Source organism: Corynebacterium sp. c7Ub_26 (genome assembly GCF_053760365.1).
The window spans coordinates 519,044-576,714 of record NZ_JBSNBL010000001.1 but is presented as its reverse complement, the minus strand read 5'-3'; the positions used below and the strand labels follow the sequence as shown (position 1 = coordinate 576,714).

The 57,671-nt window shown below is 57.1% G+C and carries 52 protein-coding genes (2 of these 52 running past the window's edge); 8 read left to right on the top strand and 44 right to left on the bottom strand.

Going from position 1 to position 57,671, the window contains the following annotated elements:
- The 4 genes from infB to rimP form a co-directional block, all read right to left on the bottom strand.
- On the bottom strand, positions 1-41 hold the 5' end (the start) of the coding sequence (infB, locus tag ACWORE_RS02460; RefSeq protein WP_455302368.1) for a translation initiation factor IF-2. The gene continues 3,070 nt to the left of window position 1, outside the view; only the first 41 of its 3,111 coding nucleotides appear in the window; its start codon is at positions 39-41; the stop codon falls past the left edge of the window.
- Positions 42-270: 229 nt separating this feature from the next.
- Positions 271-600 carry a YlxR family protein gene (locus ACWORE_RS02455; protein WP_296135850.1) on the bottom strand — a complete coding sequence of 110 codons (330 nt, stop codon included), beginning with the start codon at positions 598-600 and terminating at the stop codon, positions 271-273.
- 156 nt (positions 601-756) lie between these two features.
- Positions 757-1,743: a transcription termination factor NusA gene (gene nusA / locus ACWORE_RS02450; RefSeq protein WP_455302367.1), complete on the bottom strand. Its 987-nt coding sequence runs from the start codon at positions 1,741-1,743 to the stop codon at positions 757-759.
- 112 nt (positions 1,744-1,855) lie between these two features.
- Positions 1,856-2,425 carry a ribosome maturation factor RimP gene (gene rimP, locus ACWORE_RS02445; protein ID WP_296135852.1) on the bottom strand — a complete coding sequence of 190 codons (570 nt, stop codon included), beginning with the start codon at positions 2,423-2,425 and terminating at the stop codon, positions 1,856-1,858.
- 70 nt (positions 2,426-2,495) lie between these two features.
- Here rimP and ACWORE_RS02440 point away from each other — a divergent pair, with 70 nt between their 5' ends.
- Positions 2,496-3,641, top strand: coding sequence for a DUF4439 domain-containing protein (locus ACWORE_RS02440; protein ID WP_455302365.1), 1,146 nt, complete (start codon positions 2,496-2,498; stop codon positions 3,639-3,641).
- Between the two features lie 28 nt (positions 3,642-3,669).
- On the opposite strand, the gene ACWORE_RS02435 is transcribed toward ACWORE_RS02440, so the two are convergent.
- Positions 3,670-5,442: a proline--tRNA ligase gene (locus ACWORE_RS02435; protein WP_455302364.1), complete on the bottom strand. Its 1,773-nt coding sequence runs from the start codon at positions 5,440-5,442 to the stop codon at positions 3,670-3,672.
- Positions 5,443-5,816: 374 nt separating this feature from the next.
- Between ACWORE_RS02435 and ACWORE_RS02430 the strand changes: the two genes are divergently transcribed.
- Together ACWORE_RS02430 and yaaA are read left to right on the top strand one after the other, a co-directional pair.
- Positions 5,817-6,896: an inositol-3-phosphate synthase gene (locus ACWORE_RS02430; RefSeq protein ID WP_406604686.1), complete on the top strand. Its 1,080-nt coding sequence runs from the start codon at positions 5,817-5,819 to the stop codon at positions 6,894-6,896.
- 123 nt (positions 6,897-7,019) lie between these two features.
- Positions 7,020-7,808: a peroxide stress protein YaaA gene (gene yaaA, locus ACWORE_RS02425; protein WP_455302363.1), complete on the top strand. Its 789-nt coding sequence runs from the start codon at positions 7,020-7,022 to the stop codon at positions 7,806-7,808.
- Positions 7,809-7,846: 38 nt separating this feature from the next.
- On the opposite strand, the gene cobA is transcribed toward yaaA, so the two are convergent.
- From cobA to mqo, 6 genes are all read right to left on the bottom strand, one after another.
- Positions 7,847-8,641 carry a uroporphyrinogen-III C-methyltransferase gene (cobA, locus tag ACWORE_RS02420; RefSeq protein WP_455302361.1) on the bottom strand — a complete coding sequence of 265 codons (795 nt, stop codon included), beginning with the start codon at positions 8,639-8,641 and terminating at the stop codon, positions 7,847-7,849.
- A 95-nt stretch (positions 8,642-8,736) separates the two neighbouring features.
- Positions 8,737-10,260, bottom strand: coding sequence for a cobyrinate a,c-diamide synthase (locus ACWORE_RS02415; protein WP_455302360.1), 1,524 nt, complete (start codon positions 10,258-10,260; stop codon positions 8,737-8,739).
- Entirely contained in the window at positions 10,254-10,874 is a 621-nt protein-coding gene (gene cobO, locus ACWORE_RS02410) for a cob(I)yrinic acid a,c-diamide adenosyltransferase (protein ID WP_296135859.1), read from the bottom strand. The genes ACWORE_RS02415 and cobO overlap by 7 nt, the downstream gene beginning before the upstream one ends.
- Before the next feature lie 132 nt (positions 10,875-11,006).
- The gene (locus tag ACWORE_RS02405; RefSeq protein ID WP_406604691.1) at positions 11,007-11,855 is read right to left on the bottom strand and encodes a vWA domain-containing protein; all 849 of its coding nucleotides are present in this window, start codon (positions 11,853-11,855) and stop codon (positions 11,007-11,009) included.
- Entirely contained in the window at positions 11,788-12,960 is a 1,173-nt protein-coding gene (locus tag ACWORE_RS02400) for an ATP-binding protein (protein WP_296135861.1), read from the bottom strand. Before ACWORE_RS02400 ends, ACWORE_RS02405 begins: the two co-directional genes overlap by 68 nt.
- Before the next feature lie 138 nt (positions 12,961-13,098).
- On the bottom strand, positions 13,099-14,604 hold the full coding sequence (gene mqo / locus ACWORE_RS02395) for a malate dehydrogenase (quinone) (protein WP_455302601.1): 1,506 nt from the start codon (positions 14,602-14,604) through the stop codon (positions 13,099-13,101).
- Positions 14,605-15,006: 402 nt separating this feature from the next.
- Between mqo and mtr the strand changes: the two genes are divergently transcribed.
- Both mtr and ACWORE_RS02385 read left to right on the top strand, forming a co-directional pair.
- Entirely contained in the window at positions 15,007-16,548 is a 1,542-nt protein-coding gene (gene mtr / locus ACWORE_RS02390) for a mycothione reductase (protein ID WP_455302358.1), read from the top strand.
- A 96-nt stretch (positions 16,549-16,644) separates the two neighbouring features.
- A complete protein-coding gene (locus ACWORE_RS02385; RefSeq protein WP_296135864.1) occupies positions 16,645-18,048 on the top strand; it encodes an MFS transporter in 1,404 nt (467 codons plus the stop codon).
- On the opposite strand, the gene ACWORE_RS02380 is transcribed toward ACWORE_RS02385, so the two are convergent.
- The 4 genes from ACWORE_RS02380 to ACWORE_RS02365 all read right to left on the bottom strand — a co-directional run bounded on the left by ACWORE_RS02380 (position 18,045) and on the right by ACWORE_RS02365 (position 24,035).
- A complete protein-coding gene (locus ACWORE_RS02380; RefSeq protein WP_455302357.1) occupies positions 18,045-19,715 on the bottom strand; it encodes a cobyric acid synthase in 1,671 nt (556 codons plus the stop codon). The two genes, ACWORE_RS02385 and ACWORE_RS02380, sit on opposite strands and share 4 nt — an antisense overlap.
- 33 nt (positions 19,716-19,748) lie before the next feature.
- Complete coding sequence (gene map, locus ACWORE_RS02375) at positions 19,749-20,690, bottom strand: type I methionyl aminopeptidase (protein WP_406604695.1); 942 nt, start codon at positions 20,688-20,690, stop codon at positions 19,749-19,751.
- 114 nt (positions 20,691-20,804) lie between these two features.
- The gene (locus tag ACWORE_RS02370; RefSeq protein ID WP_455302356.1) at positions 20,805-22,682 is read right to left on the bottom strand and encodes a penicillin-binding transpeptidase domain-containing protein; all 1,878 of its coding nucleotides are present in this window, start codon (positions 22,680-22,682) and stop codon (positions 20,805-20,807) included.
- A gap of 66 nt (positions 22,683-22,748) precedes the next feature.
- Positions 22,749-24,035 carry a M50 family metallopeptidase gene (locus tag ACWORE_RS02365; RefSeq protein WP_455302355.1) on the bottom strand — a complete coding sequence of 429 codons (1,287 nt, stop codon included), beginning with the start codon at positions 24,033-24,035 and terminating at the stop codon, positions 22,749-22,751.
- Positions 24,036-24,302: 267 nt separating this feature from the next.
- Between ACWORE_RS02365 and ACWORE_RS02360 the strand changes: the two genes are divergently transcribed.
- The gene (locus ACWORE_RS02360; protein ID WP_296135869.1) at positions 24,303-24,725 is read left to right on the top strand and encodes a DUF2631 domain-containing protein; all 423 of its coding nucleotides are present in this window, start codon (positions 24,303-24,305) and stop codon (positions 24,723-24,725) included.
- Positions 24,726-24,777: 52 nt separating this feature from the next.
- On the opposite strand, the gene rlmN is transcribed toward ACWORE_RS02360, so the two are convergent.
- Complete coding sequence (rlmN, locus tag ACWORE_RS02355) at positions 24,778-25,962, bottom strand: 23S rRNA (adenine(2503)-C(2))-methyltransferase RlmN (protein ID WP_406604699.1); 1,185 nt, start codon at positions 25,960-25,962, stop codon at positions 24,778-24,780.
- 115 nt (positions 25,963-26,077) lie between these two features.
- Between rlmN and ACWORE_RS02350 the strand changes: the two genes are divergently transcribed.
- Entirely contained in the window at positions 26,078-26,647 is a 570-nt protein-coding gene (locus ACWORE_RS02350) for a LapA family protein (RefSeq protein WP_406604700.1), read from the top strand.
- 20 nt (positions 26,648-26,667) lie between these two features.
- Here the strand turns inward: ACWORE_RS02350 and ACWORE_RS02345 are convergent, their stop codons facing one another.
- The 5 genes from ACWORE_RS02345 to rpsB form a co-directional block, all read right to left on the bottom strand.
- Positions 26,668-27,546, bottom strand: a complete 879-nt coding sequence (locus ACWORE_RS02345) for a phosphatidate cytidylyltransferase (RefSeq protein WP_455302353.1) — start codon at positions 27,544-27,546, stop codon at positions 26,668-26,670.
- 33 nt (positions 27,547-27,579) lie between these two features.
- Positions 27,580-28,137 (bottom strand): ribosome recycling factor, encoded by a 558-nt coding sequence (gene frr / locus ACWORE_RS02340; RefSeq protein ID WP_012731798.1) that lies wholly within the window; start codon positions 28,135-28,137, stop codon positions 27,580-27,582.
- 102 nt (positions 28,138-28,239) lie between these two features.
- Complete coding sequence (gene pyrH / locus ACWORE_RS02335) at positions 28,240-29,004, bottom strand: UMP kinase (protein ID WP_012731799.1); 765 nt, start codon at positions 29,002-29,004, stop codon at positions 28,240-28,242.
- A 304-nt stretch (positions 29,005-29,308) separates the two neighbouring features.
- Positions 29,309-30,136, bottom strand: coding sequence for a translation elongation factor Ts (gene tsf, locus ACWORE_RS02330; RefSeq protein WP_455302352.1), 828 nt, complete (start codon positions 30,134-30,136; stop codon positions 29,309-29,311).
- Between the two features lie 33 nt (positions 30,137-30,169).
- Complete coding sequence (rpsB, locus tag ACWORE_RS02325; RefSeq protein ID WP_046202456.1) at positions 30,170-31,030, bottom strand: 30S ribosomal protein S2; 861 nt, start codon at positions 31,028-31,030, stop codon at positions 30,170-30,172.
- Positions 31,031-31,769: 739 nt separating this feature from the next.
- On the opposite strand from rpsB, the gene ACWORE_RS02320 reads away from it, so the two are divergent.
- Positions 31,770-32,396 carry a M23 family metallopeptidase gene (locus tag ACWORE_RS02320; RefSeq protein ID WP_455302351.1) on the top strand — a complete coding sequence of 209 codons (627 nt, stop codon included), beginning with the start codon at positions 31,770-31,772 and terminating at the stop codon, positions 32,394-32,396.
- Between the two features lie 103 nt (positions 32,397-32,499).
- On the opposite strand, the gene ACWORE_RS02315 is transcribed toward ACWORE_RS02320, so the two are convergent.
- The 23 genes from ACWORE_RS02315 to ftsY form a co-directional block, all read right to left on the bottom strand.
- Positions 32,500-33,483, bottom strand: coding sequence for a tyrosine recombinase XerC (locus ACWORE_RS02315; protein ID WP_455302350.1), 984 nt, complete (start codon positions 33,481-33,483; stop codon positions 32,500-32,502).
- 67 nt (positions 33,484-33,550) lie between these two features.
- Complete coding sequence (gene dprA / locus ACWORE_RS02310; RefSeq protein ID WP_455302349.1) at positions 33,551-34,858, bottom strand: DNA-processing protein DprA; 1,308 nt, start codon at positions 34,856-34,858, stop codon at positions 33,551-33,553.
- Positions 34,848-36,521 carry a YifB family Mg chelatase-like AAA ATPase gene (locus ACWORE_RS02305; protein WP_455302599.1) on the bottom strand — a complete coding sequence of 558 codons (1,674 nt, stop codon included), beginning with the start codon at positions 36,519-36,521 and terminating at the stop codon, positions 34,848-34,850. The genes dprA and ACWORE_RS02305 overlap by 11 nt, the downstream gene beginning before the upstream one ends.
- On the bottom strand, positions 36,521-36,988 hold the full coding sequence (locus tag ACWORE_RS02300) for a YraN family protein (RefSeq protein ID WP_455302348.1): 468 nt from the start codon (positions 36,986-36,988) through the stop codon (positions 36,521-36,523). Before ACWORE_RS02300 ends, ACWORE_RS02305 begins: the two co-directional genes overlap by 1 nt.
- Positions 36,989-37,271: 283 nt before the next feature.
- Positions 37,272-37,577, bottom strand: coding sequence for a DUF2469 domain-containing protein (locus tag ACWORE_RS02295; RefSeq protein ID WP_012731807.1), 306 nt, complete (start codon positions 37,575-37,577; stop codon positions 37,272-37,274).
- A 71-nt stretch (positions 37,578-37,648) separates the two neighbouring features.
- Positions 37,649-38,287, bottom strand: a complete 639-nt coding sequence (locus ACWORE_RS02290; protein WP_455302597.1) for a ribonuclease HII — start codon at positions 38,285-38,287, stop codon at positions 37,649-37,651.
- 157 nt (positions 38,288-38,444) lie between these two features.
- The gene (gene lepB, locus ACWORE_RS02285; RefSeq protein WP_455302347.1) at positions 38,445-39,425 is read right to left on the bottom strand and encodes a signal peptidase I; all 981 of its coding nucleotides are present in this window, start codon (positions 39,423-39,425) and stop codon (positions 38,445-38,447) included.
- Positions 39,426-39,642: 217 nt separating this feature from the next.
- Complete coding sequence (locus ACWORE_RS02280) at positions 39,643-40,446, bottom strand: esterase/lipase family protein (protein WP_455302346.1); 804 nt, start codon at positions 40,444-40,446, stop codon at positions 39,643-39,645.
- A 9-nt stretch (positions 40,447-40,455) separates the two neighbouring features.
- Positions 40,456-40,707, bottom strand: a complete 252-nt coding sequence (locus ACWORE_RS02275; RefSeq protein WP_455302345.1) for a hypothetical protein — start codon at positions 40,705-40,707, stop codon at positions 40,456-40,458.
- Between the two features lie 10 nt (positions 40,708-40,717).
- Entirely contained in the window at positions 40,718-40,867 is a 150-nt protein-coding gene (locus tag ACWORE_RS02270; protein ID WP_455302344.1) for a hypothetical protein, read from the bottom strand.
- A 407-nt stretch (positions 40,868-41,274) separates the two neighbouring features.
- Complete coding sequence (gene rplS / locus ACWORE_RS02265) at positions 41,275-41,616, bottom strand: 50S ribosomal protein L19 (protein ID WP_046202459.1); 342 nt, start codon at positions 41,614-41,616, stop codon at positions 41,275-41,277.
- Positions 41,617-41,908: 292 nt separating this feature from the next.
- Positions 41,909-44,257, bottom strand: coding sequence for a Tex family protein (locus tag ACWORE_RS02260; protein ID WP_455302343.1), 2,349 nt, complete (start codon positions 44,255-44,257; stop codon positions 41,909-41,911).
- Positions 44,232-45,164: a tRNA (guanosine(37)-N1)-methyltransferase TrmD gene (gene trmD, locus ACWORE_RS02255; protein WP_448234446.1), complete on the bottom strand. Its 933-nt coding sequence runs from the start codon at positions 45,162-45,164 to the stop codon at positions 44,232-44,234. Before trmD ends, ACWORE_RS02260 begins: the two co-directional genes overlap by 26 nt.
- 39 nt (positions 45,165-45,203) lie before the next feature.
- On the bottom strand, positions 45,204-45,836 hold the full coding sequence (locus ACWORE_RS02250) for a ribosome maturation factor RimM (RefSeq protein ID WP_455302341.1): 633 nt from the start codon (positions 45,834-45,836) through the stop codon (positions 45,204-45,206).
- Between the two features lie 40 nt (positions 45,837-45,876).
- Positions 45,877-46,149, bottom strand: a complete 273-nt coding sequence (locus ACWORE_RS02245; protein ID WP_296135885.1) for a KH domain-containing protein — start codon at positions 46,147-46,149, stop codon at positions 45,877-45,879.
- 128 nt (positions 46,150-46,277) lie between these two features.
- Complete coding sequence (gene rpsP, locus ACWORE_RS02240; protein WP_448235525.1) at positions 46,278-46,751, bottom strand: 30S ribosomal protein S16; 474 nt, start codon at positions 46,749-46,751, stop codon at positions 46,278-46,280.
- 271 nt (positions 46,752-47,022) lie between these two features.
- A complete protein-coding gene (ffh, locus tag ACWORE_RS02235) occupies positions 47,023-48,639 on the bottom strand; it encodes a signal recognition particle protein (protein WP_455302340.1) in 1,617 nt (538 codons plus the stop codon).
- Positions 48,640-48,761: 122 nt separating this feature from the next.
- The gene (locus tag ACWORE_RS02230; RefSeq protein ID WP_455302339.1) at positions 48,762-51,239 is read right to left on the bottom strand and encodes an acyltransferase family protein; all 2,478 of its coding nucleotides are present in this window, start codon (positions 51,237-51,239) and stop codon (positions 48,762-48,764) included.
- 297 nt (positions 51,240-51,536) lie between these two features.
- Positions 51,537-53,810: a [protein-PII] uridylyltransferase gene (locus ACWORE_RS02225; protein WP_455302338.1), complete on the bottom strand. Its 2,274-nt coding sequence runs from the start codon at positions 53,808-53,810 to the stop codon at positions 51,537-51,539.
- A 3-nt stretch (positions 53,811-53,813) separates the two neighbouring features.
- Positions 53,814-54,152 carry a P-II family nitrogen regulator gene (locus tag ACWORE_RS02220; RefSeq protein ID WP_046202722.1) on the bottom strand — a complete coding sequence of 113 codons (339 nt, stop codon included), beginning with the start codon at positions 54,150-54,152 and terminating at the stop codon, positions 53,814-53,816.
- A gap of 100 nt (positions 54,153-54,252) precedes the next feature.
- Positions 54,253-55,575 (bottom strand): ammonium transporter, encoded by a 1,323-nt coding sequence (locus tag ACWORE_RS02215; RefSeq protein WP_455302594.1) that lies wholly within the window; start codon positions 55,573-55,575, stop codon positions 54,253-54,255.
- Positions 55,576-56,081: 506 nt separating this feature from the next.
- Positions 56,082-56,984, bottom strand: a complete 903-nt coding sequence (locus ACWORE_RS02210) for a GDSL-type esterase/lipase family protein (protein ID WP_455302337.1) — start codon at positions 56,982-56,984, stop codon at positions 56,082-56,084.
- 278 nt (positions 56,985-57,262) lie between these two features.
- On the bottom strand, positions 57,263-57,671 hold the 3' portion of the coding sequence (gene ftsY / locus ACWORE_RS02205; protein ID WP_455302336.1) for a signal recognition particle-docking protein FtsY. Its footprint extends 1,493 nt past the window's final position; 409 of the gene's 1,902 nt are visible here — the last part of the coding sequence; its start codon lies off the right edge, out of view; the stop codon is at positions 57,263-57,265.

The following is a 57,671-nucleotide window of genomic DNA, read 5'->3' as shown; positions in this document are numbered from 1 at the left end:
TTGAGCTGTTTAACGAGCTCGTGGACACGAAGCTTTGGCACTACTCTCCTCACTTGTGGAGTCGAGGGCCTTCATGCCGCGTCGACTCCGGGGTTAACTGTTGACATTCATCGCTGATGCTTCATCGTGTGCTCATCAGTGTTCAGGTCTTCCTTCGTTCAATGGTTCCTACTGAGTGTGCAGAGTTCGGGTTAGTTGTACTGTCCGCCATCCCGATCCGTCTCAATCCTTGTGTGGAAAAGAGAAAGCCACGGGTAAAACTGGCGTCAATCAGGTGGGTGTAACGCTCCCTGACTCCAATGACTCGATGTATTCACCGATCTGGCGGGTATCAGCCTTACCTGATATCCGGAGGGCGCGCTCGAAAGCACGCCGCTGACGGGCCCGTTCAAAGTTTTCGGCTGTGGGGATAATCCATGCCCCTCGACCTGGTAAGGACCGGGAGGGATCTGGAATAATCACAGCCTCTTTCTTCGACGAACCGTCCTGTGATGCACCGTCTTGCCTTAGGACGACACGCAACATTCGAGTGTCAGAGCACCGCGTCCGAGTAGCAATGCAAGTGCGTATGCGAACGGGGGTTGAACCCTGGCGATACACTCTCTGCCACTCTCCTATCGCAGTAACTCTGTGTATGACTCTCTGTTGTGACTACTACGCTCTGAAGGCCATCAGAGCGCGCGTCATCGTCCCTCGTCATGGAAGGGCATACAACAGTGTAACGTCACAGACTGATTTACGCGAACTTACCAGCGTTTATTCAGTGTCCGAGTGTATGTCGATACGCCATCCGGTTAGACGTGCAGCAAGACGGGCGTTTTGCCCTTCCTTACCGATGGCCAGAGATAGCTGATAATCCGGAACAGTGACCCGCGCAACTTGTTCCTCCGGATCAACAACCTCAACTTTAAGAACCTTCGACGGGGCCAAAGAATTCCCGACGAAGGTAGCGGGGTTTTCGTCGAAGTCGATGATGTCGATCTTTTCGCCGCCGAGTTCGTCCATGATCGCTCGGACGCGCTGCCCGCGAGGGCCGATGCACGATCCCTTCGCGTTCACGCCATCGATGGTTGACCGCACGGCGACCTTAGAACGGTGGCCAGCTTCACGAGCAATGGAAACAACCTCGACGGAACCGTCGGCAACCTCAGGAACCTCGAGCTCGAACAAGCGATGCACGAATTCGGGGTGCGTCCTGGAGATCATGATCTGCACGCCGCGTGGCCCACGGTTGACGTTGACCACGTAGAACTTTAGGCGCTTGCCGTGTGGATATTTCTCGCCTGGAATCTGCTCGGCGGGGAGCAGCGTTCCGTCATTCCCGTGTGCTTCCGTGCCAAGGCGGGCAATAACGATTCCTTTTGCCCGCGCGAAAGAGTCTGCCTCAACGATGCCTGTGACAACCTTCGAGGTCAGCGACGCATATTCCTCGTAGGTCTGGTCTGCTTCTGCCTCTTGCAAACGAGCCACCATTGCCTCGCGAACTGTGCCAGCGAAGGAACGGCCGAAGTCCGACGGGGTTTCGTCGACTTCCGCGATGACGTTACCTTCGTCGTCTCGCTCAGTGACGATAACGGCCACATGCCCATCGTCGGGATCGACATCGACGCGCGCTTCTGAATCACCCCCCGAAGACTTCTCCCACGCTTCCAGCAGAGCCTTCGCGATGGTGGCTGTCATGTCTTCCACGGACACCCCGCGCTCACGTTCAATCGCGCGCAACGTGCTCAAGTCGATGTTCACTTGTAGCCCTTCGATTTTGTACCTGCAACCTCAACTTCCCATAGGCTACTCATTGGTCGTTTCGTCGCAAAATGTGCCCCGTGACGCAATCATGTGCAGCTATTCTCGGGCGCTATCCCAACTGATCAAAGGGCGTATTAACGAGGTTCATTTCAGCCTCGGGCGGAGTTGAAAACTCGACTTCTAGCTTCGCCTCACGAATCTGATCCAGCGGATAGGCCTCCACCGACGGTTCCTTCTTCCCGGGGAGAACTACAGCCAGCTTGGTCTCGTCAGCGTTCAAGGTACCGATTCGGGCGACGAAGCGAGCGTTGTCGGCGTTGGCCGTGGCGCGTGCATCGTCGGCCTGGTTGAGAACAAACGTGGCTAGGTGCCCACGTTGACGTCGGAAATGACGAGCGGCGACCAAGGGTTCATCGAAACCTGGGGTCGAGACCTCAAGGCGGTAACCGGCGCCGAAGTTCAACTCCCCATCACGTTCGGCGGCGTCGAAGTTGCGGGAAATCTCGTCCGAGAGCTCCTCGATAACGTCCAGATCAGGGCGCTGATCACCGTCGATGCGGATAATGACGGCAGACTTCGCGCCCGCTTTTTTAATATCGACCTTTTCAACATCAAACCCACGCGGACCCACGATGTGTTGCACGCGCTGTGTAATCTCTTCTGCCGTCGGGAAAGCCATAAAAACAGGATAACGAGTACCAGCCAAGCCCACTAACCGCCTGTGAGAGACTAGAACGGTGATGAGGAACGTGAAAAGCTCGAAGATGACGAGGAATAGCAGTGCTGAGCAGCTGAAACAGAACAGCTCACGTGAAGCCCCCGGTGCTGCCCTATCTCGGCGGGCTTTCTTCGGACGCTCCGCGCAGGCCATAGGTGCTGCCGTCGCCGTCACGGTGCTCTCCGGAAGCGGCCTGCTAGTCGGGTGCGAATCTACACACACCAAGCCTGACCAGAAATTATCTGACCTCTACGCACAGGCCAACGCGGTGGCGAGCTCACTTGACGCGTCAAAACACCACGATGCCGCGGTCTTTATTCATGTCCACGCCGATGCTCTCCGGCACGAAATCCGACGCATATGTGGCACGGATAAAGACGGGAATTCTCCGTCAACGTGCTCAGATTCCACACTGGATTCTGAAGGCGACAGCGGTAATCCGCAACCCGCTGGCGGCAACAGTGACGAAGAGTTATCCCAAAAGCTAAAGGACCTACGGTCGTCGGTTGTCTCGGTGGCATCTCAAGCGGATACCAAACGCAATAACGGTTTGCTTGTCTCTATTGCCTCATCACTATCGGTTATCGCTGCGCAAACGGCCTTGGGCGACTCCGACTCGGCTAACACGGGGACGACGCAGGACAACAATACTGCTACGAAATCCAGTCCCACTGCAACATCGGGTTCATCGAGTGGCAACCGTCGTCCCAATAAAGCTGATGTCACCGCAATGACCACGTTGCTCACGACGGAGTATCAAGTCATCTATGGCTTCGGGTTGGCCCTGCCCTTCGCAGACTCTGCACTGAGAAAGAGCATCGAGTCTGCAGCGAATAAGCACCGGGCGACGCGGGATCGCATCATCTCATGGCTCGAGGACCAGGCGAACGTCTCTCAGAACAACATCCCCCTCGCGGATGCTGCATACTCATTTGCTGCCCCGCCGACGGACTCGGACACCGCCCACCAATTCCTGATTAACCTGGAGCTCTTTGCGTGTTCTCGCACATACGACCAAACACGGGCGTTGAACACAGGTAGTGCGATGGATATAGCTTCTTCTTTGATCACGCATTCGGCGGTGGACGCCGCATACTTTATCGACAAAGCCGGAGGAAAGGCGATGAATGATGATCGCCTACGCCTGCCAGGCATGGGGACGTCGGCAAATATCTAGCCATCACGCCTGGTCAGTTCCTCCGGCGTTAGTTTTTCACGAGGTCGGCGATATGCTCTGCCGCATCGTCGACGGGGACAGTCTCCACTGAATCGGCCAACCGATCGCGAACCTCAACTTTGCCTTCCTTGAACGCGCGACCTAGCACCACAACGTAGGGCATACCCAGCAGCTCCGAATCCTTGAACTTCACACCCGGGCTGACCTTCGGCCGATCGTCGAAAAGAATGTCGAGCTCACGGTTAGATAGTTTCTCCGCAAGGGTAGATGCCGCTTCCGCTGCCTCCGCATCCTTATTGGCAACGACGAGGTGAACTTGGAACGGTGCAACACTCACCGGCCATTTCAGGCCCTTATCGTCGTGGTACTGCTCAGCAACGACGGCGACCAACCGCGAAACTCCGACCCCGTAGGATCCCATCGTGGGGCGCGAGCGCTTACCGTTCTCGTCCAACACATCGAGCTCGAAGGCGTTGGTGTACTTCCGGCCAAGCTGGAAGATGTGGCCGATCTCAATACCCTGTTTGAGGAGCAACGTGCCCGTTCCATCCGGTGCAGGATCTCCCTCTTTCACCTCTGCGGCCTCGATCGTTCCATCCGGGGTAAGATCACGCCCCACCGTGACATCAACGCGGTGGTGGCCATCGATTCCCGCTCCAGTAATCCACCGCGTACCCGACACGACGCGCGGATCAACCAGGACCTTCACATCGTGCTCCGCCATTCCCACCGGTCCGACGTAGCCCTTGGGCAAGAAGTCATGCTCGTCGAAATCCTCCGGCTCAGCCAGGACAACTTCCTTCGGCTCCAGCGACGCCTCGAGGCGTTTCATATCCACCTCGCGGTCGCCGGGGATCGCAATAATGGTGTACGAGAAATCTTCTTCCCCCGGTTCCCGCGTCTTCACTACCACGCATTTCAGGGTGTCTTGAGCAGAGATTTCACGATCAAACCTCTGGGAGACAGTCTCATTCGAATTGGCCCACTCCACCAGCGTGGCAATCGTCGTACAGTTCGGCGATTCCAGTGTGATCGCCGGCTCAATCGAATTGACCGCGTTTTCGTCGACAGTCGGCGCAGGAGTAACGACAGCCTCAACATTGGCCGCATAATCGGAGTTTGTCGACGTCACAAACGTGTCTTCCCCGACGGGCGAGACAGCGAGGAATTCTTCGGACGCGGACCCGCCCATCGCACCAGACGTCGCAGCGCAGATAGCGTAATCGAGCCCTAAGCGGTTAAACATGCGTTGGTAGGCGGCCCGGTGTTTCTGGTACGACTCCTCTAGCCCCTCGTCTTTCATATCGAAGGAGTAGGAATCACACATGACGAATTCCCGCCCACGCAGAATTCCTGCGCGAGGCCGTTCTTCATCCCTGTACTTGGTTTGGATTTGATAGAGGGTGACGGGGAAATCTTTATATGAGGAGTACTCGCCTTTCACCGTCTCGGTAAAAACTTCCTCATGAGTGGGCCCTAAGAGATAATCGCCTTTTTTACGGTCTTTTAACCGGAAAAGAGCGTCGCCATACTCTGTCCATCGGCCTGTCGCTTCATAGGCGTCGCGAGGAAGTAAGGCAGGTAATTCAATTTCTTGAGCACCTATACCGTCCATCTCTTCCCGCACAATCCGCTCAATGTTTCGCAGAACCTTGAGCCCGAGCGGCAGCCACGAATACACACCGGGTGCGATGCGTCGGATAAAACCGGCCCGAACAAGGAGCTTGTGGCTAGGAACTTCTGCATCTGCAGGGTCTTCACGCAAAGTTCGCACAAAGAGAGAGGACATACGGGTAATCATGGCTCGATACATTACCCCACAGTTTCAGTAAGGTCGCGCTCCGGTGGATGGCAATCGCTGTGGTGGCGGTGTGCGTTCACTTAGCAAGGCGGTGTTATCAACAAACTCACCGTCAAAGCCATCATCAGAGCCTCCGTCGAACCTGGTTCACCAGGGCCGTAACTACACCTACATAGGGGTAAATTTCAACACGTAATAAAAACTATCCTTTCTTTTTTTAATGGCATTTTTCGCTGGATACACCCTCTTAATCGATCAACTACAACGATTAACAAAACATCTGACCTGAGAAAATACACGCATTTCCGACATTAAAGTGTCCGCTGTGCCTGCACACCCGTGCCGAACATCAGTAAATAACGGAAGGAGACTCTATGTCTGAACGAAAGCCCATTCGTGTGGCGATTGCTGGAGTCGGAAACTGCGCCTCATCACTCGTTCAAGGGGTGGAGTATTACAAAGACGCCGATCCGGAAGAAACAGTCCCCGGACTCATGCACGTGAAATTCGGCGACTATCACGTCGGCGATATTGAATTTGTCGCCGCATTTGACGTCGATGCAAAGAAAGTTGGCACTGATCTTTCCGATGCCATTAATGCGTCAGAAAACTGCACGATCAAGATTTGCGATGTTCCTTCTAGAGGAGTCACTGTTCAGCGTGGCCCTACGTATGACGGTTTAGGTCAGTACTACAAAGAGACAATTGATGAGTCGACCGAAGAACCTGTTGATGTCACTCAGGTGCTCCGCGATACCCAGGCGGACGTCCTTGTGTCATATCTGCCCGTGGGATCCGAGCAGGCCGACAAGCATTATGCACAGTGTGCGATTGACGCTGGTGTAGCGTTTGTTAATGCACTCCCCGTGTTCATTGCGTCTGACCCAGAATGGGCCAAGAAGTTCGACGATGCCGGCGTACCGATTGTTGGCGACGATATTAAGTCACAAGTCGGCGCAACAATTAGCCACCGTGTGATGGCAAAGCTCTTTGAGGATCGCGGAGTTCGGCTTGACCGCACCATGCAATTAAACGTCGGCGGAAATATGGACTTCAAAAATATGCTGGAGCGCCGTCGGCTTGAATCAAAGAAGATCTCTAAAACTCGGGCGGTGACGTCGAATCTTGAGCACGATATGGGTGAAGGCAATGTCCATATCGGTCCTTCGGATTATGTTAGTTGGCTTGACGACCGAAAATGGGCCTATGTGCGGCTGGAGGGAACCACGTTCGGTGATGTCCCACTCAATCTTGAATACAAATTAGAAGTTTGGGACTCCCCTAATTCGGCCGGAATAATTATCGACGCTCTTCGCGCGGCAAAAATTGCGAAAGATCGAGGAGTATCCGGTCCGGTGTATTCGGCCGCGTCTTACCTTATGAAGTCGCCACCGAAACAGCTGCGCGATGAGGTTGCTCGGCAGCAGCTCGAAGAATTTATCAGTGGCGAATAATTCCTGCCGACGCCCCTCAGCGTACTACCGGGATGATCGCCCGATAGGCTTTCCCCATGCTGATAATCCTTCCGCCATCAGAGTCACAATCTCACCCAGCCTCCCCCCGGTGATGGCACAACTTTGGATTGGGACACGTTGCACTTTCCCTCTCTCAATCCGACGCGCCAAGAGATCGCTCATGAGCTCATCGCCTTGTGCAGCGTCGAGACTGACGAAGGGCGGGCGCGTGCTCGGGAAGTATTGGGATTGTCTGAGCGCCTTGATTCCGAGCGTGCATCAAACGCCCAGCTTTTAACCAGCCAGGCCGCCCTCGCTTTAACGATCTATACCGGTGTCCTGTACGACGCACTCGCTCCGTCGGGCAGAGGCGAGTCCATCACGAAAGCCGGTCATGTCTGCCCAGCTGTGGGGCCTTTGTCCTCCTCAGCTACTCGTCGTTTAGCAATAGGTTCGGCATTATTCGGGGTTATTTCTGCCGACGACTTTATCCCTCATCACCGGCTATCCGGCACCGTTACCTTGAACGACTCCACAATGCGGGCGCGGTGGAAACCAACTTTGACTCAGACTCTGGTCGAATGGCGCGATAACACCGACGCACAATCCAACGCGATATTCGATTTTCGCTCAGGAACGTACCGGAATTTGGGTCCAGTGCCCGGCGCGACAGAACTTCGCGTCGAAACGATTGACTCGTCTGGAAAAAGAAAAGTGGTCTCTCACTTCAACAAGTTTTATAAAGGCCTGGTCGCTAGACACTTGGCGGAAGCTTCTGAATGTAAGCAGGAAGACGCGGTCGAGCTGTTATCCAGCGTGATCGACAAGGAGTTGGGTTTCCCGACGGAAATCCAAACGGGAGCGGTGAAAGGGATGAAAGGCGACCTCGTCACCATGCTCATTCCGCAATAGAGCTCACTCGGCGTGAGAGCCGAGTTCGCGTGAGGGGCTTATTCCGCGTGGGGACGCGGTACCGCGACGTCACCGATGACAATCACCGCCGGCGGATTAACGTTTTCCAATACCTGTCCTAACGAGGACAAGGTCGTCGCAATCGATTTTTCGTTGGACGTCGTTCCTTCTTGAGTGACAAAAGCTGGGGTTTCAGGATCACGACCTGCATCCATCAGCGCTTGTGCGATGGCGCCACCATTTTTCACGCCCATGATGATGCAAATTGTGCCCCTCATGTGGCCTAATGCGTCCCAGTTCACGAGTGACTTGGGGTGCCCTGGGGGCACGTGGCCCGACACAACGGTGAAATCATGAGTCACGCCGCGTTGAGTCACAGACACACCGGCGGTTTCGGGAACTGCAATGGGGCTTGTTATCCCCGGAACAACGGTGACCGGTACATTCTGGTCTTCACAGTACTCTTGCTCTTCGAGCCCACGGCCGAAAATAAAGGGGTCCCCGCCCTTCAGGCGAACGACAAATTGGCCGGCTTCCGCATGCTCAACCAGCATCGAGTTAATTTTTTCCTGGGCTACCGACTTGCGGTATGGCAACTTGGCCACATCAATAACATCGCAATCAGCGGGAATAATTGACGACAGATTAGGCGCTAAGTGGTCGATCAAAATGACGTCCGCGGCCCCCACGTATTGATACCCACGGTACGAGATCAGGCCTGGATCGCCTGGGCCACCACCGACTAAGGCAACTGTTCCACGAAGCTGTCCTCGGATATCGCTGATAGTCTCCGACGGCAGCGGTCGGAGGGTCACTGGTGGCAAATCGGTCATAGCCTTCAGCTTAGTCTCGGTCTCGTTGGGGGCTGACGCTGGTTGATGGGTTGGCTGTGTTCGCAGGTTGTCGCCACTACCGACGAGGCGACGGCTCACGCGTGATGATGCGCCTGCTCGTCATGAAACTCGCGGCACGCGTCGACAAAATTGACGATAGCGCTGGGCATAGCGGCGGGATGGATATGCAAATACGAGGCGTGAATGTTGTTGCGTACCCACCCCTCGTAGACATCATGGCCGTCCCATCCCGTCCATGTCCACGCGGACTGATGTTCTGACGGATCACTCGAACCACCCGTAGCAGCGTCGTCAATGACGAGGGATGTGTGGTGGAATTCGTGTCCAATGAGCTGGTCCCCTTGATGCCATAACGCTGAGGACTGTGTCGCGGAAGCCTCGCGGTAGCCGAGAATCACCCGCATGTTCATGTGCGCGGATGCCGGGAATACCCCACACATGGGATAGCCTTCCAGGCTTTCAAGGAGCCACAACAGTCCAGCGCACTCGGCGTGAATAGGGCGATGGCAATCCGCTGATTCACGGATGAGTCCAGCCAAGCGTCGCCTGGAAGACAGCTCCTTCACGTGCTCTTCCGGAAAACCACCCGGAATGATAATTCCGTCGGACCGCCGGATAGCATCGCACGCGGTGTCTTCATCCCCCAGTGGATCCACATCGATGACATCAGCACCCGCTGCGTCGAGCAGTTCCCGATGCTCTGCATACGAGAAGCTAAATGCGGGCCCACCTACCATGGCAATCAATGGTCGCTGGGATCGACGAGGACTGCCACCAGTGTGGCAATGCTTGATCTCCTCAGCAGGATTCCACACCGGGCCCGGCGCGGGCGGTGTGGCCAGGTGGCGCACAGCGTCCAGGTCAACGGAGTCTTCCACCATGGCCGCCATATGACTGACGGCTTCCTGCGCTTCGACACTCCACTCGGATGTCGTGATGAGCCCCAAATGCCGGCTGGGCACCTCGACATCGACGGCACGCGGAACTGCACCAATGACCGGAACGCCCTGCTCTTCGACCGCTTTTGTTGCGACAGCCGTGTGTCTGGTGGAGCCCACTCGGTTCAAGATCACGCCAGCGATGGTCACGTCCGGATCCAGGGTCGAAAAACCTTTCACGACGGCTCCGACCGACTGGCTCATTCCGCGGACATCAATGACGAGGACGACGGGGAGGCCAACGAGGCGGGCTACTTCAGCCGTGGAGCCGCTGGCCACTGCACCACTGACAGCTGCGCCACTCTGGGCGGCGCCACTATTCTCGTTACCGACATGCGAGGACAAGGCAGGAATGCGACCGTCGAAAAGGCCCATCACGCCTTCCACCACGGCAATGTCCGCACCCAAGGAGCCGTGACGATACAGCGGGGCTATACGGTCGGTTCCGCACATGACTGAATCGAGGTTGCGTCCTGGCCGGCCCGTGGCTACACCGTGATAACCAGGGTCAATGTAGTCGGGCCCCACTTTAAACGGCGCAACAATGTGTCGTCGGCTCAGTGCCGCCATAAGACCGGTGGCAAGCGTCGTCTTTCCCGTCCCAGAGGCTGAACTGGCAATGACAAGTCCCGGCGCGCCCGTACCTTGGGTGTCTACCACTCGATACCTTTCTGGCCTTTTCGTCCTTGATCCATGGGGTGCTTGATCTTCTCCATCTTGGTCACCAGGTCGGCAACGTCAATGATCGCTTGTGGTGCGCGCCGGCCCGTAATGACGACGTGTTGGGTGCCGGGGCGGTTCCGGAGTGTCTCGGCTACTTCCTCAACGGGGACCCATCCCCATGCCATGGGGTAGGTGAATTCGTCGAGAACATAGAAATCGTGGGTTTCCTCGTGGAGCCGTCGGGCCACCTCGTACCACCCATCGAGGGCATTGCGCGCGTGGTCGTCTTCGGTTCCCTTGGTCCGGGACCATGACCATCCTTCGCCCATTTTGTGCCATTCGACGGGCCCACCGACGCCGGTCTCGTCGTGGAGCTCCCCTAGTTTCCGGAAGACGGCTTCCTCGCCGACCCGCCATTTTGCGGATTTGACGAACTGGAAGACGCCGATACTCATCCCTTGGTTCCAGGCGCGCAGGGCCATGCCGAAAGCAGCTGTGGATTTTCCTTTGCCATCGCCGGTGTTGACTCCGGTGACTGGGAGCATCCGTCGCTGTCGTGTTGTTAATCCGTCGTTGGGAATGTTCGCGGGATCAACTTTTCCTTTGGGCATTGTCGTCTCTCTCCTCAGTGACTGTCTGTGCCTGCGCGCGTGCGTCTATCCAATTATCGCTGTGCTTATTCAGGGTTAAGCGGAGCGGTTGCTCTGGCTCGACGTTCTAACGCAACGTTCTCAAGCAGCGTTTTAACTAAACGTCTTGATGATTCCACCTAGATTATCGGCCGACAGCTCATCTAACCGAACACACGGGGCATGAAGATAAGCCGCTAACCGCGATGCTAAACCTAATCGCACCCGGCCTTGGCGTTCACAATCGATGACGACACTCCCTGCGAGCCCTCGACGAGCGATACGACGAGCTGCTGCCTCAGCGGCGGCCAGACCACCTTTGCCATTGGCACGTCCGTCCGACAGACACATGAGGATGGCTCTGCGGCCAGGCTCGCGATAGTGTTCGCGAGTAATCAGCTCATAGGCTTTATCGAGCCCAGCGGCCAACGGCGTACGTCCACCGGTTTTGACGTCGGCTAAACGACGGGCAGCGATCATGATCGACCGCGTCGGCGGAAGAACGACTGTCGCTTCCGACCCGTGGATCGTGATCACGGCGACTTTGTCGCGGCGCTGGTAAGCGTCGGTCAGCATCGACATAATCGCCCCTGTCACAGCTGAGAGACGGTCACGTGCTGCCATCGACCCCGAGGCATCGACGAGGAACACGACGAGGTTTGCTTCCGATCCTCGACGAATACTTCCACGCACGTCATTCGATTCCAGAGGAACACGGTGAGTGTGACTGTCGACCCGCGCTCCACGGTCTGCCGCGGCGAGGACCGTCCCGACGACGTTGAAGCCGTGGCCGTCTCGTACTGCTCGGATAGTTGAGCCGTGCGCTGAGATGGCATGCGATCGCCTCCCCAGCGCAGTGGATTCGACCTGGCCTAGCTTCTGAAGTTGAACAAGCCTAGCGGCGAAAGGGCGCGCCCTGGGCGGCGCGGCCTCCTTCCTGCGGTGCCGGACCGCGGTTGTCATCGTTGTCCGCATCGGACTGGTTCTGCTGCGGTGTGGGCTGCTCAGCGCTTGGATCCGGTGTCTCAGCAGAGTCGACATCGTCGCTGGCGTCGTCGGCATCGTCGGTATCGATGTCACCATCACTATCCTCGGTGTTGTCCGGCGCGGAGTCGTCATCCGGTTCGTCGGGGACCTCGTCACGTGCGCGGTCCAACGCTTCGTCGAGCTCGTCGTCGCTGATATCAGGGGAATCGAAGGGGTCTCGACGGCGGTGCGGGAGCGCCAATTCGGCCGCGACTTTGATGTCCGAGTCTTTGATCGTTGTCCGGCCTTCCCAGGCAGCGTGGGCGGCGGCGGCACGGGCAATGACCAGGTCTGCGCGCATGCCATCGACATCAAAGGATGCACAGATGGATGCGATCCGCCCTAAGACGACGTCGGTGAGTTCTACTTCTGTCACACGTTCTTTAGCAGCGACGATGCGCGTCGCGATGTCTCTCTCGGCATCGGCCCACTGCTCGAGGAATTCCTCGGGGTTCTCATCGAAGGCCAAGCGCCGGCGCATTACTTCCGTCCGCGACTTAGTATCACGCGGCGCGGAAACGTCGACAGCCAGACCAAACCGGTCCAAGAGCTGCGGACGCAACTCCCCTTCTTCCGGGTTCATCGTGCCGACGAGGACGAAGTCGGTGTCCTCAGTGTGAGAGACCGCGTCGCGTTCGATGCTGATGTGGCCGGTTGCTGCAGCGTCAAGGATGATATCGACTAAATGGTCCGCCAGCAGGTTGATCTCATCGACGTACAGCACTCCCCCGTTGGCTTCACTGAGTAGGCCGGGCTGGTATTCAGCATGGCCGGTAGTCAGAACGCGCTCCACATCAATGGACCCCACCACACGGTCTTCCGTGGCGCCCAACGGGAGGTTAACGACCTTCGCCTTCGGGTCCGGAAGCATCCGGGAGAAAGCGCGGACTGTCGTCGTCTTCGCTGTGCCTTTTTCGCCTCGAACGACAACACCGCCGATGCGGGGAGAAATAGCGGTCAAGATCAGCGCTAATTTCAGCTGATCCTGCCCAACCACGGCACTGAAAGGGAAAAGCGAAACGCTGTGTGACGAAGGCAACATACTTCCTACTCTAGAGACTTCCTACCGTGAACGGTTTACCGCCACTGATAATAAACACCAGGATGCGACAAGTGAAAGACACGAGAAAACGGCCCGGAACCGAACAGTCACCGATTCCAGGCCGTGCTCAATAGCCGTTTAGGATTCCAGCTGCAACGCCTTCTGCGAACGATCCCACTGCTCGTGGAACAGATCGGTGTGACGCGACATCAACTTGCCGTAGGACGGCACCATTTCCTTGATCTTCGGTGCCCACTCGATCATCTTGCTGCCGAAGCACCGCTCCAGCAGTTCGATCATTGCCGACGGAGCGATCGAGGCTCCCGGAGATGCACCCATCAAACCGGCGATGGAACCGTCGTTGCTCGAGATCACCGCGGTTCCGAACTCCAAGGACCCGAACTTCGGCGCACCGATCGGCTTGATGACCTGAACACGCTGACCAGCGGTAACCAGCTCCCAATCCTCAGCACGAGCCGACGGCATGTACTCACGGAGCGATTCCACACGAGCGGTCTGGTTCTTCAGCACCTCTTCCACGAGGTAACGGGTGAGGCCGAATTCCTGAAGGCCGACGCCGACCAACGAAGCGATATTCCCTGGACGCAGCGACTTCGGCAGGTCCAAGAAGCTGCCCTTCTTGAGGAACTTCGGTGTCCAACCAGCGTAGGGGCCGAACAAAAGGCCACGTTTCCCGTCGATAATGCGGGTATCCAAGTGGGGTACCGACATCGGCGGAGCACCCACGGATGCCTTGCCATACACCTTCGCAGCGTGCTGCTTGATCAAGTCCTCGTTGGTGCAGCGCAACCAGGCGCCGGACACAGGGAAGCCACCGTAGCCCTTAATTTCCGGGATGCCGGCCTTCTCTAGGAGCGGCAGTGCCATTCCGCCCGCACCGACGAAGACGAAGTTTGTGGTAATGACCGACGTGTCCCCGGTGTGGAGGTTCTCCGAGGTTACCTTCCAGTGGCTGCCCTCGCGAGAGATGTTTTGGACCTCATTCCCGTACCGGATTTCGACGCCATTCTGGGTGACGTAGTCAATATATTGGCGAGTCAAGGCCCCAAAGTTAATATCTGTGCCCTCGTTGGTCCACGAAATCGCCACTGGTTCCGTGTAGTCACGGCCACGCGCCATCAGGGGCAGTTTCTCAGCGAACTTTTCGTTGTCATCCGTGAAATGCATCCCCGGGAACAAGGGGTGCTTGCTGAGAACATCAAAACGCTTACGGAGGAAACGGACCTGCTCACCGCTGTGCCCGAACGACATGTGGGGGCACTTGTTAACGAACTCACGCGGATTGCCTAGCTTATTTTCCTCAATGAGGTAGCTCCAGAATTGGCGAGAGATCTGGAACTTCTCGTTCACACTCACCGCTTTTGTAATGTCAATGTCGCCATTGACTTCCTGCGTGTAGTTCAGCTCACACAGCGCCGAGTGGCCAGTGCCCGCATTATTCCATGGTGACGACGACTCCCCCGCCGGAATATCAAGACGCTCCAGGATCACCTGATCCCAATCCGGTTGAAGCTCTTTGAGCAAAGTACTTAGCGTAGAGCTGATAATTCCGGCACCGATGAGCACGACGTCGGTATCGGTTCCTTTTCCTACGCGATCAGTGGATTCTGACACGATTTTCATCATCCTTCGAAGCGCCGCGAATCAACGCGACGCCGGTAAGAGAAGCGAGTTGTTATTCGTTCTGGTCTGTCATATTGCGCAAATCGGCCCGCGGCCAATTGCTATGGTGACCCGTCACGGTCAAGAACCATGAATCGTGGGTCGATCCCAACGCGAAACCATCCCACCGTTTGAGAGTACCCGGCGCGGAGGACAGGCACGGCATAACCGTCGTGAAAAGCCCAACATAATGACCATTTACATGCCATCAGCACCCTTAAACGGGGTAAGCCCAAAGCTACCGTTAATGAGGCCGCGTGGGAACAGGACTCGCCTCTGTGGTGTTAGTCGAAATGTAGACTCGCGTACGCATGATAAAGCGACGGCATCATTCGCATGTCATCGATATAGAAAGGACGTTCAATGGCTGCAACCTCGACGGCTGAGCGCAATAATCCTGTCATTCCTCAACCCGTTCACAATGGGCCCGAAGCACCGACGCGGCACTATGACCTCATGATTATCGGGACGGGGTCCGGCAATATGATCCCGGGGCCTGAGTTCGGTGATAAGCGGATCGCCATCGTCGAAAAGGGAACGTTTGGGGGGACGTGCCTGAATGTCGGCTGTATTCCCACCAAGATGTATGTGTATGCGGCCGATATTGCGGAGGCTGCGCGGGAATCGGAACGGTACGGGGTGCATGCCCACGTTGACGGGGTTGATTGGCCCGCTATCGTGCGTCGTGTTTTTGAGCGTCGTATCGACCCTATTGCCCGCGGTGGCGAAGAATACCGCCGTGGTGATGAGAATCCGACTGTGGATGTCTACGACCAGTTCGCTCGTTTTATCGGACCCCGGACTCTGGCCACCGGCCAAGGTGATCAGCCTGTCACGATCACAGCGGACCGCATTATCGTGGCGGCGGGTTCGCGGCCATTTATTCCGTCCGTGATTACGGAGTCAGATGTGCCCTATCACACGAACGAAGATATCCTCCGGATTCCCGATCTCCCCTCATCAATGATCATTCTCGGCGGTGGGGTTATCGCCGCCGAATTTGCTCACGTCTTCAGCGCGCTCGGGGTGGACGTGACCGTCATTAACCGGTCGCCTCATTTGCTCAAGCGGTTCGAGGCGGACCTTTCAGAGCGTTTCACTGAGATCGCGTCCGAGCGCTGGACAACATATCTTGGCCGCACCGTCACCAAGGCGGAAAGAAAGACAGAAAACACCGAGGGAGTCACCCTTACTCTTGACGACGGAACCACAGTCAGCGCCGAGACGCTTCTCGTCGCCATGGGACGAACCCCCAATGGCGACCTCCTCAACGTCACTGTGGCCGGTATAGACCTTGATGATGGCGGGCGAATCGTCGTCAATAAGTACGGCGAAACGACTGCTCCCGGAGTGTGGGCGCTTGGGGATGTGTCGTCGCCATACCAGCTGAAGCACGTGGCCAATCACGAGGCGAAGGTCGTCAAACACAATGTCTTGCTTGATATGGGGCTCTTGGAAAGCCCTGACGAAGCACGAGCCGGCATGGGAGAGATAGCCACAAGAGGCTCCGATGCTGGTAAACAGGCCTTCCACCACACGTTTGTTCCTGCAGGAGTGTTTACCCACCCGCAAATCGCGACCGTCGGTATGACGGAGGAGGAAGCGCGGGACTGGGCGGACAACAATGGCACGACTGTGGCCGTGAAGACGCAGAATTATGGCGATGTGGCCTATGGCTGGGCGATGGAAGATACCACCGGGTTTGTGAAACTCATTGCTGATACGACGAGCAAACAGTTGCTGGGTGCCCACATCATCGGGCCACAAGCCACGACGTTGATCCATCAATTCATCACCATGATGGAGCAGAAACTGACCGTCCCTGAGGTGGCCGAGGGACAGTACTGGATCCACCCGGCATTGTCGGAGGTCAATGAAAATGCTCTCCTTGGGCTGGGGTTGTAGTCCCACCGTGGGGCGAGTGGCCCTACCCACTCATCGTCGTATATAAACAGGTGGTCAATTAGCGAAAGAAGAAGTGACGAGGAAACTGCTCAATCTATGGCTGGAAATAGGTTTGCTCTCAAGGGGTCGACGTCCGACGCCCAGGAAGGCCTACTCTCATCACAATACCGTGCTCTCACGATCGGGTTGATAACGCTCATTACCATTGCTGCGTTTGACCAGACGGCAGTCATGTCCGTCATGCCCACCATCACCGCAAGCCTGGGAGCACCAGGGGGAACCGCATATACACTGACGTTCACCGCGGCGACGGCAGCGTCCATTTTCGCCATGGTAGCTGGCGGAATGCTCGCCGACTCCCGGGGAGCGATGAGAACATTGCGAGGCTCCGGCCTCTTGTTTGTGGCAGGCCTGGTACTCGCTGTTGTCACCCCGACGATGCCGATCTTCCTCGTCGCGCGCGTGTTCCAGGGGCTCGGCGGAGGCGCCATCGTGGTGGCCATCTATGCGATTATCGCCGTCATCTATCCCTCCCAGCTGCAGACGAAAATGTTCGCAGCCTTGGCCGGTGCGTGGGTGATCCCCACACTCATTGGACCTGGGGTTGCGGGGATTATTACTGAGAGTCTCAGCTGGCATTGGCTTTTCGGCATCTCAGCTGCGGCGTCGATCATTGTGTTCCCTCTCCTCCCCCGCACGACGACGCCATTAACGCGTGAGACGGATCATCGCAACGCAACGAAGATGCTCATCGCGGCGCTCGTTATCGCGATAGCGTCCTACCCACTCTCGATTTCCGGTGATTTCGCGACGTGGGGTGTTCTGATCTTCTTCCTCGCCACAGGCGTGACCGCCGTCGCGATTCGCCCGCTGGTACCCGTCGGCACTTTCCGCGCTGCGGGTGATGTTCCGTCGATGGTTCTTTTGAGATTCCTTTTCGACGCTTTCTTCGGGCTCGAGGCGCTCATCCCTCTGCTTTTGGCACGTCGTGATGGGTTGCCACCAACGCTGACTGGGCTCGCGCTGACGGGAACGGGTATTACCTGGTTTATCGGATCGCAAGTGCAGTCGAGCGCCAAACCGCGGTCACTCCCGGTGACGTTGTGGATCTCTGCTGCGATCTTGGGGATCAGCGCCGCTGGTGTCGGTATAAGCAGCGCATCCGGGGCGCATTGGGCGTGGATAACAGCGTTTTGGACATTGACCGGATTTGGCGTGGGATACAGCTACCCCCGGATTAACACGGCAGCGATGAGCTTGTCCCCAGCTGATAAGGCCGGTTTTATGGGATCTGCGCTGCAGGTAGCAGGCATGACAGGGATGACGATGTCGGTCGCGGCCGCGACTCTTCTTCACACTCTCGTGCCTTTGTCGACAGGCGGATCCTTCGGCGTGGTGTACATGGTCGCCGTTCTGTCACCTATATTCATCGCACTCATTGGGCGCAGATGTGGACATATTGACGACGCAGCACGGAATAGCGTCAGCAACGCCGGCTAGTCTGTCACGATTCCCAATCGTTCGGGCCAGTCGTCGCCCAGTGCTGCGTCCACTGCGTCGGCTAACCGGTCGACCTGTTCAGCGCGAGCGTCATGGAAACTGACGTGTCCGGGGACGAATCCAGATAAGCCGCATGTCTGGGCAACATCGTGGAGGAACTGTTGTCGGAAAGAATCGACTTCGAGTTGTCCGTGCCGGTGTGTACCCCACACAGCTTTGTCATGTGCTCCTTCGTAGCGTGCTGCACTGCCGACATGGTTGCCTGAAACTACGTGTTCGTCTGGGCCCACGTGATCGCCAGAACTCTCGTCACCTGGAAGTGGCCCGATCCACCCTGGGCAATTTTGACGGACAACTCGACCGTGGTGGATCTCAAAGGCTGTACCGTGATTGGCCAGCGTTTTTTCTGGGAAAAACTCGATATCGATGTCCAAGAAATCCAAGCCGGCGACGGGTTCAGAATGGCCAGACTCGACGGGGTCCGTAATCGAGTGGCAGAGCATCTGGAATCCGCCGCATATTCCTAAAATCGGCCGGCCAGCACGGTAGCGTTCCTGAAGCTGAGGGCTAGCTGTTTTCTTCAGCCACTCTAAGTCGTGGATCGTGGACTTCGACCCCGGAACGACCACTAAATCCGCCGAGGCAATAGCCGCCGGCGAGGTAGTCCATTCCACATCAACGCCAGGCTCGCACGATAGAGCCTCGATATCAGTGCTATTAGACACCCGAGGCAGGCGAACAGCGGCTACCCGTATGGTGTCGGTCCCGATGGGCGGACGACCGGGGCCCACTCGCCCACTGGCACCCGAGAGCGAATCTTCAGCGTCTATCCAGAGACCGCCGACGAAGGGGATGACGCCGAGCGTCGGAACACCGGTTCGGCGTGTGACCTCGTCTAACCCCGACTGAAGGATGCCGACGTCACCGCGGAATTTGTTGACAATGAAACCTTGAAATCGTTCGCGGTCACTGGGATCGAGAATGAAGTACGTGCCAAAAAAGTGCGCGAGCACACCGCCGCGGTCTATATCGCCGACAAGGACGACGGGAAGATCCGCAGCTTCTGCCAGCCCCATGTTCGCGATGTCGGTGTGCCGGAGGTTAATTTCTGCTGGTGAACCCGCCCCTTCACAGATGACCACATCGTATTCGCGGCGGAGCGACTCCAACGCTTGAGCGCTGACCTCACGCAAGTGTGTGCGGTGTTCGATGTATTCCCGTGCGCCGACGGTGCCGGTTGCGACTCCGCGGAGGACTAGTTGGCTTCGACGGTCTGCCTCTGGTTTCAGCAGGACCGGGTTCATGTCGACGCTGGGAGTCACCCCTGCCGCGAAAGCTTGCAATGCCTGGGCTCGTCCGATTTCCCCAGCGACGAGACGTCGGCCATTCTCGTGATGAGAAGCTGGATACGAGGCCGCTTCCCCACTGTCCGAGTTGCCCGCACCTGCTGAATAATCAGTCGCCAACACGACGGCCGAATTGTTCGACATGTTCTGCGCTTTGAAAGGCGCGACACGATAGCCGCAACGTGCCAATGACCGGCACATTCCAGCAACGACGACCGATTTGCCAGCGTCTGACGTGCATCCGGTCACCAACAGTGCCGGGGCTAAAGAAGGCGAAGACTCAGCCTTGTCGTACCCGGCCTTTTCATAGTCAGCATTCATGGGTATTTAACTCGAACCACGCACGTTCGATTTTCACGCTTCGTCAATGGAGAAGTCTGGCTGTGTCAAAATCTCAACGCCGTCCTCAGTCACGACGAGGGTGTGCTCAAACTGGGCAGTCCAGTTTCCTGGTTGCGTCAGCTGGACGGTCCAATCATCATCCCACACGCGGTAATCGAGGTTCTCCGTTTGCGTGATCATGGGTTCGATGGTGAAGGTCATCCCCGGTTCCATAATGTCATCCGGCCATGAAGCGTCGTAATGCAAAATGACAAGTCCATTGTGGAATGTGGTTCCAATGCCGTGACCCGTGAAATCACGCACCACCCCGTACCCGAAACGGCGAGCATAGGACTCAATCACACGGCCAATCATGTTCACAGGCCGGCCCGGCTTACACGCTTTGATGGCCCGGTACATACTTTCTTCTGTGACTTTGACCAGCTTTTTATGCTCTTCAGAGACATTCCCAGCCAGGAACGTTGCATTGGTGTCACCATGGACCCCATTTTTGAATGCCGTGACATCGATATTCACAATGTCACCGTCCTGCACGACGGTGGTGTCCGGAATCCCATGGCACACGATCTCATTGAGGCTGATGCAACTAGCTTTGGGGTAGCCGCGGTAATGCAAGCAGGACGGATAGGCATCGTGCTCAATGAAGTAATCGTGAACGATCCGATCCAGCTCGTCCGTCGTCACTCCCGGTTGAACTGCTTCCCCCGCCTTCTGTAAGGCATTTGCCGCGATGACGCTCACTTCGCGCATCCGCTCAATATTTTCGGGAGTCTGAACGAGGGGTTCCCCAATCCCCTCTTGAGGCTCTTTGCCACTGTTAACGTATTCAGGACGCGGGATATGGGCCGGGACATGGCGGATAGGAGTGGCATGTCCGGGCTTGAGTGGCGCACGATCACCATCGTGACGCTGTGACTCCGACGTGTGAGATTTCTTTGCTGAACCGTTAATCATGACCACATGGTAGCGCGGTCCATTAACGACGCCGATGCGGGCGACCACTTGCGCTCAGTGAGGCCGACCGCGTGCGCTCGTCGTCGGCAGTTTAGGTGCGAGCCGGCCAGCGTTTTAGCCGTCGCCACCCAAGTTCTGGAAAAAGGACTGGGTGATGGCAACCGAGTGTTCCGACCCGCCACCCATGGGGATCAGAGTGGCGAAGGCCAGATCGCCCCGATAACCAGCGAACCACGCGTGTGCCCCGTCGGAGACTTCAGCTTCACCGGTCTTACCGAAAACATCGCCCTCACCTGCGATAGCACGAGCCGTACCCGACGTCACGACAGCTCGCATCATCCCGCGCAGTTTGTCGATGGTGGGGGGATCAATCGTCGGCACATTGGTGTTCTTGACCGTCGTCTTGTGGGATTCGATCAAGGTAGGAGTCGGAGTTTTCCCCGCTGCAGCGGTGGCAGCAACAAGAGCCATGCCGAACGGGCTTGCCAAGTCTTTACCCTGGCCGAAGCCACCTTCCACACGATCCACGAGCTCATCGGCCTGTGGCACTTGACCTGTCAGCGTGTCCAACCCGTCAATCTTGTAGTCTTGCCCGATGCCGAACTGCTGGGCAGTAGATTTCAGCTCCCCCGGCTTCAGCTTGCTGGACACGTCCGCGAAGGTGGTGTTGCACGATTGTGCAAACGCCTTCGTCAAGGAGACATTGCCCAAGCTGAAATCGTTGTAATTGTGCACAACGCGGCTTCCAATTTCCATGGTGCCCGGGCACGGCACGGTGGAATCGGGAGTGACCAACCCGTGCTGCATCCCCGCCGTTGCCGTCACCATCTTGAACGTCGATCCGGGTGGGAACAACCCCGTCAGCGCCAGATCACCTTTTTTATCGGCATTAGCCGTCTGAGCAACGGCCAGGACCTCACCCGTCGACGGGCGAATCACGACCATCATCGCTTCCGTATCCGCACGGGTATCCACCGCTTTTTGTGCAGCGTCCTGCACCTTCTTGCTCAAACTGATCTTCACCGACTGAGCAGGAGTCGGTTGCTGCTCTTCCAGGCTCTTAATGACAGCCCCATTGGGATTCACAGAGGCCACTTGCCACCCATTTTTCCCATCGAGTTCGTCATTCACTATCGACGACACCCTGCTCAGAATGTCAGGCGCGAAGTTCGGGTCGGGGCGAACCAGAGCCGGTTCCTCGTTGAGAGTGACTCCATCGACCCGTTTGAGTGCATCAACGACGTCGTGCGCACGTGAAGGCACCATCGCGACGGAGTAATCGCCGTTGACGTTTTTCACAGACTGATGGACGTCGGAGGGGTCAATCGTCGGAACCCCTGCGTCCGATGCGTGGCCGTCGTTGAGGATGGACGCGACGTGGTTGATCGTCGCCGAGTCATGCTTAGTGAGAAGCACGCGGAATTGGGTTCCCGGTTCAAGCAGGACCTGGCCATCCGACCCAATAACGGGTGCGCGATCCGCCTGGAGCGCCCGAAGCTCTAAATGCTGGTCGGAACCCAGATCAGGGTGAATGACTGCTGGCTTCCACCGCACTTTCCACGCCTGATTCGTCTTAGCGAACGTGGCCTTGGCGTCGTATGACAGTGAACGATCTTTCGGCAAGGTCCAGTCGTAATGGTAGGTGGCTACGGACACATCACCGGACGAGGAAAAATCTTTCAGGCTGACTTTAAGGTCCTGCGCCTGCAGTCCCTTCCAGGAGTCCGTGATGCTTGCCTCTGCCGCCGACTTATTGTCCGTTGCATCGGCCGCTTTATCGGCGTGGTCAATCGGCTCATCGTCATTGGCATCACCGTCTTTATCTTGTGACGACGCCATCGCGCTGAGCTGCTTGGCGAAATCAGTTGCCGCTTCGCGCGCTCCAGCCGGTTTCGGTGTACACGCGCTCAACGTCGCCAAAACGGTGACCGAAGCCACTGCTAGGATCTTCTTTCCGCCATGACCGTACCGGCGAAGCCTCACGCGCTGCATGGTACGAAACCTAGCAGCGTTCAGCGTTCTCTAGGCTCCGACCCGCCGACGTTCCTCCGCCGGGTCTTAGCCGAAGAGTCTGATGGGGTTCACAACGTCCGCCACAATGACCAACGCACCAAAACCGAATAAGAGGACAAAGACGGCAACAGTCAGCGGCATCAACTTGGTGTAATCAGCGGGCCCAAGTGGCGCTAAGCCACGGAGCCGCCGCACCATGTCGCGGAGCTTCTCCCAGATCGTGACGGCCACGTGCCCACCATCGAGCGGGGGCAAGGGAACGAGGTTAAACAATGCGAGGAAAAAGTTCAGGCTAGCCAGGAGGAGGAAAAAGGACGACCACTGATCGTGTTTGACCAAGTCTCCACCGGCCACCGAGGCTCCGACGACGCTCATGGGCGAGCTCTCACTGCGCTCACCACCGCCGATCGACCGGACAACTCCCGGAACAGATGCCGGCAGTTTCGCCAAACCAACAACCGATTGGCCGATCATGTAACCGGAATAGTGCAAGGAGCCCGGGATAGCGGATAGCGCGTTGTAGTGTGAATACATGTTGGTGGGGCGCTCCCAGGTCATCCCGATAGCGCCAACAGTCACCGTCTTGCCCTGCGTGGTCTCCCGCTGGACACGCTGGATAGTGACATCAACCGTTAGCTTTTCACCGTTTCGCTCGACAACGACGGGGACGGTGGGGTCATGGGCGTCATCCGCGTGGTCACGTCCGATCTTTTGGACAACATCACCCATCGTCGTGAAGTCCGGGGTGTCGTGACCATCAACCTTGACGATCGTATCGCCCTGGCGGATTCCGGCCTCCCCGGCGGGCCCGGGACCGCTACAGTCAGGCGTCGACGGATCCTGGGACGAACTATTCGCGGAAGCTGATTGTGGAACACACTGCGTAGAACCAACTTTTGCCGACAAATCGACGTTCGGATTGGGAAGCCCCCACGCGACAGCCACGAAATACATCACGACGATGCCGATCAACAGGTTCATCATGATGCCCCCCAGCAACACGATAAGGCGCTGCCACACGGGCCGCTTGACCATGGAAAATGGCTCGTCTTCTGCGGCGACCTCATCGATCGCTGTCATACCGGCGATATCGCAAAATCCACCAAAGGGAACAGCTTTAAGGCCATATTCCGTCATGAGGGGACGCCCAGCCGCTGCCGACGTTTTCTTCTCCCTCCGTCGGAAAGAGAAGAGCGTCGGGCCAAAACCAATAAAGTAACGACGCACGCGCATCCCGCAGGCGCGTGCAGAAACCATGTGGCCACATTCATGCAGCGCGATGGTCAGAACGATCCCCAAGGCGAATAAAACAAGCCCCACGATGAAACTCATGAGGGCCAACCCTACCGCGTTCCACGAGAGAACGCTGCTGCGTGCAGACCACGCCCGCTTTTCACGGAATCACCACCAACAGGGTGTATTGGGCATGGTCGACGCGCTGCCTCACTATGGCTGAGAATTCATTTGGGGTAATGTAAACGACAGCAGTGTGACTGAAACGTCGACAATAAATACCCCACTGGTCCCGCGGAATCGCGCCGGACAGATACACCAGACGTGGATCGTCACTGTTCCGGCAGAGATAGAGGAGAGGTTCTCGTGTCTGAGACGAATGAAAAAGTGTACGACGGCGTATCAACCAAGGACGAGCCATCCGCCTACTGGGGTTGGCATGATCTAGGCCGGCGTCCGGTTATTATCTCCGGCGTCGTTGGTGGCCTTTTCCTCTTGTTCATGCTTATTGGTAACCACAAGGGCCACGTTGAAGATATTTTCCTCATCGCGACGGCTGCTCTGTGCTTCATCGGGGCATTGCTGATCGCTCTGCGTCCTAAGCTGAACCAGGTTCGGACCGTGACCGCTCGCAATAAGCCGACGGATTATGTTGAGCGCGACTGGGCTGCTGACCAGCTCAATCTCCGCGGAGCATATGCTGATCTCTCCGACTCGCAGTTGCGTTCATTCAACATTGATCCGGCGACGGTGAAGGTGAAGGGTCAGCGCGCTGTCCAGGGGAACTAACTGATACGAGATTAGTTGCTGGGTCTTTTGTCCCCCGGCCTCTGGCCCAGCTTTACGCGGTCTTTTCTTCCGCAGCTAGCTGACCGCAGGCTGCGGCAATTTCTTGTCCGCGGGTATCACGAACGGTGCACTCTACACCTTGTGCTTTCACCCGGCGGACAAATTTCTCTTGTTGCTGCTTCGTTGACGCATCCCAAATAGACCCCGGCGTCGGGTTCAACGGAATCACATTCACGTGAACCTTGGAGTGAAGCGCCTTTTTCAGCTTCTTACCTAAGAGGTCCGCACGCCACCCTTGGTCATTGACGTCACGGATGAGCGCGTACTCGATAGAAACACGACGCCCAGACCGATCCGCATAATACGCAGCGGCATCCAAGACCTCCTCCACGGACCATCTATTGTTCACAGGGACGAGGCTATCGCGGAGCTCATCATCAGGCGTGTGCAGCGATACCGCCAGCGTGACAGACAGGCCTTCGTCGGCAAACCGCCGTATTGCTGGAGCAAGTCCTACCGACGACACCGTCACGTTGCGCTGAGACAAACCGAATCCGCGTGGCGACGGATCCGTAATCTGCCGAACAGCGCTGACGACGCGCTTGTAGTTCGCCAGCGGCTCGCCCATTCCCATAAAGACGACGTTAGACAGGCGGCCTTTGCCACCAGCAACGTCACCCCTGCTCATCGCGGCTGCGGCGGCGCGGACTTGGTCCACGATCTCCCCCGTCGACAGGTTACGATGCAAACCGCCTTGGCCGGTTGCACAAAACGGGCAGGCCATGCCGCATCCTGCTTGGGACGAAATACACAAAGTGGCTCGGCCCGGGTAGCGCATCAAGACCGACTCGAGCAAGGTGCCATCGTGTAGTTTCCACAATGTCTTCCTGGTCATGCCGTGGTCACACGAGATATTGCGGACCTCAGTCATGAGCTCGGGGAAAAGAGCTTTCTGAACCGGCTCACGCGCGGCAACCGGTAAGTCCGTCATGGTCTCAGGGGATGCCTCAAATCGGCCGTAATAGTGGCGGGCCAATTGGTTCGCGCGAAATGCCGGCAGCCCCAAATCCTTCACTGCCTGCTTCTGCTCATCCACCGTCAGATCCGCAAAATGTGTTGGCGGTTTTCCGCGACGCGGAGCGGCGAACTTCAGCTGAGCTTTGTTATCAGCTCGATTGAGGGACTCGACGGGCTTAAGACCCAAGTCATTATGTGTTTCTGCATGTGTTTCCGTCATTACTTATATTCTGCCTACGATACGAGAGGATAATCCAATCACAGCCCAACGGTGAGTGCGACGGGATGTCAGCGAACCGACGTGCTGGTGGACGTTGAGGTATTGTTACGAAGCAATGAGTACATCACCAAAATCTAAGGACAACAAATCGACTCGGACCGATAATGCGATGGGTCGCCCACGCGTGGACGGAAAAAGTGACACCGAGGCACGCACACCGAGCGTCGTTAGACCAACCCCTGAAGGTGAGCGGAGGAAGGCCGAGCGCCAACAAAATGAAGAAGCTGCACAGAACCAAGATGCTCAGCAAGCTGAGCGGGCCACGGGTAGCTCCTCCCCTGCTGGTTCCTCCGATGATGAGCCGCGTACCGAGCGTCGTCGTGTGAATCGGGAGGGAACCGACACCAATGCTGGCCCGATGAAGAATAAGACTGACGTTCAGGGCTCCGTTGCCGGAAGCACGTGGGTGGCACTGAGTGTCGGAATTGCTCTGTTAGTGCTTCTTCTTATTTTCATTATCCAGAACATGGAATCTGTCACGTTGACAGTCTTTTTCTGGACGGTCTCGTTCCCTGCGGGCGTTGGGTTCCTCCTCGCTGCGATTATTGGAGCTGTCATTATGCTCTCAGTTGGGTCCGTTCGAATGCTTCAGTTACGTCGGCAGATCCACCAACAGAGAAAATAAGGCAATACGTCGCGGCCCGGTCACATTTGGAGAACAGTCGCGATGATCCATGTCATCGCCGCCGCCGGGAGCAGACTATCCAACCGGTCCATGAGCCCACCATGCTCGGGAAGAAACGTGCCCATATCTTTAATTCCCAGGTCTCGTTTGAATTGGGACTCAACGAGGTCCCCGAGCGTGGCGGCACAGGCAAGAAATAGGCCGACCACGATGCCTTCCCAGGGGGCTCGGTGAAGCAACAGCCAGGTGGTTATGACCCCAACTATGGCCGCAAATACGAGGGAGCCTGCGAATCCTTCCCACGATTTCTTCGGGCTGACGGCCGGTGCAAGTGGGTGCTTACCGAAAAATACGCCGGCCGTAAAACCACCCACATCGTTGGCAACAACACACAAGATGAACGTCGCAATGACGGCCCATCCCCGAAGACTTCCCTCGTTAAACAATGTGAGATGTGCGGCGGCCGTTCCGCATAGCGAAATCCATGTCAGAACAAAGACCGCCACTGACATGTCGCGAAGGTAATTCGTCGGTGCTTGGTGGGTTCCACGGTGAAATAGCCGGGTGATCATGATCGCGCCGACGGACACGATATAGCCCATCAGCATGCCTCTCGCCCCCCACGGCAAGGACAACCACAGCATCAGCTGCCCACCAGCCAGCATGGTCAGGACCGGGACGTCGTACTCATGCTCCTTGAGGCGACGGGACACCTCAAGGGTTGCTAGCGGAATGATGACAGCTAACAGCGGGTACCACGCGTGCGGAATAATGAGGCATCCGATAATTAAGGCCCCGAGTAGAACGCCAACAATGATGGCGACGGGGACGTTACGCCCCGCCTTGTTGCGTGGGCGCGGCAGAGAACTGCCGTCGGAACCGCGCTCACTTACCTTCATCAGCTATCCCCGAGCTTTCTGTTGTAAGCCACCCTAGACTTCCATTAATTCTTTTTCTTTAGCCTCAATGAGCTTGTCCACCTGGGACACGTACTCGTGGGTGGTCTTGTCCAGTTCCTTCTCCGCGGCCTGGACCTCATCTTCACCGGCTTCGCCGTCTTTTTGGATGCGCTTGAGCTCGTCCATTCCCTTCCGGCGGATGTTACGGATCGCGATGCGCGCGTCCTCCCCCTTGCTCTTAGCGAGCCGGACCATCTCTTTACGACGCTCCTCGGTCAGCTGCGGCACGGTGACGCGCAGAACTTGACCGTCGTTGGTCGGGTTGACGCCCAAGTCCGAATTGCGGATAGCGTTTTCGATGGCGTTCATGATGCTGGGCTCGTATGGCTTGATCAGCAGCATTCGTGGTTCCGGGACGCTGATTGTGGCCATCTGTGTAATCGGCGTCATCACCCCGTAATACTCGGCTTGAACTCCGTTAAACATCGACGGGTTCGCGCGGCCGGTGCGAATCGTCGTGAGGTCTTCACGAGCGTATTCCACCGACTGGGTCATACGTTCTTCGCTCTCTAGCAGTGTGTCATCAATCATGGTGTGTACCTCGCAGTGTGTTGTAATAAGCGCGACGCCATGGGCACGCGGGTTTCATGTCGTCACCTCATTGGCCATGTCGCCTAGCAAACTATGGCTGTATTAATCATTATCAGACGAACGAACCAGCGTGCCGATATTTTCGCCATTGACCGCCCTCGCAATATTTCCTTCAACGAGCAAATTGAAGACGAGGATCGGCATATTGTTATCCATGCACAGGCTGAAGGCCGTGGCGTCGGCCACCTTCAGTTTCTTGTCAAGGCATTCACGCGGAGTGACTTCCGTGTACATGGTGGCGTCAGGGTTTTTACGGGGATCGTCGTCGTACACTCCGTCGACGGCTTTCGCCATCAGCAGGACCTCACAACCGATCTCAAGCGCTCTCTGGGCCGCGGTGGTATCCGTCGAGAAGTAAGGCATTCCCATACCCGCACCGAAAATGACGACGCGACCTTTCTCAAGGTGCCGGGTGGCACGGAGCGGAAGATAGGGTTCCGCGACTTGCGCCATGTTGATCGCTGTCTGAACACGGGTCTCGACGCCCTGCTTTTCGAGGAAGTCCTGGAGGGCCAGGCAATTCATCACGGTGCCGAGCATGCCCATGTAGTCGGAACGCGATCGATCCATTCCCCGCTGGGACAACTGTGCTCCACGGAAGAAGTTGCCACCCCCGATGACCACACAAATTTCAACTCCGTTGCGGGCAACTTCGGCGATCTGACGAGCAACATTGTCGACGACGTCGGGGTCAACTCCGACTTTGCCGCCGCCGAACATTTCACCGCCCAGCTTCAGCATGACCCTCTTATATGGTGATCGATGAGGACCGTGAGCAGGTGAATTGGGGGCGTCATTCTGCGCCATTCTGGATGTCTCCTCATGAAGTTGAGTGTGCGACCCTACCTGAACCGACCAACGTGGACGCTGTCGTAGACAGCGAAGGGGCCAGTGGGTAACCCGTTCGGTTTTCCTCGTGACATCCTACCTGGCTCTCGGGACAAGAACACAACTTGACACCTGGAGGTAGTGGGAGGAGATAACGATCCGGCTACTCGCCCACTATTCGGGCATCATTTCTGCCGGCAGAAAGCAAAAAACCTCGGCCCCTCTTCCCCTTATAAGGAAAAGAAACCGAGGTAGTTTCGCTCACTAGGTGAGGCTCAGCAGATTACTGCTGGCCAACTTCGTAGAGACGGAAGCCGGTCAAGGTGACGCCAGCCTCATCCATCAACTGCTTAACAGTCTTCTTGTGATCAGCGACGGAGGGCTGCTCCAGAAGCACAACGTCCTTGAAGAAGCCGTTGAGACGGCCTTCGACGATCTTCGGAAGGGCCTTTTCGGGCTTGCCTTCCTCACGAGAGGTTGCCTCTGCAACGGAACGCTCTTTCTCGACGATGTCGGACGGAACGTCCTCGCGCTTCAGGTACTTTGCCTTCAACGCGGCAACCTGCATGGCAGCGTTGTGAGCTGCTTCTTTCGCTGCGTCGCCTTCACCTTCGTACGCGACCATCACGCCGACTGCCGGCGGGAGGTCTGCGGAACGGTGGTGCAGGTACACAGCGACGTTGTCGCCGTCGATGGTGGTAGCGCGACGAAGAGCCAGCTTCTCACCGATCTTGGCCGAGAAAGCCTGCAGGGCTTCTTCTGCCGGGGTGCCGTCGACGTTGACAGCAGCCAGGTCCTCGGGCGAGTTAGCCTTGGCCTCATCAGCGGCCTTCGCAACCTTGTCCGCGAATTCTTTGAACTCGGCGTTCTTAGCAACGAAGTCGGTCTCGGAGTTGACCTCGATCATGGTGTTGCCGGACACGGCGATGAGCCCTTCGGCAGCGGTGCGCTCTGCACGCTTACCGACGTCTTTCGCACCCTTGATGCGGAGGAATTCCACGGCTTTGTCGAAGTCGCCGTCAGCCTCCTCTAAAGCTTTCTTACAGGACATCATGCCGGCACCGGTGATCTCACGGAGCTTCTTGACATCAGCTGCAGTGTAATTCGCCATCAGCAATTCTCCTTCAGTATGTGAAAACGGCTCTTACTTTGACTCAGCTTCAGAGGATTCGGCTGCGGACTCATCACTGGAGGTCGCCGTCGTCTCAGATGCCGTGGAAGCAGCGTCGGAAGCCGCTTCTGCGCTCTCACCTTCGGAAGAAACAGGCGCATCGTTGTCACCGGCAGCAGCCTTGGCCTCAGCCTGGGCGCGCTCGGCACGAGCCTTCTTGCCGTCCTCAACGGCGGAGGCAATGACGCCAGTCAGCAGCGCAGCCGAACGGATAGCGTCGTCGTTACCCGGAATCGGGTAGTCAACGACGTCGGGATCGCAGTTCGTGTCCAGAATGGCCACGACAGGGATGTTCAGCTTTTGAGCCTCGGAGACAGCGATGTGTTCCTTGTTGGTGTCGACGATCCAGATCGCAGACGGAACCTTGTTCATGTCGGAGATACCGCCAAGAACGCGCTCGAGCTTCTGACGCTCGCGGGTCAGCATCAAGACTTCCTTCTTGGTGCGACCTTCGTAGCCGTTCTCCGCTGCGTCCATGGCCTGAAGTTCCTTCAGACGACCCAGGCGCTTGTGGACGGTTTGGAAGTTGGTGAGCATGCCGCCCAACCAGCGGTGGTTGACGTATGGCATACCAACGCGCTCGGCCTCGGTTGCAACTGCTTCCTGGGCCTGCTTCTTGGTACCGACGAAGAGGATGTTGCCGCCATGGGCAACGGTCTCTTTAACGAACTCGTAGGCAGAATCGATGTAGGTCAGTGTCTGCTGAAGATCAATGATGTAGATGCCGTTGCGTTCCGTGATGATGTAGCGCTTCATCTTCGGATTCCAACGACGGGTCTGGTGGCCAAAGTGGACACCGGCGTCAAGGAGCTGACGCATGGTTACAACAGCCATATATTTCTTGGGAAGCACATCGGGGACGCTTAGGTGCTCGTTGTGCCAGGTGGTATGTACCGGCTCCCGGCGCGGAACACAGCGGTCCGGCTTCCCTCCTCGCTTTCTGCTCGGACGTAGTGGTTTTTCCTACATGTCAGCTTGACCAGCTGACGTGGTTGTGTGGGTTTCCTCCACACCCTGGTGCCATCGGGTTCGAATACTCGCGAATCACAACAATGCCAGAAAGCAGGAAAACTGCTTCCCTACCGGCAATACCGCGATTCCCGAGACCACATTCTCTCCCTCACCCTTCGTTTTTAACGCGGAACAAGTCCTTGGCTTTCGCCGACGTAACTGCTGCCACGTAGACAAAAAATAAGGCTTTAACGGCTTTAACGCGTTAAAGAAGTGGGCGTGATGGTCACGCGAAGTCAATGGTCATACGGCGAAACCACGTCGAGGCGTCAACGGTTTCATGCGGCTGTGAGACTCTAAGCTCACCGCGACGCTCTCCGTTGTTAGCTCTACGCGGCCCACGTAGGCACATTGCAACGGCTAATTGTACTGCTTAGAACGCTTTTCCCCAAGTCCTAAAAAACGACGCACTCTGGCGCAACTCGAATGAGACTCCAGCGGGAACAGTTGAAGCGTCGCTCCCCGATTCGATTAATCCACAGGCCTCCAGTTATCCACAGAATGAGGGGTGACGAGCCCTCGATCACACCCCGATTTTCATGAATGAGCGGACTCTTATGTCATGGCTTTGTCAACACCACTTGTTTCCAAGATTCGTACACGCAGTTCGCTGACCGTGTTGTTCACGGCGGTGACCATCATGTGGGTCATGGCGCTCAGTCTTTGTCCTGCTCATAGTCCTGTTTTGATGGCATCAGCGAGCACGCGCAACACGGCCGTAGCTCATGCGGAGGGTACTACCGACGAGGCATCGCTCAAGCACACCCCGCTCACAGCGCACCACCATATCCACCGACATCGACTGCCAGTGGCATCTAAGGTGATCGTTCTCTTCAAAGCTCCGCCGGAACCCTGGTTGTCCGGACATCGCGGTGTTGATCTTGAAGCCACTCCTGGCACACCTATTCGAGCGTCTATGTCGGGGACCATTGCATTCGCTGGGCAGGTTGGTGGCCGGCCGGTGGTATCGATCCAGCACGCGGACGGTATCCGGACCACGTATGACCCTGTAATTTCTCGACGCTCCCGTGGCGACGTTGTCCGCAGGGGTGACATTATTGGTGTCCTTGCCAACGAGAATGAAGCGACTCACGGCCCAGGACTTGGGTGGGGAGCAAAAATCGGCGAGAGTTACATCGACCCCCTGACGCTTCTGGGCCGATCAGAAGTGAGGTTGAAGCCTCAATGAGCGGAACCAGCACTAGAACCAGTTCCGACGCGACCTGCGCTGTGAAATCAACGTTCGGTCAAGCAATGCTCGGCCACGCGACGGCCGGCCTGGCAACGTTGAATTACGCCCGCGGGTGCGCTTGGTTAAACACCGCTTTCAAGCGCTCAGAATCAACATGCGTGTAAATCTGGGTTGTTGCTAGCGATGCGTGTCCCAGCATTTCTTGGACAACCCGGAGATCCGCTCCCCCTTCAAGAACATCAGTGGCCGCGCTGTGCCTGAGAGCGTGTGGAGAAACATCCCCGCCCAATATGGTCGAGGTCGCTTGATGAACAACCGTTCTGACTTGGCGCGGGTCAATTCGACCGCCCCGTTTCCCTAGGAAAACAGCCTGATCGGCGTCGTTATGGTGCCCGTGCGCAGCGACCGTGGGGCGTCCAGTATCCATCCACCGCTTCAGTGCTCGCGCAGCAGACTCACCGAAGGGAACAACACGTTGTTTATTGCCTTTTCCCAGAATAGTGACCGTCTGTCTCGCGAAATCTAGGTCCCCAATGTTGAGCCGACACAGTTCGGATACTCGCACGCCAGTGCCATACATGAACTCGACCATGGCGAGGTCGCGGAGAGCAATGGGGTCCTCTTCTTCCGCACCAACTTCCAAGTTGTGGAGTATTTGTGCCGTTTGATCAGCAGATAAGACACGTGGAAGCGTTTTATCCGGCTGTGGCGACGACAAACGGGATGCTGGATCGCTCCGCACAATTCCTCGGTGGTCAAGCCATCGACCAAAATTCCTCGCTGCGGAGGCGCGACGCGAGAGACTCGATCGCGCATGCCCGGCGCGCAAAGCATCTGCCTGCCAGCGTCGAATGTGGTGCAGGGTGAGCTGATCAACCGTCGTTAGCCCGTCGACAAGCGAGTGAAGATCGTTGCGATAAGCCTTGACCGTGTTCTCACTGCGGCCCTTGGTAAACGTGAGGAAGTCTAGATAGTCCTCGATAATGCCGTCCCACTGCGCCGATACGGCCGGTTCGTTATCCGACGCAGCATCATTCCGGTCTTTACTGGAACCAGCATCGGGTGAATTCGGTGTTCCGGCCATATATATCGAGTATAGGTGCCGAGACACGATCCCACCAAGGACCTGGAATCAGACCGAATACGCGCGATCACACCGAGGAGGCAGCAGTGTCACGTTGCCAGAGATTTCCGGTCCGGCTAATTAGTCCCTTGTCTCTGAGTTCACACAAGATCGTCATGGTCTGAATCAAGGGAAGACCGGACGACGCGGCGATGGCGGCTGCGTCAGATCTCTTACCGCTTACTGCATCAAACACGCGTAATGACGGTCGATCAAGCCGCTGGACGTCCGTCGCGGGATAATCCATTTCCAGCTGGGCATCGCTATCCACTGTTCCCAAGGGGCTCAGTGATTCGATGAGGTCCGCCCCGCTTTCAACCAATTCGGCGCGACCTTCGCGAATGAGTCGGTGACAGCCATGGGATGATCGTGACGTCACTGCTCCGGGTACTGCGAACACCTGCTTGCCCATCGTCTCAGCCCAGCTCACGGTATTGAGCGCACCAGAGCGATAACCAGCCTCGATAACGACAACCCCTTGCCCCAAGGCCGCTGATAGGCGGTTCCTGGTCAAGAATCGATGCCGAGCCGGACGCGTGCCCGGCGGATACTCTGTGATCACCGCTCCATCACGAGCGATGTCGTTGAACTCAGTTCTATGGGCTGCGGGATAGGTGACGTCGATACCGTGGGCCACGATGGCAACAGTGGAATGACCGACACGGAGTGCTGCACGGTGCGCGCTGATGTCGATACCGAAGGCGCCTCCCGAGACCACTGTCCACCCGTGCGTAGCGCACTCAGCGCCGATATCTGCAGCGACCGCATTCCCGTACCTTGTGGCAGCACGTGTGCCAACAACAGTGATCGCTTTCTCCGTCAAGACCCGAGCATTCCCACCTTTCACCCATAACCCATGTGGCGGGATCGCATCATCGTGATGGGATTTCGCCCCATCTGCAATGCGGGAAACGTGAAAAGATTCTGCAAGTATTGGACCCGGCCACGCGTCGTCATCGGGTGTAACGAAACGCGCTCCGACGGAGGCTGCGGAATGAAGGTCTGCCAGCGGTTGGAACCATTCGCAGCGCGACTCAGTAGCACTCAACACCTTCGACGGAAGACTCGGATCACGACGAATAATTCGTACAGCAGCAGAAATCGGATCCGATTCCCCGCTTTCCCAAATCAGAGCCAAAAGATGCGCATTCGGCCCCTCCACAACACGATTGAGATAAGCCCACGCTTGATGCCGCGCCGTAAAATCTGGGGCGTCCTTAAAAATGGCCGAATGAACCAAAGAAGGCGCTGCCTTACTCGGCCCGCTTCCCTTAATCGCTCGCCCGTTCTCACAATCATCTGCCTGACCTGCGTGACAGGTACCGTTATCGCCCAATGTTGTCTACCCCCTCATGTAAAGACTGTGCTTCATCAAAATGGTCGAGCGTCACGTGAGAAAGCCCGACCACCGTGTCTATCCCCGACGAACCCACGTCACCAGTACCAGCCGACCCCGCCTCAAGATCCGCAATGGTGAACGCCACCCGACACAGACGGTCAACCCCTCGCTGGGTTACCGCATCTGTTCGTAATAAATAGTCGACATAGCTGGCCACGACCGGGACAGTGCTTAACCACTCGCGGATCCATTTTCCTGGAACGCGAGAGTTCGTGATCGGCCCCAAACCAGCGGACTCCCACCGTCGCCCGGCACGTAGGTGGGCCTGACATACTCGACGTCGTATCGATTTTGACGACTCACCACGACGTATCGACGACACCATGGATCCCTTCGGAGCCGTCGTCACAGCAAGATCAATTCTGTCTAAGAGTGGACCTGATAATCCAGACAAATATGTCGAGCGAACACGGCCTGTACACCGACACTCCTGAGGCGTCGCTGCACCGCAGGGACACGGGTTCGCTGCCATAATCAGCTGAAAACTCGATGGATAGACGACGGAAAAACGATTGCGCGAAATCCGCACATAGCCCTGCTCAAGTGGCGTTCGCAGAGCGTCGAGGACGCGAGCTTTCATCTCCCCCACCTCGTCGAGAAACAAGACACCGTGATGCGCCCGACTGATCGCGCCAGGCCGCGGACGCCCCGAACCCCCACCAATAAGGCCAGCGACCGAGATCGAATAATGCGGGTCCACAAAGGGAGGATGAGTGACCACGTCGGTCATCGTCTCCGACGACAACGAATGAATCGCCGTCACTTCAAGGCATTCTTGTTCACTTAATGGCGGGAGGATTGTGGGCATACGCGCGGCCAACATTGATTTCCCCGACCCAGGTGGGCCGATGAGAAGCATGTGGTGGCCACCGGCGGCCGCGATTTCGATACCGCGCCGGGCTAGTTCTTGACCGAAAACTTCCGACATGTCCAGCGTCTCGTCGTCGTGGCCGGTCGCAGACGATACGCGGTGATGCTCACACCGAATACATGCATGCTGCACAGCTTCTGAGATCAACGCCGATTGATCACTCGTCATCGGTTGTCCCGTACATACCCACGCCCATGTCGCACGCAATGAGGTCACAGCCCAAACCGAAATACCCGCAACCAAAGAGGCTTCCGCCGCGTTCGCCGCGGGAACAATGGCAGCCGTCATTCCCTGGTCACGCGCTGCGATAACAGCGGGAAGGACGCCGGCAACAGAACGGACATCACCGTTCAGCCCTAGTTCTCCGATAAAAGCCGTCGAGTCAAGCCGGGCTTCTATGTCCCGGTCACGTGTCTTCGAGCCACCCAATCCATTCGCAGACCTGCTGGCATTCGAGGCTAAAACCGCGATCACCAGAGCAAGGTCATAGCCAGATCCGTTCTTTGGTAACGAGGCAGGCGAGAGACTGACCACGATCTTCGTTTTTGGCCACTCGAGGCCGGAGTTTCTCGCCGCTGATCGGATGCGGTCGCGCGCCTCTGATACCGCTGTATCCCCCAAACCGACGACGTTCATTCCGGGTAGGCCCGGACCAGAATCCGCCTCAATGGAGATAGGAATTCCGGATACCCCTTGAAGGGCCACAGAGTAGGTCCGCCCGACGGTCATCACGCCACCTCTTCAAAGTGCTCGAGCGAACAACGCCATGGCATACCGTCGCTAGGGGGATGGACCGCAATGTCGATCAAATCGATACGAATGAACTGCGGATGGATGTCGGGGTGGGCGGTTAGCCATTGGCTCATTCCTCGCCGAAGAGTCTGCTGCTTCTTGCGCGTAATGGCCTCAACTCCTCCACCAAAAAACTGGGTTCGACGGGTTTTGACCTCGACGACGGCGCATACCGTCGATGAGTTGCCCACGCTGCTGTTCATCGTGGCGACGATGTCCAACTCGCCACCGCGAAAGCGCCAGTTCCTGTCGACGATGACGAACCCTTGGCGGACAAGCCATTCCGCTGCGCGATCTTCGCCCCACCGGCCTAAAAGCTGAGTGAAACAACTCCCTACAAACGCCGACACGTAATCGTCGTCAAGACAAAGCTGTGTCTGTGTACTACCGTCAGTCCCCACCACGACCCCCTACTACTGATGTCAGTCATATCCGTGTGGGCGATAGCTTCTCATAAAAATCCCCAGCGACGTAGGCATTCGGTGTGAACACCATGCGTCGCTGGGGATAACTTCCGGCCTGGGGATAACTAAGTAACAAGCACACTATGTAGAGCACACAACGTGCTACTACCCCTATGTGTGCTCTGAGCACGTGGGCACAAAAGCACTAAAAAGAACTCTAAAAAGGGGCTCGGAAAAAAGCGCTCTGAAGGCCCCCTCTCAATTCTCGCTAGTGTGAGTCGACCTAATCCGGAAGCTGGATATCAGGCTTATCTAGCTCCTCAATGTTGACATCTTTAAAGGTGATAACTCGCACGTACTTAACAAAACGAGCAGGCCGGTACATGTCCCACACCCAGGCATCCGACATCCGAACTTCAAAGTAGACTTCACCGTTCGAATTATTAGGTATGAGCTCCACCGCATTAGCTAAATAAAACCGACGTTCCGTTTCCACGACATACGAAAACTGGCTTACCACGTCGCGGTATTCGCGATACATGGATAATTCGACGTCGGCCTCGAAATTTTCAAGATCCTCAGCACTCACTGAAACTCAATCCTCCACAGCAGATCCGGATATACGACATAATGTACGTCAATTCAATAAAGGTCAGACGATCAGATCGAATGATGAGCACGGTACGCACCTACCGCCTCGGCCACGTTCCGATAAGTGTAACGATGCTCGGGCGTCCCGCCGTGGAGGCGCACCGCGTCAATATGTTGAGCAGTCCCGTAACCCTTGTGTTTCTCCAGACCATACCCGGGGTAGCGCTCCGCGAGATCGCACATGTAGTGGTCACGAGTAACTTTCGCCAAGACGCTTGCGGCCGCGATGCACCGGGCAGCCGAATCCCCACCGATGATCGGAAGATGCGGTTGCGTCAGCCCATCGACTCGCATGGCGTCGGTAAGAACATAGTGAGGGCGTTCGTCTAAAGCACCCACGGCACGTCGCATCCCCGCGATATTCATGGCTTGGATTCCATATTTATCGATATCTGCAGCTGAAATAAGAATGACTGACCATGATTCAGCGGAATCTTTAATAATCGGGAACAGCTTTTCTCTCATTGTAGGAGAAAGTATCTTAGAATCATTCAGCTTATCCAGGGGATGAATGGGCTTTGCCGGCAATATGCACGCGGCTATGGCCATCGGGCCGCAGCACGCTCCCCGACCTGCCTCATCCACACCGGCGACGGGACCTAACCCGGCTTTGACCAATGCATGCTCATATGTCCGGGCTTGTGGCATACGACGAATTCGCGTGGCCTGAATGGTCAACCGCGCACCAGCATGCTTGGTACCAGCATGTTTATTCGTTTCTACACACGCTCTCACCTGGTTAAAAGTATGCGAATGCCCGTCAACCAGCAGAGCACTCCCCGACGTTATCAGCACAACCGATCCCCTACGACTGAATCTGAGGATGCTTCACAGTACCTATCCGATTGAACGGCAAAATGCGAGCATCAACGCGACCAATCACATTATCCACCGGAACAGTTCCTTGGTATTGATCCCCCAAGTGGAACCGCGAATCTCTCGAATTGGTGCGGTTATCACCCATGACCCAGAGATGATCCTCGGGAACTTTCACGGGCCCGAAGTATTCGCCCCCACAAGCAATCGATCCACCTTTAGTATCGACGCTCCGGGACGGCGGGTTCATGATATCCGAATTATCAATCTCCTTCCCGTTAACTTTGACCCCATTATCGCCAGGTAAGCATTCCACTTTCTGGCCACCGGTCGCTATGACACGCTTAACAAGATCATTTTCGTCTGGTGCCACGAGTCCGATATACGACCCTAAGTTTTGAAAACCGCGGACAATCCGATTACTCGATCGACTCGTTGTGTACGCATTATCCCAAGACTCTGGACCTTTAAATACCACCACATCGCCGGGCTTGGGGTCTTTAAAGTCATACACCATTTTATTGACGAAAATTCGGTCATTATTGCAGTCCGTGCATCCATGAAGTGTGGGCTCCATGGATTCAGAGGGAATGACATAAACCCGCCCCACCACTGCTTGAAAAGCGATGGTCGCTATCAGCGCAATCGCAATAATAATGGGGACATCGATATACCACGGACGCTCGGAACGAGGCGACTGTTTTCTCGAGCGCTCGCTTTTCGACGGAGCAGCGGGGCGCGTGGAACGACGTTCTGCCGGACGGTGTGAAGGCCTCTTGCCGACGCTGCCCCCGCGAGAATTCTGCCGTTCACGCAGCGCTCTGCTGTCATGTCTGACCGAGGTTCGTGACGGCTGACGCCGAACTCGTCGCCCATCAGGTGACGGGCGATCGATATTCTTCCCCCTCGACGCACGTAAACGCTCAGGGCTCGTACAGGGGCGCCAGCCCGATGGGTTAGTTTCGGTCACAGGCCGTCATAGTACCAGCAGAATTCAGCAAAACATGATGTCATGTCTCCGCCACGACGGCCAACGACGGTAGGGTAACAACTCCGCTACCCCCCATGCCCCCAGCGACGACCAAAACACACCCAATAGCAAATCCTCGGAGCTCCTCACTCCGCGTCGTCGCGGGCGTATGCAACCAATGGATTCGCGTTGCTAATAGCTCCGCCGAGGACACCGTCTACGATGTCGCGAACAAGACGGCCGGAACACACGGAACTGCGACATCCCGCCCCAATGCGTTCATCGCGTAAGCAATAACACGCGGATTCGTCGTATACGAGAGGTGATCGCCATAGTCCTTATTGCACCCATCTTGCGTCACGATGTTGCTGACATCAACATCGTTACCTGATTCCGCCGCCGTCGTGAACTGTGCATGAGTTGTCGGAGTAACAACTAAATCAGCATGGGACGAAATGGACACGTACTTGACACCAGGAACCTCGACGTCATTCATCTCGTGGGTCATGAAATCTGAACCAGTTAACAGATCGTTAGATGCCGGTCCACCCAGCGCGCCAACCACCATGCTGATTGGCAATTGAGCAGCATCCAGCTCTTGGTATAGATGGTTAAGCCCAAGAACTGTCGTCCCTTTCAGAACACCACCAAGGGTTATGACTTTCCCAACTCCCTTTCCTTCTTTGCGCTTAGCATAGGCAGCTGCCATTGTTCCGCCTTCAGAATAGCCGATGATGTCTACGTCATCGGCCCCTGTCTTCTGGCGAATTTCATCAATCTTGGCGGTGACTTCATCCGCGCTATCCGCCATCGGGTTAAGACCATTCAGTCCAGGGATCAACCCGGGTGCTGTTGCGTTGTCCACTGTCATCGGCCGAGGGTCACCGTAATTGAACCCGTAGACACAGAAACCTGCAGCTGCCAATTCTGGAGCCATCCGTGCATACGTCGAATAGAAATTCGAGTTCAAACCGTGGAGCAAAACAATGGGATTCTCACCGGGGCGCGGGGTACATTCCACATTTGCACCCTAAGGGGCCAGAGCCGGATTCGTCATTCCGAGTAATGTCGCCTGGACAAAGCTGTCCTCTTTTGGTCCATGGCCAACGGTTTCAGCCCACGGGACATCCTTTGCCGCGGGAAGATCAACCTGTGTCGTTACGGGCTTAGCTGAAGCCTGTGGGGCGGTACTGACCGCACCTGTCATTCCGGCGATAGCAGTAGCAGCAGCAAGCACACACGCGGCCACTTTCTTTGTCGATGAGTGAAGCGATGAGAGCATTCTGAGCCTTTCACACAACCTTGCACTCGGCTCGACGTGACCAGAGGTCATTCACTGCGACTGAGTGCGACATGTATTCCATCCAGTAATAAGAAGGTTTCAACAGATCTCGATGGCGTCGGCAATCCTGCAGCGCTTCGGGAACATCACTGGTTGCCATAGTGGTTCCAACGGCAGCAGTGCAGTGACACCTCGTAGTCATACGAGAGGGGAAACTGAAGAACCAACATTGAATCTACCTACGGAACCGTAGAAAAAGGACCAAGCCACAAAAATTACCCCCGTTTAAGGTAGGAATCCCCAGTCTACCGCGATGCTCTCTACGTAAATGTCGTGTTTTACGCCCACATATTCGTGATCAACGTCGTGTCGTACTTGAGGATTAATTGTTAAGTTATCGTTTCTACTGCCCTCTAGCTGACACACCCCAACGACTTCAGGCCAACGACCCAATAAGTAATGGTCTATACGGCACACTGGACATAAAAAAGACCAATGCGATGTGCCTTAGCACTCACATTGGTCTCCATTGTCGCACCACCGAGGTGGTTAACGAGGGACAGCCGATTAACGACGTTCCTTAATCTTGGCCGCCTTACCGCGCAGGTTACGCAGGTAGTACAGCTTTGCACGGCGAACGTCACCGCGAGTCAAAACCTCGATGTGGTCGATGTTCGGGGTGTGAACCGGGAAGGTACGCTCCACACCGATGCCGAACGACACCTTGCGAACGGTAAAGGTCTCACGGATACCGGAGCCCTGGCGACGGATAACAACGCCCCGGAACACCTGAATACGGGACTTCTGGCCCTCAATGACCTTCACGTGGACATCAACGGTATCGCCAGAGCGGAACTCCGGAATATCGTCGCGCAGTGATGCAGCATCAACCTTGTCAAGAATGTTCATAAATACGATCCTTCGTGGTCGGAGCAGAGGAACCTAGCGGCACTTCCCTGGAGGGCGCTCGGCCGGCTCGTACCCAGTACATTTTCACTGTCGAGTTACGCAGAATGCTCCGGGATAGCGTTGCAGCATCCCAGCCTCAACGTCGATTGTTACAACGACGGCTTTCGCTTGCATTCGGCGAAACAGACAACCTCAGCATTATCGCACTACAGCTGTCATTTCTCCAACTCAGACGACGCAAACGGTGTGTCCGCCGAAAGTCATGCCAGCGGATCCCGACGTCGGCTCCCGGTTACTTGCCAAACCCGGCGCGACGAAGAGCGTCGGCCATGGGACCACCCTGCTCACGTCGATTACGCGATCCTCGGCGGCCACCCTGATTGGGCTTGCGTGAACCCTGGCCACGCCGATGAGAGGCGTGATCGTGCCCGTCTCGACGATTCTCACGATGATCCCCTTGCCGAAGCTGGCCTTTCTCTCCCGGCTCGTCGTTCAACCGCAGGGACAACCCAATACGCTGCCGATCTGTATCCACGTCCATGACTTTGACGCGAACGACCTGGCCCGACTTCACTACATCGTGCGGATCCGACACAAAACGATCACTCATCGCTGACACATGAACAAGCCCGTCCTGGTGGACTCCGATATCGACGAAAGCACCGAAGGCGGCGACGTTCGTGACCGTGCCCTCAAGCACCATCCCGGGAGTGAGATCAGAAACCTTTTCTATGCCCTCTTTGAACGTTGCGGTCCGGAACTCCGGACGCGGATCGCGGCCCGGTTTATCGAGCTCAGCAATGATATCGGTCGCCGTCGGGATTCCCACAGGCCCCTGGGCAAACTGAGCCGGATCGAGCCCACTGAGTACGCGCGAATTTCCCATGAGGTGGTCCACGTCCAGGCCAGTGGCCTCCGAAATTGTCGACACAACACCGTACGACTCCGGGTGTACTGCCGACGCGTCAAGCGGTTGCGAACCTCCACGGATACGCAAGAAACCGGCGCACTGCTCGAATGCCTTCGGCCCAAGGCGCGGGACCTTCGTCAATGTCTTCCGCGAATCGAAAGCACCGTTGTCTTCGCGATACGCCACAATGTTCTCGGCGATGGTCGGCGTCACGCCGGCCACACGGGTCAGCAGCGGAGCTGACGCAGTGTTCAAATCAACACCCACGGCATTAACCGCGTCTTCCACCACAGCGTTCAGAGCATCGGTCAAGGATGACTGGTTGACGTCATGCTGGTACTGCCCAACACCAATCGATTTCGGATCAACCTTGACCAACTCCGCCAACGGGTCCTGCAAACGGCGGGCAATCGACACCGCTCCACGCAAGGAAACATCCAGATCCGGGCACTCTTTACTCGCTAGTTCCGACGCCGAATAGACGGAGGCTCCGGACTCTGACACGACCACGGGAGTCGGCGCATCGCTGCCCAGCTCCTTCACCCTGGCCGCCACCTCGCGGGAGAGTTTCTCTGTCTCGCGGCTGGCTGTTCCGTTGCCGATAGCCATCAGGACAACATGGTGGCGAGCGCACATCATCGCTAATTCGTCGACGGCCGCCGACCACCTGTTCTGTGGCTGATGGGGATACACGATCGTCGTGTCCACCACTTTCCCCGTGTCATCGACGACCGCCACTTTCACGCCATTGCGGTACCCGGGGTCGAGGCCGATGGTCACTTTCTGGCCAGCAGGCGCAGCGAGCAAGACGTCGTGGAGATTCTTCGCAAAAACCTCTACCGCCGTTGCTTCGGCCTTCTCTTTCGCCCGCATCCGAGCGTCCAAACTCGCAGAAACGCTCAGTTTCGTCCGCCAGCCCCACTGGATCGCCTTCTCAATCCAATCCGCGGCGGGACCATCCCGGTCAATAGCGCTCCCCAAGTCCGCGTCGTCGGCAATGAGGCCAACATAAGGAGCGTCGTCACCAGGATCGATCGACAGGGAAATGACACCCTCACGCTCACCGCGCAACAAAGCCAGCACACGGTGCGACGGCACATCCGAGAGCTGTTCCACGAAGTCGAAATAATCCCGATACGTCGCCCCCTCCTGCTCCTTACCCTCCACAACGTGAGCCTCGAGGGCGCCAGAATCCCACACCCTGTCGCGAATATGGCCGACGAGGTCCGCGTTCGTCGCTAAGCGGTCAACGAAAATAGCGCGCGCACCCTCCAGCGCCGCCTTCGCATCCTCAAACCCCTCTGTTGTGTAGGACTGCGCCACCGGTTCCGGATCCAGCGTGGCGTCGGCAAGTAAAGAATCAAGAAGCGGCTCAAGACCAGCTTCCCGCGCCTTATCCGCCTTCGTCCTGCGACGCTTTTTATAGGGCAGATACAGATCCTCTAAGCGGGCCTTCGTGTCGCACTGCTGGATGAGCTCCCGCAACTCGTCGGTCAGTTTGCCCTGGCTATCAATTGCTTCGAGGATCGTCTGCTTGCGGTCCTCAAGCTCCCGAAGATAGGTCAAGCGCTCCGACAGGGTGCGGAGCTGGGCGTCGTCGAGACCGCCCGTCATTTCCTTGCGGTAGCGGGCAATGAACGGAACCGTATTACCTTGGTCCAGCAAATCAACAGTCGTGCGGACTTGTTGTTCAGTAACACCTAATTCATGAGCGAGGGTCTGAATAATCACCCGACCGATGGTAGCCGTTGCGCTCTAGCCACTCATCGTCAGCATGGCTCAGGAGCCCCGCAGCCCGGCAACGCTCAATCAAATCTGGCCGACGTTGGGCCGTGATTTCTAGGGCACGCTCCCGATTCCACTGATCGACCTTCGCGTGATCACCCGACAGCAAAATATCGGGGACGTCCCGACCGCGCCACGACCGTGGCTTCGTGTACCTCGGCCCCTCCAGCAACCCCTCAGAGAACGAATCCTCCTCGTGGCTGCGCCGGTTGCCAAGAACGCCCGGGATCAGCCGAACAATCGCTTCAGCCATGACCAACACAGCAACCTCACCGCCGACCAAAACATAATCGCCGATCGACACTTCCTGAACGCGATAATGATCGCGGGCTTCATCGAAAACCCGCTGGTCAATGCCCTCATAACGGCCGGAAGCGAAAACGAGGTGATCTTCCTGAGCTAGCTCGTGGGCTAACTCCTGGGTAAGCGGAGTACCTGTCGGGGTTGGTACGACGAGTACCGGCGTCGACGAGGTGCGGCCAGACTGGCCAGACTGACCAGTTTCGACGACCTGCCCCACCGAACCACTGGCGTCATCAGATGAATCGAGCAGGTCATCATGCCTCGGTTGGCGCCGGTGGGGCTCGGCCGTGACAAGGTCCGCGGACTCAGCGACGGGGCCAGTGCCCTGGGCGACGTCGTCTAGAGCGCTCCCCCACACGTCGGGCTTCATCACCATGCCCGGGCCGCCCCCATAGGGTGAATCGTCGACAGACTTGTGAACCCCCGACGCCCACTGCCGGAGATCGTGAACGCCGACGCTGATAATCCCCTGTTCGATTGCTTTGCCAAGCAAGGCGTGCCGCAGCGGTTCCATGTAGGCGGGAAAGATAGTAATGACATCAAGCCGCAGGTGGTGAGGCACGGTCGTTTCCTTATCCATCCTGTCCTCCTACGGTAGGTCCAACAATCCCTCGGGCGGGGTCACAACAATGGCCTCATTGTCGATATCGACGATCGGCACAATGGCCTGGACAAATGGAATGAGGACCGTTCGCGGCGCACCATCGGACTCTATCTCCACTTCCAGCAAGCGCTGGGCCGGCCCACGCAGCACATTCTTGACAATTCCGATGTCCTCGGGCTCTGGTTGAGCCCCCTCATAAGCCCGCGCGTGCGCTTCCTCCGCACTCACTGGGCCCACAGTGAGGACATGAAGCCCTTCCAACTCGAAGTCATAAAACTCATCGCCGGAGTGATCGATAACAGGCTCCGCAACGAAGCGCACTCCCCGCAAAGACTCGGCGGCGTTGCGATCCGGAATTTCCTCAGCCTTCATGATGATTCTGCCTTGGTGCCCCCGAACCGACGCCACGGTCAGAGTAAATGACTTTTGGGATCCGCCATTCCGACGCTGGCGCCCACCTACGGGCATGGCCCTGACGACGCTTCCCACCGCGAAGCGCCCCTCGGGGTCATCCGTGGTTGGCAAGACGACGAATTCTCCCCGGACCCCATGCGGCTTGACGACGCGACCGATCTGTACGTAATTGGGATCGTCCGCGGAATTATCATGCTTGGTCACGACGTCATTATCACAAAATCATGGCCGCGGAGCGAATACGTTAACGAATCTCTATCCGAGTATCGCGGTCGAGGCTGCGCAAAATTGTGCGCAGTGCCTCGGCATGGCGTCCTTTGCGTCCGATCACCATGGCGCGATCGTCGGGGTGGACGTAGACGATGAGCACGTGCTGCCGCCCCCGGTAAGTCGTCCGTACGGTCACGTCATCGGGGTGAGGAACAATACCCCGGACAAGGTGCAGAACAATTTTTTCTTCCGACGACGTCACCTCTGATGTGGTGCGGCGGAGATCGGAGGGAGATGCATGCGTCATAGCTGCCACTATAGTTACTACGATCCCGAGGAACTGGAGCAAAACAAAAACCGGTGTGCAGAGTCACTCTGCACACCGGATAAGCACAAGCTGGACGTTATGAGGCTCAAACCTCACAGAACGTGAAACTACTCAGCTGATCCTTCCTCAGCCTTGTCTTCAGCAGCTTCCTCAGCTTCGGCTTCTTTAGCCGCTGCTTCTTCAGCAGCCTTCTTTGCAGCCTTGCGCTTTTCGGTGATGGCCTCCAAGGTCGGGCCATTGTTCGCCTCAGCAAGAGCCTCGTTGAAGAGATCCAGCTTGGACTTCTTCTCCGGCTGAGCCTTCAGCGTGCCCTCAGCACCGGGAAGACCCTTGAACTTCTGCCAGTCACCTGTGACCTTCAGCAGAGCGAGGACGGGTTCGGTCGGCTGAGCGCCAACGCCCAACCAGTACTGTACGCGGTCGGAATCGATGCGGATCACTGACGGATCTGCCTTGGGCTCGTAGATGCCCAGGTTTTCGATAGCGCGGCCCGAACGGCGGGTGCGGGAATCGGCAACGATAACACGGTAGTGCGGGGTACGGATCTTACCGAGCCGCTGCAACTTAATTTTGACAGCCATATTCTTCTTTCTGTGGTCACCGGGCAGTGCAGACACTCCCTACCGAGAGGGAGCCGGTTCAGCCCTTGGATTTAACCTGCGCGTGACCACCGGTCGGCCGTGGCCGAGGACGGTGTTACGCAGGAACGCTTTGCGCTGTCCCATCGGCACTACTCGCGCGCGAGCACACCGAAACAAACAACTTTCCGAATGCTAGCAGATCACACCGGAATTACCGAAACACCGCGCAGCGTTACTTATCTGGGTCACTCATCGGAGTGACTTATCAGCGCTACTTCTTCCGTCGGCCCTGAGAGCCTTGCCCAAAATCGAGGTTATTGAGGTCGATATTTTCCATTCCCTTAGGCAGGTTCTGCTGCCCCATCCCGGGCATACCGGGCATTCCACCACCCATGCCCATCTGCTGCTGAAGCTGCTGCAACTGATCCATGTTCGGCATTCCGCCACCACGCTGTGCCGCGGCACGATTCTTATTCTTGTTCTTGCCCTTCTTCCCCTTCTTGCCTTTACGGCCTTTCTTCTGCTTCTTTGTTGCGCTACCCCCGCCCATGCCGAAACGGCTGGTCATCTTGCTCATCATCTTCTTTGCCTCAAAGAAGCGCTCAACCAGCTGGTTAACATCCTGAACGGTCACACCCGAACCGGCAGCAATACGGCGGCGTCGCGACGCATTCAGCATCTTCGGATCATTGCGCTCAGCGGGAGTCATCCCGCGAATAATGGCCTGGATGCGGTCGAGCTGCTTTTCGTCGACCATGTCGGCCATTTTGGACATCTCGGAGCCACCCGGAAGCATCTTCAAAATGGCACCCATCGGCCCCATGCGACGCACCATCAGCATCTGCTCAAGGAAGTCATCCAAGGTGAGTTCCCCGGAAAACATTTTCGACGCCGACCGCTCAGCTTCTTGCTGATTGATCTTCTGCTCAGCCTGCTCGATAAGCGTCAGGACATCGCCCATGCCCAGGATCCGGTTGGCCATCCGGTCCGGGTGGAAGACGTCGAAGTCGTCAAGCTTTTCACCAGTGGAAACGTAGAGAATCGGCTTCCCTGTCACCTCACGGATGGAAAGGGCTGCACCGCCTCGAGCGTCGCCATCGAGCTTGGTGAGGACGACGCCGGTGAAGTCAACGCCTTCCCGGAACGCGTCGGCAGTATGAACCGCGTCCTGACCGATCATCGAGTCGATCACGAACAGGACTTCGTCGGGGTTAGTAGCGTCACGAATATCTCGCGCCTGCTGCATAAGGACTTCATCAATACCGAGCCGACCGGCGGTATCGATGATGACAACGTCGTGTTTCGTGCGCTGTGCTTCTTCAATACCAGCGGTCGCGACGCCAACAGGGTCGCCGTGTGACTGACCCATTTCATGTTCGACGGTGTCCGTCCAAGTCCCCGGATCCGGTGCGAAAGTTGGCACGTCAGCACGTTGGCCGACGATTTCCAGCTGCTGAACGGCCCCCGGGCGCTGGAGGTCACAGGCCACCAACATGGGCGTGTGCCCCTGCTTCTTCAAATGGTGAGCTAATTTCCCGGCCAGCGTGGTTTTACCAGCACCCTGCAGGCCGGCGAGCATGATCACCGTCGGAGGATTCTTAGCTAACTGCAGGCGCCGGGTCTCACCGCCCAAAATGCCGATGAGCTCTTCATTAACGATCTTAACAACCTGTTGAGCAGGGTTAAGCGCCTCTGAGACCTCGGCACCCGTAGCGCGTGCCTTGATGTTCTTAATGAAGGCGCGAACAACGGGAAGCGACACATCTGCTTCCAGTAAAGCTAAGCGGATCTCGCGCGCCGTGGCGTTAATATCTGATTCAGTCAGCCGGCCTTTACCGCGCAAACCTTTGAGCGCTCCGGTCAATCGGTCAGACAGTGACTCAAACACAGATTCTCCCCTGTTGGGTTGTCGGCATGAACTCCCCTAGCATACAAGCTCACGGCTTGCAGTACGGAGCCCACTCGTATCGGATGGATACTACCTATGCACTCGGCCCTATGAACTAGGCCCTATTTCTTGTTGTAAGCAAGCGTGGAAAATGCCTGTTTAATGCAATCCACAAAAATAGGCATTGCCCCATAATCCGGGTGAATTCCATCAGATTGCAGATCGCCCGTGTGCTTGGCTGCCACTTCGGACCAGCCCGCGACAGTCACGTTCGGATATTTCGCCGCTATCTTTTGGTACTCATCCGTCACCTGCGGTTCCCAGCCAGCACCATACGTGTTGACCAGAACCACGGTCCGCCCACGCTGAATCTCGTCGATTTCCTGCTCGACAGCCTGAGGATCGCGAACACCCCAGTTGGTCCCCAGCGCAATAACGACGGCGCGTCGGATCTTCCCCTGGCGCTCCATGTCCTGCATGATCGGAATAGCTTGCTCCCACGCACGCTCCGACTGCGCAACAATATCCACACCCGGATAGTCCTTGACAATCTCAGGGGCCGTCGTGACCAGCATCGAATCACCAAACATGGTCGTGTCCTTGCCCTCTGGCGGGGTGTAGTCGACCGTGTCCGAGCGGTCTGTCCCCTGCCCACCCGTCGCGCCAGCGCCATCTCCCGCGGAGGTGCCGTCGCCAGTATTGACGAGGTGTTCGTTTTCGGTGATTTTCTGTTCGACGAGTGTTTTATCGGGCGCAGTCGAGGCCACGGATACTGTGCATGCGGCCAACGCGACGGGAACGATCAGGGTTGCCACAGCGGCCGGTGTTAAGCGAACACGCCGTGATTTCGTGGGTGCCCGACGTGCCGAGGTCCGACGATCGTCGTTGTGCGTATCCGGACGTTTAACGAAGAGCCCGCAAAAGGCTGCCCATGCGCCACGGAACCCTAAGCGCCTGATGGGAGTTTCCAAGTACCGCAGGGAAATCTCACACACAATAAACGTGACGACGACGGCACCCAACCGCACAGCCCATGACGCTGCGCTGTTATCCGGTGTCGGGATGACGATTTGCGCAAGGATGATCAGCGGCCAGTGCCAGAGATAGACCGCGTAGGACCGATCACCCAACCACGACGCGGGGCCGGATGACATCAGCTGGACCAAGCCACCGCGATTGACCAGAAAACTGGCGATCATGATCGCGGTCAGGACGTTGGCCACGGCAATGCCACCGTGGAAAGCCTCGGCTGAGCCGTCGCCAATGATGATCATGAGGACGATTAATCCGGCGCACGAGAGCCAGCCAAGGATCGGTCCCACCGCGGACCAGAACCGGGTTGTGATGAAACCACCGTCGGCACGCGATGCCTCAAAGGCTAAGGCGGCGCCGATCATGAGTCCGAAGAGGTGAGTGTCCGTTCCGTAATACACGCGCGTCGACGAATCCGGGCTGAAGAGAACTGCCATGGCGACGGCAGATGCGGCGGCGACGATCAGCAGGGAGAATGAGACCCGACGTCGGGCGAACTGTCGTCGAGCTATCCAGACGAATACCCAGGGCCACAACAGGTAGAACTGTTCTTCCACGGCCAGTGACCAGAAGTTCATGAATAACTGTGGGACGTTGCGGGTGAAGTAGGACGACCCGGCAGCGATTTCGACCCAGTTGTAGGAGAACGTCAAGACCCCGATTATCTGCGGAGCAATGCGTACCAACAGGTCCTGGGCTTGTTCGGCCCAGCGCGTGCACAGCCAGGTGAGCGGGACGACGATGATGATGAGGCTGACCAGCGCCGGGATGAGCCTGCGCGCACGTCGGATCCAGAAATTCGCCAAATTGGAGTGACCCGTTTTGTGGCGTTCGCGGATTAGGAGCGTCGTGATCAAGAACCCTGAGACGACGAAGAAGACGTCGACGCCCATGAACCCGCCGGGTAGCAGATCGGGATCGAGGTGGAAGAGGAGGACCGACAGAATTGCGATAGCGCGAAGGCCGTCCAACCCCAAGATCCGGCCACCGGGAAGTGTGAGTGACACGCGGGTGGGTTGAGCTTTCGTGCGACGGCGGTTGCCCTGGTGTGAGCGTGGTGCGCGCGTGGGTTGGGGCGCCTGTGAGGGCCGCTGAGCTTGTGACGTCGGCCGGGCACGATGACCGGCCGAGGTGGACGCCCTGTCTACTCGGTTGTGGTGAGTTTCCCGGGTGGCGCCGGCATCGCGATCAGACGATGATTCACGGGTGAAAGATGAGGAGTCACGGGTGAGGAAATCTGCTTCGGGGCGACGTCGGCGGGCCTCTGCCAGCGCTTCTGCCCGTATGGAATAAAAATTGTCGCTGGGTAAGCGACGCCCGTTGCGGTCTAAACGTCCCCGCGTGTATCGCTGGGGGTACTCTGTCCCCCGGTTCTGACGGGGATATGACTGACGGGGTTGTGCAGTGTGAGGAGGTCGTGCTTGTTGCTCACGAGAGTGACGACTGTGGGTCGTCGACGCGCTCTCCGGGCCCTGGTTGGTACGGCGATCATGACGACCATCGGAGGGCGACCATGTGACACGGGCCTCGCGCCCCGGCTGTCGGCTATCACGACGGTGGTGTGCCACAAAAACCACCTTTCTGGAAAATCTCCACACAAAGCATAGCGGAAATAAAACTTTACTGGAGAAATGCTGAAAAAGCGTGACACCTATCGCGTATCCATCACTAAAACTAATTATTTTAGGTAAATAACGTACCTGACTAGCAATGGCAATGGCACAAGAATCAGAACAATCCCGCGATCGGACGGCGGCATAGCCCCAGCTGCACGGTGCTCACTGATAACGGTGCTCTACCGGGCCCACCGATAACGCCTTTTACCGTCGCGGGCAACCACTACCCCGCACCCGGGTTCCGATGCGTCAATCACCGAGGGCGTGCCTAATCCGCATCACCGCAGCGTCCTTCTCTTTACGGGTGAGCCCCGGCTTCACACCGAACTGATCGACGACCGTATCGGCAAACGTCGAGACTGTTGCCCAGCGAAGCTCCGGTAGAGCACCAATCACCGCAGCCAAAACACCTAAACGATCCCGGGCACGAACCTCGAGAATATCGCCATTCCACACCAGTTCAGCATCATCTTTGGTGAAAGGAAGACGCGTTTGTCGGGACTTCTGTTGCGCATAGAGCGACTGAAGAACGGAGTTATCGGGCTTGCCCTCATGCACCGGATGCAGGGCAAACATCGCGACGGTCTGGGTCAACCCCTTGTCGGTGGGCTCGTCACACATGATGCGGGCTTGCAGGATGTGCCATTTGCGTTCCAGCATCAGGTTGATCACACGCTGGAGCGCCGACGGGTCGTCGTCGTCAAGGATTAAGCGCCAAAAGTGCTTGTCATCCTGCATTTCGACCGGCGCAGAAGTCTCCTTCAAATCAACGACGTCGGCCGCGAAGTCAGGGTGCTGCACCGGTGCAATCCGCATCTGCGACCGAGCCACGCGGGCGAGGCGTCGGACAGAAGCGGCTGCTCGCGGGGTCCACACGGTAGGGCCGGTCCCCTGAGCATCGCACGCGGTGAGCACCTCGAGAAGATCGAGAACCAATGGGATGCTATCGACGCAATCGACCAGCTCACGCGCGGTCTCCGGATCATTGGGATCCCGGTTCAGAGCCAGCCGCATGAGATCCGTGTGGTGCGCAACCAACACTTCCAGCACGCGAACATCAGCAGGATTGAGGCCCATGCGCCGCGCAGCATCTTTGACCATCCGAGCACCCACCACGCTGTGGTCCTCGGGTTGATCCTCATCCCCCGTTTGCTTGCCCAGATCGTGATACAAAGCAGCAAGCAGGAGCAGATCGGGGCGAGGCACATGAATCGTGTTCTCCGCCGCTTGCTTCACCACAGCGAGCGCGTGCTTATCCAAGGTCAACACGTGGGTTCGTTCGCGCGGCATGACTCCGCGAATACGGCGCCAACCTGGCACGATGGGCTCCCAGAGGTCATGCCGATCCATGGCTTCGACGACGTCGTTAGTTCGATCCCCGCCCGCGAGGACCGCACAAAAATCAGAGAGTGCCGACGACGGCCAGGGCTCGGGCAGCCGGGGGCAGGACTCCAGGCGCGTCCATACGGCTTCACCGACGGGGAGACCAGTTCGCGTGGCGGTCGCTGCTACGCGTAGAGGAAGGCCGGGATCATCCATCTTCACCGAGCGAGCTAAAGCGATCTGCCCATTATGATCCACCACGCCTTCGTCCAGAGGACGACGGATGGGGCGGCGAAGGGCCGTGCGTGACGGTAACGCCGCGCGTGCCGTCGAAAAGCCAATAGTCAATGCGGCGTCGATGTTTCGTGCCGCGGCGGCGACTTCTTCGGATAACGCGTATCGGTCACCGCGCCCCATGGCGACGGCGATATCGGCGGCAAACTCGGGATCCAGAATGTCGCGGGCACGACGGACGGAATCATGCAAGAGTGTGCGTACGTCTAATAACAGCTGGTAGTCCGTATCGGACACCGTGGCATTGGCCACCTGCGCGAGGGCGAGCGCACGCAACAGCTGTGCGTCACGAAGTCCCCCGCGGCCGTGCTTGAGATCTGGCCGGGTCATCGCGACAACCGACCCAGAGCGGTGCCACCGCGACGCTGCGGAGGCAACCAGGGAGTCGAAGCGTTGAGGGATGGAGGACCGCCAATCCGCCATGGTTTTCGCCCTGGCGGAGCTGGCGAGTTCTTCGTCGCCGGTGACGAAACGAAGGTCCACCAACGATAGCGCGGCGGTCATGTCCGCTGATGCCGTCGAGATCATGCCCGACACGGTCCGCACAGAATGATCAAGCGGAATGTTGCGATCCCAAAGCGGGTACCACACCGACTCCGCGACCGAGGCCACCACATCCGACTTAATGCCATCCGCGTGGAGCAGCGTCACATCGAGATCGGAATAGTGAGTCATTTCGCGACGAGCAAAAGACCCCGTTCCACACAGCGCGAAACCATCCGGCAAGTCGCACTGACTGAGCATCTCCTCATAGGAGGCCGTGACTGCCTTGCGAACCGACGCCGGCGACGACGGAAGGCCATCTACATTACGCGTGGCTGAGTTACTCCCAGTCAGCTGCCCTGAAGGCGCACTTGGTTCGTGCCGCACCCCGGCCAATCGCTGTCCTCTACTTGTTACGCCCACTTGTTATACAGCGTCCTCACCGCGTTCCGCCGTCCGGACTCGCGCAACATCGTCGACCGGTGTTACCCAAATCTTCCCGTCGCCGATCTTTCCGGTACGAGATGCGGAAATAATTGCTTCAATGACGTCGGAGTACAAATCGTCCGACACAACAACTTCGATCTTTATTTTTGAGACGAAGTCAACGGCATATTCAGCCCCGCGATAAACCTCGGTATGCCCTTTTTGCTGTCCAAATCCTTGGACCTCGGTAACCGTCATGCCGCGCACGCCGATACTTTCCAAGGACTCCTTAATGTCGGTGAGCGTAAAAGGCTTCACAATAGCGGTGACAAGCTTCACGATCATCTCCTCCTTATTCCTGCTCGGTCTCTCTGTAGCTCTGGGTTAAATCTGTTTCTTGTGCCCATACACCGTACGCCATTCGCCGGATCAACAACGCCTATCGAATGTCCATCCCGACGAAGTCATAAGCGGTCTCGCTGTGCATGGCGAAGTCAATTCCGCCTCGTTCAGCGGAATCGTCGATACGCCAGCCCATCGCAGCAGAGAGAATCGTTCCGATGATTGTGGTGATGATCGCCGTGAACACCATCGCGACAACGGCGATGACCACCTGAATGATGAATAACCGGAAGCCATCTGCACCGCCGCCGGTGAACAGCCCGGCGTGGTCTTTGGCTAGCAGGCCGACGCCGACCGTTCCCCAAATACCGGATAGAAGGTGAACACCGACGACGTCTAAGGAGTCATCAAACTTGAGTTTGTACTTGAGGCCGACTCCGTAAGCTGACACCACGCCAGCGACAGCACCGAGGATGATCGACGTCACGGGTGTCAAGTTTCCGCAGGCCGGGGTGATGGCAACCAGTCCAGCGACGACGCCGGATGCCGCACCTAAGGAGGTGGCGTGTCCGTCTCGTATACGCTCGACGGCAAGCCAGGCCATCATGGCAGCGCAGGCTGCGACCGTCGTGTTGACCCATGCCAGAGCAGCACTGCCGTCGGCGGCGAAGGCGGATCCGGCGTTAAAGCCGAACCAGCCGAACCACAGGAACGTCGTGCCGATCATGGTGAGGGGAAGGTTGTGGGGGCGCTGCGGGGCTTTCAAGAAGTCACGCGATTTGCCGACGATGAGGGCCAACATGAGGCCTGCAACACCGGCGTTGATGTGGACCACTGTTCCACCTGCGAAGTCGATAGGGGCGATTTTCGCGACTTTCTCGCCGTCGTCCATCGTCGTCCCGAATAACCATGCAGCAATGCTGTGTTCGGAGTCGGACAACAAGCCCCCACCCCACACCATGTGGGCCAAAGGGAAGAAGGCGAAAGTGACCCACAGCACTGAAAACACGAGCCAGGTGGAGAATTTCACACGGTTGGCAAGCGAACCAGAGATGAGCGCTACCGTGATCACCGCGAAGGTCAGCTGGAACGCGACGTCGATAATTTCGGGGTACCCATTGCTACCCGTGGGGAATGTTCCGTCGTCGGAGGGGAGAATTCCTCGCAGCCCGAAGTTGGTGAATGGGTTGGCGAAGATGCCGCCGATGTCGCCGCTGGAATACGACATCGAGTATCCCCACAGCACATAAATAACTCCGATTGCCCCGAGAGCCCCGAATGACATCATCATCATATTGAGGGTGGACTTTTGGCGTGACATTCCGCCATAGAAAAAGGCGACGGCTGGCGTCATTAACAACACCAGGGACGCGCTAATGAGCATCCACGCGGAATTGCCAGCCGTCACACCACTCTCCATTGCCGAAGCGGCAAGAACTACTTGGTCGACGAGCACACGAGACTCCTCTCGCAGGACTCCACGCAGGGGCTAGCAGCGCAAATGGGACGATATTCGCGTGCGTCGCCACCTCAAGCGGGAAGCCTGATTGTGGGCAGATAATTATTCGGGGCATTCACGCTCGGCACGTCGACAGTGATTATGAGTTTTCACTCCACGGGCAAGGAGGTGATGCCTACAGGAAAAGCATGGTTATCTCGTGTTTCCGACGTCGCAGTATGACGTTTCATTCGTGTGAAATAAAACCCACATTGTTTCGCTTTTGTTACGAGGGAAATATTCGCTGGAGTTTGCAGCGGAGATTTGTCACGCAATACGACAAGGACGCGTTAGAACAGCGCGGGCTTAACAGCGCGACGGAATAGCTGCGCAGCGTGATTTCGGGGTTACGTGATGGCATACGCGAAAACCCCAGGTGATGAACACCCGGGGTTATGTGTAGCGCGCCAGCTTGTTAGGGCTTTAGCTTAGAGCCTGGCCGTAATCTGCTGCGCCATGTTGTCTACACCTTGGTAGGTCATGTGCATGGACATTGCAGCGTTGTTGCCGTTGGTCTCAATCAAGCCGGAAACCCAGTTTTCCCGACCGGGAGCACACGTACTGTGCCCCACAGTCGATTCGGCCATGTCGAGGTAGGTGCCGCCGTTACGCTCTGCAGCCGACGACTGCTGGCGCTTAATAATGTTGAAAGCGTTCTGGAAACCGAAGCCCGGAGTGTTGAACGGACGAGCATCGCCAGCCTGAATCCAGCACATCATATTCGGATCGTCAGGCGCAGTGAGCTGGGGGTAGGACAAGAAGATCAGCTTGGCGTTCGGAGCAGCTTCACGGATACGATGAGCAGCCTTGTCCAGCTCTGCGCCAGCTTCAGCCTCGTGAGCAGGATCCTCAGGGGTGAAGCTCCACGCGTACCCGGTCTTGTAGAAATCATTGATACCGATCAGAATCGGAACAGCCTGGGTATTCGGGTTCAATGCTCCGCTGTCGATCGCCTTGGTCACCAAGGTATCCAGGCGATTGGGGTTCAAGTTAGTTTGAGTCGGCGCAGCGGCCAACGTCGCACCTGAACATGCGTAGTTCTCAACTTTTCGGCCCGAAATAGACTGCAGAACAGAGCCGACATCGTGCTGGTCGATGGGGCAGCCGGAAGCAGCTGAACCCGTGACAGGAGCAAACCGGGGAGCGACGGGAATGGCTGCTTGAATGTGGTCATTGAGGAGAGCCAGCTGGTTTGTGGTGGCCATGTACGAATCACCCAACAGCACAATATTGGAGTCTCCCTCAGCTTCGGCTGGGTGAGCAGCTACGGCTGCACCGGCACCAACAGCAAGAACACCGACGAGGGCAGAGAGCTTTTTAGCTAAGGACATTTCACTTCTCTTCTTTTTACGGGCGGGGAGTTTCCATGTGCCAACGCAGTTCGCTACACAGCAGTGGAACTGGCCTAACACACAGAAAGGCGCCCTGGTTCAGGCGCCGCACTAGTCCGCACGGCCCACTACACAACGGCCTACAAAGTGTTTCGTTGGAACACGATATATTATTTCATCTGAAAAGCATAGGTTGCAGAATGAGTTTTTTAGGCTGACCTATTCGGGTGCTGACGCGGCCGGTTGATACTCGATCGTCGCCGGCCACGGCCATATTCTTACCCGAGCAGTGCGTCAACGAATCCCTCAACCTCAAACGGGGCTAAATCGTCGACACCCTCCCCCAGGCCAACCATCTTCACCGGAACGCCGAGCTCTTCCTGCACTTGGAAGACAATTCCGCCCTTGGCCGTGCCATCCAACTTCGTCAAGACCACACCAGTGATGTCCACTGTTTCCGCAAAGATGCGGGCCTGGACCAGACCATTCTGGCCGACGGTCGCGTCGAGAACAAGAAGGACTTCATCCACGACAGCCTTCTTTTCGACGACGCGCTTCACTTTGCCCAGCTGATCCATCAAGTTGTTCTTCGTGTGGAGCCGGCCTGCGGTATCCAACACAACGACATCCGCGTGATCAGCAACGCCGGCGGCTACCGCGTCGAATGCCACCGATGCGGGATCGGCA

Bases quoted from the DNA above. Each gene is read 5' to 3' on its own strand.
- rimP (WP_296135852.1), bottom strand. From the start codon at position 2,425: ATGGCTTTCCCGACGGCAGAAGAGATTACACAGCGCGTGCAACACATC.
- ACWORE_RS02435 (WP_455302364.1), bottom strand. From the start codon at position 5,442: ATGATTACCCGTATGTCCTCTCTCTTTGTGCGAACTTTGCGTGAAGAC.
- ACWORE_RS02430 (WP_406604686.1), top strand. From the start codon at position 5,817: ATGTCTGAACGAAAGCCCATTCGTGTGGCGATTGCTGGAGTCGGAAAC.
- cobA (WP_455302361.1), bottom strand. From the start codon at position 8,641: ATGACCGATTTGCCACCAGTGACCCTCCGACCGCTGCCGTCGGAGACT.
- cobO (WP_296135859.1), bottom strand. From the start codon at position 10,874: ATGCCCAAAGGAAAAGTTGATCCCGCGAACATTCCCAACGACGGATTA.
- ACWORE_RS02405 (WP_406604691.1), bottom strand. From the start codon at position 11,855: ATGACAACCGCGGTCCGGCACCGCAGGAAGGAGGCCGCGCCGCCCAGG.
- ACWORE_RS02400 (WP_296135861.1), bottom strand. From the start codon at position 12,960: ATGTTGCCTTCGTCACACAGCGTTTCGCTTTTCCCTTTCAGTGCCGTG.
- mqo (WP_455302601.1), bottom strand. From the start codon at position 14,604: ATGAAAATCGTGTCAGAATCCACTGATCGCGTAGGAAAAGGAACCGAT.
- mtr (WP_455302358.1), top strand. From the start codon at position 15,007: ATGGCTGCAACCTCGACGGCTGAGCGCAATAATCCTGTCATTCCTCAA.
- ACWORE_RS02385 (WP_296135864.1), top strand. From the start codon at position 16,645: ATGGCTGGAAATAGGTTTGCTCTCAAGGGGTCGACGTCCGACGCCCAG.
- ACWORE_RS02380 (WP_455302357.1), bottom strand. From the start codon at position 19,715: ATGAATGCTGACTATGAAAAGGCCGGGTACGACAAGGCTGAGTCTTCG.
- map (WP_406604695.1), bottom strand. From the start codon at position 20,690: ATGATTAACGGTTCAGCAAAGAAATCTCACACGTCGGAGTCACAGCGT.
- ACWORE_RS02370 (WP_455302356.1), bottom strand. From the start codon at position 22,682: ATGCAGCGCGTGAGGCTTCGCCGGTACGGTCATGGCGGAAAGAAGATC.
- ACWORE_RS02365 (WP_455302355.1), bottom strand. From the start codon at position 24,035: ATGAGTTTCATCGTGGGGCTTGTTTTATTCGCCTTGGGGATCGTTCTG.
- rlmN (WP_406604699.1), bottom strand. From the start codon at position 25,962: ATGACGGAAACACATGCAGAAACACATAATGACTTGGGTCTTAAGCCC.
- ACWORE_RS02350 (WP_406604700.1), top strand. From the start codon at position 26,078: ATGAGTACATCACCAAAATCTAAGGACAACAAATCGACTCGGACCGAT.
- ACWORE_RS02345 (WP_455302353.1), bottom strand. From the start codon at position 27,546: ATGAAGGTAAGTGAGCGCGGTTCCGACGGCAGTTCTCTGCCGCGCCCA.
- frr (WP_012731798.1), bottom strand. From the start codon at position 28,137: ATGATTGATGACACACTGCTAGAGAGCGAAGAACGTATGACCCAGTCG.
- pyrH (WP_012731799.1), bottom strand. From the start codon at position 29,004: ATGGCGCAGAATGACGCCCCCAATTCACCTGCTCACGGTCCTCATCGA.
- tsf (WP_455302352.1), bottom strand. From the start codon at position 30,136: ATGGCGAATTACACTGCAGCTGATGTCAAGAAGCTCCGTGAGATCACC.
- rpsB (WP_046202456.1), bottom strand. From the start codon at position 31,030: ATGGCTGTTGTAACCATGCGTCAGCTCCTTGACGCCGGTGTCCACTTT.
- ACWORE_RS02320 (WP_455302351.1), top strand. From the start codon at position 31,770: ATGGCTTTGTCAACACCACTTGTTTCCAAGATTCGTACACGCAGTTCG.
- ACWORE_RS02315 (WP_455302350.1), bottom strand. From the start codon at position 33,483: ATGGCCGGAACACCGAATTCACCCGATGCTGGTTCCAGTAAAGACCGG.
- ACWORE_RS02305 (WP_455302599.1), bottom strand. From the start codon at position 36,521: ATGACCGTCGGGCGGACCTACTCTGTGGCCCTTCAAGGGGTATCCGGA.
- ACWORE_RS02290 (WP_455302597.1), bottom strand. From the start codon at position 38,287: ATGCCACAAGCCCGGACATATGAGCATGCATTGGTCAAAGCCGGGTTA.
- ACWORE_RS02275 (WP_455302345.1), bottom strand. From the start codon at position 40,707: ATGCTCTCATCGCTTCACTCATCGACAAAGAAAGTGGCCGCGTGTGTG.
- ACWORE_RS02270 (WP_455302344.1), bottom strand. From the start codon at position 40,867: ATGGCAACCAGTGATGTTCCCGAAGCGCTGCAGGATTGCCGACGCCAT.
- rplS (WP_046202459.1), bottom strand. From the start codon at position 41,616: ATGAACATTCTTGACAAGGTTGATGCTGCATCACTGCGCGACGATATT.
- ACWORE_RS02245 (WP_296135885.1), bottom strand. From the start codon at position 46,149: ATGACGCATGCATCTCCCTCCGATCTCCGCCGCACCACATCAGAGGTG.
- rpsP (WP_448235525.1), bottom strand. From the start codon at position 46,751: ATGGCTGTCAAAATTAAGTTGCAGCGGCTCGGTAAGATCCGTACCCCG.
- ACWORE_RS02215 (WP_455302594.1), bottom strand. From the start codon at position 55,575: ATGGAGAGTGGTGTGACGGCTGGCAATTCCGCGTGGATGCTCATTAGC.
- ACWORE_RS02210 (WP_455302337.1), bottom strand. From the start codon at position 56,984: ATGTCCTTAGCTAAAAAGCTCTCTGCCCTCGTCGGTGTTCTTGCTGTT.